Genomic DNA, 56,278 nt, shown 5'->3' on the forward strand with positions numbered 1-56,278 from the left:
TCCTTGACGCCCTCGTCGTGCAGCGCCCGCGCCATGTGATGGTGATCGACCACGTAGTAGCGATCGTCGGGACCATGGACTACCGGGATCATGTGCTTGCCCAGCAGTTCGGCGCGCTTCTTGTCCGACTTGTGCTCGCGCCAGCGCTTCCGCTTCTCCGTCACCTCCTGCATGCCGACCGTCATCTGGGTCGGCCGCAGCGACAGGATCGGGACCGGTTTGACGTAAGGCTCGCGCGTGTGGGCCATGATTTATGCTCCCTTTTGACCGGCATTCCGGAACGGGTTCCACTATGTCATGAGCCCGCAGGCGGGTGAAAGAGTCCGGTGTGCCGGAATGGCTTCACGAAGCGGTGGGGGCCGATGGCCGGATGGTCCGCTCTCGGCTGTCGATGCTCCCGGGCTGTCAATGCCCGGGCTGCCAATGCCCGGGCGCGCAGCCTCAACCTCCGTGACGGCGTTGCAGCGCAAACTGTGCATGCGCGAAGGTCGAACGAGCGTGTCGACATCGGCTTGGTCATCGCAATGCCGAGCATCCCGCGCTCCGCAGCAGCCGCCTCGACGGCAAGCCAGTTCCTGGAGGTGATCGACGCATGAATACCACCTCTGCGCGCACCAAGATTTTAGGTGTGAAGTGCAGCGAACATGCTAAACATAACCGGCGACGCGACCGGACTGACAAACAGTGAAGACGCAGCGGCCAATCTCCTCGGATGCCGAGCACGTGGTGCTCAAATTCCGGCCGCGTACCTCGGCGCAGCCGCCCGGCAAGCGCGAGGAGCCGCACCGAACGACGCGCCCGGCTTCCGTTGCCAACGATCTCTCTCGCTATGAGAAGCCGCGCGAGGAGCCCGACGATTTCCGCCAGCGCATGCTCGCCAACATCGCCGCCTTCGCCTTCACGGTGGCGCTCACCGCGATCGGCATCTGGCTTGCCATGAGCATCGCCGATTTGCGCAAGACCCAGGATTGCGTGCTGATGGGTCGCCGGGATTGCGCGAAGATTACGGTGATGCCGCGCAGCTAGGCTGGCCGGAACCCTGCCCAAAAACCGTCCTTGCGATGCCGGCCAAGCTCCATTGAACTAACGGCCCTGCTCCGATATACGGGCACACGACTCCGGCACCAGCAATCGGGCATTCCGGGGCAACGCGCCCGCCTCCTCTGAGCCGACCCGGAATTACCTTCAATATATCAAAGGCTTAATGATGTCCTCCACATTCGAGCAGATCGCCAACATTATCGCGGAGACCTGCGACATCCCGCGCGACACGATCAAGCCGGAGAGCCACGCGATCGACGATCTGGGGATCGACAGCCTCGACTTCCTCGACATCGCCTTTGCCATCGACAAGGCCTTCGGGATCAAGATGCCGCTCGAAAAGTGGACCCAGGAGGTCAACGACGGCAAGGCCACGACGGAGCAGTATTTCGTGTTGAAGAATCTCGCCGACCGCATCGACGAGCTGGTTGCAGCCAAGAACGCGGGCACGGGCACGGGCTCGTAATCGCCCATCATGCAGCTCGAGATCTTTCAGCTGATTGATCGAATCGTCGACCTCAACCTCGACGCAAGGACCATTGTCGTCGAGGCGGATGTTCCGCCCGACAGCCATTCGGTGTTCGCGGGGCACTTCCCGGGCTACCCGATCATGCCCGGCGTGCTGCTGACCGAAGCAATGGCCCAGAGCTCGGGCTGGCTGATCCTTGGTCTGACCAAGTTCGAGCGCATGCCCTTCCTCGCCATGGTCAAGGAAGCCAAGATGCGCGGCTTCGTCAGCCCCGGCTCGGTCCTGACCATCGAGGCCAAGATCGAGCACGAAGGTTCAGGCTTCGCCGTGACCTCGGCGAAGGTTCGCGTCGGCAAGGAGCTCAAGTGCAATGCCGAGCTGACCTTCCGTCACATCCCCTTCCCCAGCCCGGACTTGCGCGTGCACATGGATGCGATGGCCGCCAAGATCGGGTTTCCGCAGCAGGCAATGAGTAATGGCTGAGAAGGAAGTCTGGATCACCGGCGTAGGCCTGCTCTCCTCGCTTGGCGAGGGACTGGATGCGCATTGGGAGGCGCTCGGCGCCCGGCGCGTCAATGCCGACGAGAAGCGTCTCGCGCCATACGTCATCCATCCGATCGCTCCCGTCAGCTTCGACGCCCAGATCCCGAAGAAGGGCGATCAGCGTCAGATGGAAACGTGGCAGCGGATCGGCACCTATGCCGCCGGGCTGGCGCTCGATTCCGCCGGCGTCAAAGGCAATCAGGAAATCCTGTCGCGGATGGACATGATCATCGCAGCCGGTGGCGGCGAGCGTGACCTCACTGTCGACCTCGCGATCATGAACGCCGACGCACAGGGCAAGTTGCCGCCAGCCCTCCTCAACGAGAAGCTGATGAACGAGCTGCGCCCGACGCTGTTCCTGGCGCAGCTCTCCAACCTGCTCGCCGGCAACATCGCGATCGTTCACGGCGTGTGCGGGACCTCGCGCACCTTCATGGGCGAGGAAGCCTCGAGCATCGACGCGGCACGGATCGCGGTCGCGCGCATTGGGGCCGGCCAGAGTGACATCGCCTTGGTCGGCGCCGCTCATAACGGCGATCGCGGCGACCTCTTGATGCTCTATGCATTCGGCGATCTCGCCCTCAAGGACCAGCATAGCTCGGTCTGGGCCCGCAGGAACAACCCGGGCTTTGCCATCGGCTCCGCCGGCGCCTTCCTCGTGATGGAATCGCGCGAACATGCCGAGGCCCGCGGCGCAAAGCCGTACGCCAAGCTGACCAAGGTTGTCGCCGACCTTGCCCGACGCAAGGAGCCGGGCGCCGTGACGAAATCGCTGCAGGCGTTGTGGCCGCAGCTCGGCGTCAGCGGCGACAACGGTATCCTGATCACGGGCGCGACCGGCGCCGAGCCTGCGACCGCCGAAGAGCGCGCATTCCTCAGCCAGCATGCCGGCTTAGCCGTCCGCGCCACCGGAACGACCTTTGGCCACACCATGGAGGCGCAGTTCCCGCTTGGGCTCGCGCTGGCCGCGTTGTCAATCTCGCGCGGCGCGCTCTATCCGGCCAACGACCCGACCGGGCTGGAGGTTGAAAAGACCGAAGCACCAACCCAAATTGTGGTGTTGGGGGTCGGCCACTGGCAGGGCGAAGGCATGGCACTGGTCGAGGCCGTCAGTTAGAGCATGGTCCGGAAAATTGTTTCCGAACATCATGCTCGAACAAACAACTAGGGTGCGATGAAGCTCATCGCGCTCTAAGTCCGGCGCAAGCACCGACGGGGAAACCATGACAGCACCACGCGATAAATTCGGCCGACCGATCGTCGTCGTGACCGGCATGGGAATCGTGACGTCGCTCGGCGGCGGCAAGACCGACAATTGGAAGCGCCTCACCGCGGGTGAGTCCGGCATCAAGACGGTGACACGCTTCCCGCTCGACAGTATGAAGACGACGATGGCCGGCGCCGTCGATTTCGTCACCGTCGACCCGTTCTCCTCGACCAGCCTGTCGCAGCGTCTGGCGGAGATCGCGACCGAAGAAGCGCTCGAGCAAGCCGGCATCGGCAGCAAGGGCGACTTTCCCGGCCCGCTGTTTCTGGCAGTCGCCCCGATCGAGACCGAGTGGCCGCAGCGGCTCGAAGTCGCGCGCGAGGTTCCGACCAAGGACTTTGGAATCATCGAATACCTGGCGACCTGCAGTGGCGGGAAGTTCGCGCACTTTCACCGGCGCTTCACCTTCGGCTCCGTCGCGCTCAACCTCGCCGAGACCTTCGGTACTAAAGGGTCCCCGATTTCGCTGTCGACGGCTTGCGCCTCCGGTGCGACCGCGATCCAGCTCGGCGTCGAGGCGATCCGCCGCGGCGAAACCGATGCGACGCTGTGCGTCGCAACCGACGGCTCGGTGAACCCGGAAGCCATGGTGCGCTTCTCGCTGCTGTCGGCTCTCTCCACCCAGAACGACCCGCCGCAGGCCGCCTCGAAACCGTTCTCGAAGAACCGCGACGGCTTCGTGATGGCCGAAGGCGCCGGCGCGCTGGTGCTCGAGAGCTACGAGGCCGCGATGGCCCGCGGCGCGCGCATCCTCGGCGTCGTCGCCGGCTGCGGCGAGCTCACCGATTCCTTCCATCGCACCCGCTCGGCCCCGGACGGCAAGCCGGCGATCGGCTGCGTGCGCAAGACACTCGCCGATGCTGGAATGGAGCCCGAGCAAATCGATCACATCAACGCGCACGGGACCTCGACGCCGGAAAACGACAAGATGGAGTATCTTGCGACGTCTGCCGTGTTTGGCGAACACACCAAAAACATTCCGGTGTCGTCGAACAAGTCGATGGTCGGCCACACCATCTCGGCCGCCGGTGCAGTCGAGGCGATCTTCTCGCTGCTCACGCTCGAGCATCAGCGGATTCCGCCGACGATCAACTACGAGGTGCCTGATCCCGCGATCCCGTTCGACGTGGTCGGCAACAAGGCGCGCGATGCCAAGGTGACCGCCGTGATGTCGAACTCATTCGGGTTCGGCGGGCAGAACGCCTCACTGATCTTGACGCGCGAGCCGGCCTAGCGCCCTCGCCTCATCAGATGAAACGTCTGCTCCTTCGCACCAGGGCGCACCTGCGTGACGCCGCGAAGCCCGTGACCGACGCGGCGATCGGCGGGCTGACGATCGGCCTGCTGCGTACGACGCGCTATTTCGATCCCGAGAAGACCGCAAGGTTCTTCGGCCGCGCCGCCCATTTCATCGGCCGCCGGCTGCGCGAGGATCGCATCGGCCGCGAGAACCTCAAGGCCGCCTTCCCGGAAAAGTCACCGGAGGAGATCGAGGAGATCCTGACGGGCGTCTGGCACAACCTCGGACGCATCGGCGCTGAATTCGCGCACATCGACCGCATCTGGGACCACGATCCCCAGAATCCCGACAAGCCGGGTCGCGTCGAATTCTCGGCGCGCAGCAAGCAGCTGTTCGATCAGTTGCGTGACGACGGCAAGCCGGCACTGTTCTTCGCCGCACATCTCGGCAACTGGGAGCTCTCTCCAATTGCCGCCGCAGCGCATGGGCTCGACGCCACCATCCTGTTTCGCCGGCCGAACATCGAAGCCGCCGACCGCGCCATCGAACGCATCCGCGCGGTCAATCTGGGCACGCTGGTGCCGGCCGGCCGTGACGCGCCGCTCAAGCTGGCGCAGGCGCTGAAGAACGGCCAGCACGTCGCGATGCTGGTCGATCAGTATTTGACCAACGGCGTTCCCGTCACCTTCTTCGGCCGCAAGACCACGGCGAATCCGCTGCTGGCGCGCCTGCGCCGGCAGATCGATTGCCCCATCCACGGCACGCGGATCATCCGCCTGCCCGACGGCCGCTTCCGCGGCGAGGTCACGGAGGAAGTCAAGCCGGTGTTCGACGCATCCGGCCAGATCGATATCCAGGGCACCATGCAGGCGATCACCGACGTGGTCGAGGGCTGGGTCCGCGAATACCCGGATCAGTGGCTCTGGCTGCACCGGCGCTGGCGGTAGGCTGGCAGCCCTACCTCGTCATTGCGAGGAGCGAAGAGCCTGTCGTCGGGCGCGCGTTCGCGCGATCCGTTGGCTCGCAATGACGAATAGACCTATTTCCCGGTCTTCACCCTCGTCCACAACCGGTTGATGATCCGCTGCGTCGCCGGATCGCGCGCGGTGATCACGAACAGCTTCTTCTGCATCGCTTCGTCGGGATAGATATTCTTGTCGTTGAAGATCTTCGGGTCGATCAGCTTCTGGCTCGCCAGATTGCCATTGGCGTAGGACAGGAAGTTCGAGTTCTTCGCCGCGACCTCGGGACGGTAGAGGTAGTTGATCAGCTCGTAGGCCTCGGCGACATTCTTCGCATCCGCGGGGATCGCGAGATTGTCGAAGAACATCTGCGCGCCCTCCTTCGGGATCGTGTAACCGATCTCGACGCCGGTGTTCGCTTCCGCCGCCCGGCTGCGCGCCTGCATGATGTCGCCCGACCATCCGACCACGAAGCAGATCTCACCCGAGGCCAGCGCGCTGAGATATTCGGACGAGTGGAATTTGCGCACATAGGGCCGGATCTTGATGACGAGATCGGCGGCCTTCTCGAGGTCGGCCTGCTTGGTCGAGTTCGGATCGAGGCCGAGATAGCTCAGCGCCGCCGGCAGGATGTCGTCGGCGGAATCCAGCATGTGGATGCCGCAATCCTTGAACTTGGCGAGGTTCTCCGGCTTGAACACCATGTCCCAGCTGTCGATCTTCGCGTCGGGACCGAGAATCTTCTGCGCGATCTTGACGTTGTAGCCTATGCCGGTGGTGCCCCACATGTAGTTGGCGCCGTAGCTATTGCCGGGATCGTAAGTCGCAAGTTGGCTCGTCACCACGGGCCATGCATTGGCGAGGTTCGGCAGCTTCGACTTGTCGAGCTTGAGGAACACCTTCGCGGTGATCTGGCGCTGCAGGAAGTAGCCGGTCGGCACCACGACGTCGTAGCCCGACTTGCCGGCGAGCAGCCGCGTCTCCAGCGTCTCGTTGGCGTCGAACGTATCGTACACGACCTTGATGCCGGTTTCATTGGTGAAGTCCTCGAGGACTCCCGGCGCCATGTAGTTCGACCAGTTGTAGAAGTTGACCGTGCGCTCCTCGGCGTCGGCGGACGCCGAGAGCAGCAGGACCGTCGCGACCGCGCCGACGAAGCTGACGAGACGACGGTTCTGTTCTCGCATTCTGGCTTACCTCTTGCGGCGGTGGACAGCGTCCGACAACCGCTCCAACGCGGCGTCGAGCGTCGAGTCTTTCTTGGCGAAACAAAAGCGCACGACCGACGTCACCGCATCCTGCTCGTAGAACGCCGACACCGGGATCGCCGCGACCTTGTAGTCCTGCACGATCCGCCAGCAGAACTCGGCATCGGTCTCGTTGAGCCCGAGCGGCGACAGGTCCACGGTGAGGAAGTAGGTCCCCTGCGACTTCAGCACCGGAAAGCCGATGCTCTCCAATCCCTTGGTCAGGCGGTCACGGCTCCGCGCCATGTCCTTGCGCATGTCGAGGAAATAGTCGTCGGGCTTGCCGAGGCCAAATGCCACCGCCGCCTGCAGATTGGGCGCCGTCGTGAAGGTGAGGAACTGGTGCACCTTCGCAGCGACGCGCAGCAGCGGTGGCGCGGCGCAGACGAAGCCGATCTTCCATCCGGTCAGCGAGAAGATCTTGCCGGCGCTGCCGACCTTGATGGTGCGGTCGCGCATGCCCGGGATCGTGATCAGCGGGATGTGCTCGCGGCCGTCGAACACCACGTGTTCCCAGACCTCGTCGCAGATCGCAACCGCGTCGAATTCCTGGCAGAACCGCGCCAACAGTTCGAGGTCCTCGCGCGGATAGACCACCGCCGCCGGATTGAGCGGATTGTTGAACAGCACCGCCTTGGTCTTGTGGTTGAAGACGCTGCGCAGCATCTCCTCGCTCAGCCGCCACTCCGGCGGTTCGAGCCGCAGCAGCCGCGGAATGCCGCCGGCCTGGCGGATGATCGGCAGATAGGAATCATAGACCGGCTGGAAGCACACCACCTCGTCACCGGGCTCGACCACGGAGAGGATCGAGGCGGTCAGCGCCTCGGTGCCGCCGGAGGTGACCATCACCTCGGTCATCGGATCGAGCTTGAGTCCGTGCCAGTGGCCGTAATGCGATGCGATCGCCTGACGGAGTTCCGGGATGCCCATCATCGACGGATATTGATTGTAGCCGTTGATCGAGGCGTCCGCGGCGGCGCGGCGGATGTCCTCCGGACCGGGATCGTCGGGAAAGCCCTGGCCGAGATTGATGGCGTTGTTGTCGCGCGCGGCCTGCGACATCGCCTCGAAGATGGTGACAGGAAGGTCCGCGAAGACCTTGTTCATGGAGGTCATGTCAGGGATCAGCCGCCGGTCTTGGTCGGCAGTCCCGCCGCCTTCCAGCCGATGATGCCGCCCGCCAGGTGCTTGTCGTAGGGCAGGCCCGCGGCCTGGGCGGCCAGCGAAGCCGTCACCGAGCGCTTGCCGGAGCGGCAGGCGAACACCACCTGCTTGCCCTGCGGATCGGGAATCGCCGCCGGATCGAACGTCGACAGCGGCACTACGACGCCATCGGGATAGGCCTCGACGGCGACCTCGTTGGGCTCGCGGACGTCGACCAGCAGATAGCGGCCTTCCGCTATGCCCTTCGACACCTCGTCCGGAAACAAATCTTCCACCTTGTGGTCCGCCACGGAAATATCCTCCCGATATCAGCTTGGCGAGCGTCGCGCGGCCCGCCGTTCCGGGCCGCAAAGTCGCCTCTTGCGCAGAGAAAATCAAGCGTCCGAAACGGGTTAGATGACTCGCAGGATGTGACTGGCAGGACCGCTAGATCGTGACCTGCGTGCCGACCTCGACCACCCGCCCGGTCGGGATCTGGAAATAGTCGGTGGCGTCGTTCGAGGAGCGGCTCAGCGCGATGAACAGATGGTCCTGCCAGCTCGGCATGCCCGAATGCGCCGCCGGCTTCAGCGCACGGCGGGACAGGAAGAACGAGGTCGACATGATGTCGAACTGCCAGCCGAGCTTGCGGGCGATCGCCAGCGTCTTCGGCACGTTCGGCTGTTCCATGAAGCCGAACTTCAGCGTCACCTTGGAGAAGGTCTCGCTCAGCTGCTCCATCCGCACCCGCTCGGACGGATCGATCCGCGGCGTCGGCGCCGTCTCGATGGTCAGGATGACGTTCTTCTCGTGCAGCACCTTGTAGTGCTTGAGGCTGTGCATCAGCGCGGTCGGCGCGCTGACGGGGTCGCTGGTCAGGAACACCGCGGTGCCGGTGACACGCTGCGGCGGCCGCTTCTCCAACATCGCGACGAGCTCGGCGAGCGGGAATTCCAGCTTGCGCGACTTCTCGAACAACAGCCGGCTGCCGCGCCGCCAAGTGTACATCACCACGATCATGGCGCCGCCAAGCGCGAGTGGCACCCAGCCGCCCTCGAACACCTTGAGCAGGTTGGCGGCCAGGAAGGTGATGTCCAGGAACAGGAAGGGCGCGACCAGCGCGGCGGCCGCGATCGGCGACCAGCGCCAGACCTTCCAGATCACGACAAAGCCCATCATCGCCGTCACCACCATGGTGCCGGTCACCGAGATGCCGTAAGCCGACGCCAGTGCGCTCGACGAGCGGAACATCAGCACCAGCACGATGACCGCGATGAACAGGAAACGGTTGATGCGCGGCATGTAGATCTGCCCGGAATGCGCCTCCGAGGTGTGGCGGATCTCGAACCGCGGCAACAGGCCGAGCTGGATCGCCTGCCGCGTCAGCGAATACGCGCCGGTGATGACGGCCTGGCTCGCGATCACGGTCGCCATGGTCGCCAGCGCAACCATCGGGATCAAGGCCCAGTCCGGGAACATGAGGAAGAACGGGTTCTCGATGCCCTTGGGATTGCCGATCAGGAGCGCGCCCTGCCCCAGATAGTTCAGCGCCAGCGACGGCAGCACGATGAACAGCCACGCGGTCTGGATCGGGCGTTTGCCGAAATGGCCGAGGTCGGCATAGAGCGCCTCGGCGCCAGTCACCGCGAGGAAGACCGCACCGAGCGTGATGAAGCCGATCACGCCGTGATGCAGCATGAACGACACCGCGAGAATCGGATTGAGCGCGTATAGCACTTCGGGATGCCGCGCGATCTGCGGCAGCGCCGCGACCGCGATCAGGGCGAACCATACGCACATCACCGGGCCGAAGAAGGCCGCGACGCGCGCGGTGCCGCGCGACTGCACCGCGAACAGGACGACAAGGATCACCACCGTGAGCGGCACGACATAGGGATCGAATGTCGAGGTGACGAGCTTGATGCCCTCGATTGCCGACAGCACCGAGAGCGCCGGCGTGATGACGGCGTCGCCATAGAACAGCGCGCCGCTGATGATGCCGAGCAGCACGATCGCGGCGCCGCCCTTGGTCGCCGCGCGCTGCGCCAGCGCCATCAGCGCCAGCGTGCCGCCCTCGCCATTGTTGTCCGCGCGCAGCAGGATCACGACGTATTTCAGCGTGACGACGACGATCAAAGCCCAGAGGATCAGCGAGAGCACGCCGAGCACCGCATGCGCCGTCACCGCGCCCTCGCCGCCGGCGGCGGCAACGACGGCCTCGCGCAAGGCGTAAAGCGGGCTGGTGCCGATGTCGCCATAGACGACACCGATGCTGCCGAGCATCAGGGCCTTGAAGGTGGCGGTTGAATGCGCCTCACCATTGCCGTTTGCCGCCGGCGTTTCCGCCGCGGTGATCGCACTCTCGGATGACATGGGGAAGCTGTGCCTCTGTCTTCTGCCGCACCGCACAATGCCGGGTCGCAGCGCTATACTCCCGGCAGGAATGCATAGGTTAGCCCGGATTCAGGCCTCCGCCATGCACATCACGCATGGGTCACGGCCGATCAATGTCAGAATCCTGCGCCCGGTCAGATAGTTACCTGGGTACCCACTTCAACCACCCGGCCGGTCGGGATCTGGAAATAGTCGGTGGCATCATTGGCGGACCGGCTCATCGCGATGAACAGGTGGTCCTGCCATTGCGGCATGCCGGACTGGGCCGACGGCTTCAGCGAGCGGCGCGACACGAAGAACGAGGTCGACATGATGTCGAACTGCCAGCCGAGCTTGCGCGCGACCGCCAGCGCCTTGGGCACGTTCGGCGATTCCATGTAGCCGAAGCGCAGCCGCACCGCGGTGAACTTGTCGCTCACCTTCTCCATGTTGACGCGCTCGGATAGATCGACGCGCGGCGTCGGTGCGGTCTCGATGGTCAGGATCACGTTGTGCTCGTGCAGCACCTTGTTGTGCTTGAGATTGTGCAGCAACGCGGTCGGCACGAAGCTCGGATCGCTGGTCAGGAACACCGCGGTGCCCTTGACGATATGCGGCGGCCGCTTCTCCAGACTGTGGATCAGGTCGCGCAGCGGCACCTCGATGCGTCGGGTCTTGGCGACCAGGATGGCGGCGCCGCGGCGCCAGGTCCAGATCATCGTCGCCATCACGACGCCGAACAGCAGCGGCACCCACGCGCCCTCGAACAGCTTCAGGAGATTGGCGCTGAAGAAGGTCATGTCGACGATCACGAACGGCAGGATCAATGCCGCCGCCGACGCCATGCGCCAGTTCCACAGCTTCCAGATCACGATGAAGCCCATGATGCCGTCGGCGACCATCGTGGTGGAGACGGCGATGCCATAGGCCGACGCCAGCCCGCTCGAGGTGCGGAATAGCAGCACCAGCAGCAGCACGCCGATCAGCAGCAGCCGGTTGACGCGCGGCAGATAGATCTGACCGGCATGGGTCTCCGAGGTGTAGCGAACCTCGAAGCGCGGCAAGAGCCCGAGCTGCACCGCCTGGCTGATCAGCGAATAGGCGCCGGTGATGACCGCCTGGCTTGCAATCACCGTCGCGGCGGTGGCTAGCCCGACCAGGGGCAGCAGCAGCACGTCGGGCACCATGCGGTAGAACGAGTTCTCGATCGCGCTGGGATCGGACAGCACAAGCGCGCCCTGCCCGAAATAGTTCAGCAGCAGCGACGGCAGCACGAAGAACAGCCAGCCGGACTGGATCGGCTTGCGGCCGAAATGCCCGAGATCGGCATACAGCGCCTCGCCGCCGGTCACCGCGAGGAATACCGCGCCCAGCGTCACCAGGCCGATGGTGCCGTGGGTCAGCATGAACTGGAGCGCGTAATAGGGATTGATCGCCGCCAGCACCGACGGGTCGTCCATGATGTGAACGAGCCCCATCACCGCCAGCGAGGCGAACCACACCACCATCACCGGACCGAAGGCGGAAGCGACGCGCGCGGTGCCAGAACTCTGCACAGAGAACAGCACGACCAGGATCAGGATCGTCAGCGGCACCACATAGTGCTCGAGATGCGGGGTGGCCAGCTTGAGGCCTTCGACCGCCGACAGCACCGAGATCGCCGGCGTGATCATGGAATCGCCGATGAACATCGAGGCGCCGACCACGCCGAGCGCGAGCAGCGGCCAGCTGCGCCGACCGATCGCGCGCTGGCCGAGCGCCATCAGCGAGAGCGTGCCGCCCTCGCCATTGTTGTCGGCGCGCAGCAGCAACAGCACGTATTTCGCGGTGACGACGGTGAACAGCGCCCACAGGATCAGGCTGAGCACGCCCAGCACCATGATGCGGGTGACCGGTTGGCCGTGCGCGGCGCCGCCGACCGCCTCACGGAATGCGTAGAGCGGCGAAGTTCCGATATCGCCGAACACCACCCCGATGCTGCCGAGTGTCAGGGCCCAGAAGCTGGAGGTCGGTTGTCCTTCCTGAGCTTCGGTAGATGAGACGCTGACAGCCATGGCGAGGTTGGAACGCTCGATCGGTTGATTTGATCCGCGCGGCTATCGACGCTTCCGCATCGCGTGTCAACCGCGCAACAATGGTAGTTGACGGTAGTATGGTAACCCAGAGCTACGGCTTCAGATCCGGCGGCAGCGGCGGATTTTCCCGCATCAACGTGATGGTCACGCGACGGTTGGCCGGCAGCGTCGGATCGTCGGGAAACAGCGGCTGGCCGTCGGCCTTGCCTGAAACCGCGAAAATATGCGACGGCGGCAGCCCTTCCCGCTCCAGGATCTGCCGCACCGCGTTGGCGCGGTCCGCGGACAGGTCGAAGCCGTCATAATCGCTGCGCGCCGGCACGAAGCCTGCGGCCGTATGCCCCACGATCGCAACCCGCAGCGGCGTCGCCTTCAGCGGCGCGGCCAGCTTCTGGATCAGCCGGCGGGTGCGGTCATACGGCTCCCTGGAGCCGTCGGCGAACATCGAGCGGCCATCCTGGTCGACGATCTCGAGATTGAGCCCCTCCTTGGTCTCCTCGAACATGATGTTCTTGGAGATCTCGGTCAGCTCCGGCATGTCCTGCAGCGCCTGGCGAAGTGAGGCCGAGGCGAGAGCGAATTCGCGGTCTATCTTCAGCCGCGCGCCGTTGATCTGGCTGCGCTCCTTCTCGTCCGGCGTCGGATTGGCGGAGGACTCTTCCGGCGAGATGTGCTCGACGTTCTTCAGTTTCGGCCGGGTCGGCAGGCCGTCGGACTCGACGATGCCGGAATAGCGCACATTGGTCTGCACGCCGAACGCATCGCGCATCGAGCCGGCGACGATCTTCAGCTTGTTGTTGTCCATGGTGGAGAACGCGACGAGCATCACGAAGAAGCTCATCATCAGGCCCATCAAATCGGCGAAGGTCACGAACCAGCCGTGACCTCCGGTATGGGCGTCGCCGCGCTTTTTCTTGGCCATCGCTGCGTTTCCCGAAAGCGCGGTCCGGTCAGGCCGGAACCGGCTCGCCTTCCTCCTGGCGATGCTTCTCCGGCAGATAGGCCAGCAGCATCTCGCGCACCAGCGCCGGGCTCTTGGAGTCGCGGATCATCAGGATGCCGTCGATGATCAGCGTGCGGTTGGTCTCCTCGTCGAGCAGCTTGCCATGCAACTTGTCGGCAATCGGCAGGCAGAACAAATTGGCGACCAGCGCGCCGTACAGCGTCGCGAGCAGCGCGGTCGCCATGAACGGGCCGAGCTTGGAGGGGTCGGTCATGTTGGCGAACATCTGCACCATGCCGATCAGCGTGCCGATCATGCCGAACGCCGGAGCGCAGTCGCCGATCGCGCGATAGATCTTGCTGCCCTCGTCGAGGTGCATCAGGAAGTTGTCGCGGTCGCGCTCCATGTTGTCGCGGATGAATTCGAGGTCGTAACCGTCGGCGACGTAACGGATGCCCTTGGCGAGGAACGGCTCGTCGGTCTCGACCTTTTCCAGGCCGACCGGCCCCTGCTTGCGGGCGATCTCGGCGATGCGGGCGAGCTCGTCGACGAGGTCGCGGGCCGACAGCCGGCTCATCGTGAAGGCGAATTTGGCGCCGAGCGGCAGCCCATGCAGCATCACGCCCAGCGGGAAGCGGATCATCGTCGCCGCGATCGAGCCGCCGAAGATGATGATCATGGCGTGTTCGGAGATGAACATGTGCAGGTCGCCGCCCATGAACATCATCACCGCGATGACGATGATGCCAGCCAACAGCCCGGCGCCAGTCATGATATCCATAGGAGACTCCAACGCGTACGCAACCTGCCCGTCCTGGACGGCGCGCAGCCCAAGGCGGGCCGCGTGGAAAACCCTAACGTTAACGCCATTAAGGACGCGTTACCGAATTTGGTAGGGATAACAACGGGTAAACGCCGGTCTTTTCGCGATGTCGTTGAAGATGCTGGCTTTCCGCATGCGAGCCTGCCGTCGCATGCGCAAATCCCCTCCCCGTAGAACAACGGACATGGGATAGGTTTGCCGGAAGCGTATTCGCGCGAACTGGCTACCGGCTCGCGTGAAGAAGACGCGTCAACACAAGAATCCGGGGTCCCATTCCGATTCAATCGGAGCGGAAAAGGCTCTCGAGGAAACCAACCAATGAGCAGGACAGGATGAAGGCCGTCGTCGTCGAGCAATACGCGCCCATCGATCAGATCGGGCTGAGGGAGATCGCCACCCCCGAACCCGGCCCCGGACAGATCCGAGTCCAGGTCCACGCCGCGAGCATCGGCTTCGTCGATGGGCTGAAGGTCGAGGGCCGCTACCAAACCAAGGATGCCCTGCCCTTCACGCCGGGCGCGGAATTCGCCGGCGTGGTCGATGCGGTCGCAGGCGACGTCGCCGGCATCGCGCCGGGCATGCGGGTGATGGGCGCGGCGCGCTCGGGCGCGCTGGCCGAGCACATCGTGGTGCCACGCGACGCCGTCGAGATCATGCCCGACGGACTGTCGATGGAGGCCGCCGCGGCCTTTCGCACCAATTACCTCACCGCGCTCTATGCGCTCGGCGAGCGCGGCTCGCTCAAGGCCGGCGAGCAGTTGCTGGTGCTCGGCGCCGCCGGCGGCACCGGCATCGCCGCCATTCAAGTCGGCAAGCTGCTCGGCGCGCGCGTCGTCGCCGCGGCCTCGACGGAGGAGAAGCGCAACTTCGCCGCAAGCTTCGGTGCCGACGCTGTCGTCGACTACACGAAGCCCGACTGGCGCGACGCGCTGAAGGACGCGACCGGCGGCCACGGCGCCGACGTGATCTTCGATCCGGTCGGCGGCGAGGTCTCGCTGCAGGCGTTCCGCTCGATCGCCTGGAACGGCCGCCATGTCGTGGTCGGCTTCGCGGCCGGCAGCATTCCCGCATTGCCGTTCAATCTGCCGCTCCTGAAAGGCGGCCTCCTGATCGGCGTCGATGCCGCCCAGATCGCGCGGCGCGAGCCCGAGGCGCAGGCGCGCGTGATGACGCAATTGTCGGCATGGCTGAACGATGGCCGACTGACGCCTGTTGTCGGTAAGGTGTTCGCATTCGACGATTTTCGCGCGGCCTTCACCACCATGCAGACCCGTGCGGCGCTCGGCAAGATGGTGGTGCGGATCGGGTCGTGAGAGAGGCAGCGCTATCGCCTCATCCTCGCTGTCGTCCCTGCGAAAAGCAGGGACCCATACGCCGCGGCGGATGTTGTGAACAAAGCTGGTCATTCCAGCGAAGCACACCAATCAGCGCTTGTGGTTATGGGTCCCTGCTTTTCGCAGGGACGACACTGAATGTCGCAAGCCAAGCTTGCCTTGAGGGTCAGAAAAATACGCGACCCTCGCCAAGGTTCGCGAAAATTATCACAGGTTATTGTTACGCGGTTCTGTGCCGCCTTAGCGTTGCGGAGTACGGCATTCGGGGACGAAAAATGCAGGACATGCTGACGCATCTCGAAAAGCTTCGCCGCGACGCGGCGGAATGTGCGTTGATCCGAGACCTGGCGACTGACATGCGCAAGCGCGAGTTGTTCAGCAAGCTCGCCGAACATCTCACGGCCCTTGCCGCCGAGGTGGAGGAAACCATCAACGCAGCCCGCAAGGAGGACCAAGTCATTTAGCGAGGCCTACGTCGAGCGTTCGAAAGTATCGACACTTGTCGTGACGGCTCGCCACCAGTTCACGGGCTTCAGGGCCGCCGCTTCGCCCTCGCGGACCGCGACCAGCGCCTCGTCCGACATGACAATTTGCCGGATGGAACAAACGTCGCAACGGCGCATTGTCATTTCACCCATCGGTTGACAGGTAATATGCCGCCAGTATCGGTAGACGTGCCGATGCTGTAGCATTGCTGGTTCGCCGAGGAGCCTATTCGCCGCAATGTGTTGTATTTCAGGATTCTTTGTCGTGGCACTTTTTGCACATCGAGCATCGAGCATCACGTCGCGATCGCGCGGGCGGATTACCACCAAAGAGGCGCGATGAAGACCGACAAGGCCATCTGGTACGTCTCGTTCGCCATGCGAAATCCTGACGCCGGACATCACCGCTTCGCGCGCCAGACCCGTACCTTCACGACCGAGCAGGACGCCAAGGCGTTTGCGCGCACGCTGCTCGTTCAGACGCAGGACGTCAGCGCCGGAACGATCAATCCGCACGCACCGCGACGCGTGATCGCACCGGCCGCGATCACGGCCTGGGCCGGCGACAGCTGAGGCTTCGCCGCCGTTGCTTCCTACAGGAAGCGCGAGGGCGCAAACGGGGCGAGCGGAATCTCCGGCGCCTTGCCGCTCAGGAGTTGCGCGACCAGCCGGCCGGTCCGGGCCGATCCGACCAGGCCGACATGGCCGTGGCCGAAGGCGTAGACCACATCGCGCGTGGCACGGGCATAACCGATGCAGGGGCGCCCGTCCGGCATGCTCGGCCGATGGCCGAACCAGGTCTTGATCCGCGATGGCGGAATATCCGTCGGCAGCTTCGGGAACATATTGAAGAGGTGCTTGCGCAGGATTTCGGCGCGCTTCCAGTTCGGCGCGGCGTCAAGCCCCGCGATCTCCACCGTGCCGGCGGCGCGCAGGCCCTTATCGGTCCAGTTGACGACCATCTTGGCATCGGAGGCCATCATCGAATTGCGCGGGCCGGATTCCGCATTTTCGATCATGACGTGATAGCCGCGCTCGGTCTCCAGCGGCAGCGGATCGCCGATCGAGGCGGTCAATTGCCTGGAGCGCGCGCCCGCGGCGACGACGGCGGCGTCGCAGGCAATCTCGCCGCTCTCGGTGATCACAGCGACAAGCCTGTCACCGGCGAGCCTGAGGCCCGTTGCCTTGGCGGCGACGCGTTCGGCGCCGTTCGCGACGGCGTGCGCGGCAAGCGCCGCGACATAGGCGCCGGGATCGCGGCAGCGGCCCGCCTCCTCCACCACGACGCCGAATTTGTAGCGCGGATGCAGATCGGGCTCGCGCTGGCGCATCTCGTCTTCATCGAGCTCCAGCCATTCGATGCCGACGCGCTTGCGGATGCGCCAGCCGAGATCGCGGTCGAACGGCGCGCGTGAGGGAAACACATGCATCACCCCGCGCCGCTCGATCAATTCGCCCACGCCGGCTTCCTCGGCGAGTTGCCGGTGCAGCAGCGGTGCATCCTTCAGGAGATCGCGCATCGCCCGCGCGGTGGCCTCGACCTGCGCCTCGGTCCGGCTCGACAGCAGATACTTGACCAGCCACGGCAAGGCCTTCGGCAGATACGACCAGCGGATCGCCAGCGGCCCGAGCGGATCCATCAGATAGCCCGGCACCTTCTTCCAGGTGCCCGGCTCGGCCGGCGGGATCACCGAATGCGACGACAGCCAACCGGCATTGCCGTAGCTCGCCGCCTGGGTGCCGCCGGGCTCGCCCGGATCGATCAAGGTTACGCTGTGGCCCGCACGCAGCGCCTCGATGGCGCTGATGACGCCGACCGCGCCGGCCCCGATGATCGCGACGTGACGGGACTTTTGTTTGGGCATGATCTCCTCGGAAAACCGCTTCGCATTTTTCCGGATCATGCCCTAGCGCGTGGCCTGCGGCGCAAAATCCTTGCCGACCGACAGCGCACGCTGATCGACCAGGCAGTGCAGGATCGCGGGCTTGCCGGAGGCCAGCGCGCGCTCGAACGCGGGCGCGAAGTCTTCGGTGCGCTCGACCCGCTCGCCATGGCCGCCGAACGCCTTGGCGTAAAGCGCGAAGTCCGGGTTCTTGAGCTGGGTGCCGACGACGCGGCCCGGATAGTCGCGCTCCTGATGCATGCGGATGGTGCCGTATTGCGCGTTGTCGATGACGACGACGATCAGCGGCGCGTCATACTGCACGGCGGTGGCGAACTCCTGCCCGTTCATCAGGAAGCAGCCGTCGCCGGCGAACGCCACGACGACCCGGTCCGGATGATGCCGCTTGGCCATCACAGCCGCCGGCACGCCGTAGCCCATCGAGCCCGAGGTCGGCGCGAGCTGCGCGGCGAAAGCGTGGAAGCGATGGTGGCGGTGAATCCAGCCGGCATAATTGCCGGCGCCGTTGCAGACGATGGCATCCTTCGGCAGGCGATCGCGCAGCCAGGTCACGACCTCGCCATACTGGAAGCTGCCCGGCAGCTCGCGCGGCTTGTCGGTCCAGGCGAGGTAATCCGCGTGCGCCTTGGCCGCCTCGCCCTTCCAGGCCGGCACTGCCGCCGGCATCATGGTCTCGACCGCGGCGGCAAAGGCCGCAGGCGTCGCCTGGATCGCCAGCGCCGGCTGGTAGACACGGCCGAGCTCCTCGGCGCCGGGATGGACATGGATCAGTTTCTGGCTCGGCACCGGAATGTCGAGCAGCGTGTAGGACGAGGACGGCATTTCCGACATGCGGCCGCCGATCAGGAGGATGACGTCGGCGCCGGTGATGCGATCCCTGAGCTTCGGACTCGGGCCGATGCCAAGATCGCCGGCATAATGCGAGTGGTCGGCGTCGAACAGCGAGGCGCGGCGGAACGAGGTGGCAACCGGCAGGTCGAAGCGCTCGGCGAAGCGCGCAATGCCCTTGGCGGCCTCCGCGGTCCAGGCCGAGCCACCGAGCACCACGATCGGCGCCTTGGCGCCGGCGAGCATGCTGCCGAGGCGCTCGAGATCGGCCGGCGCAGGCCAGGTCGCCGCAGGCTCGACCTTCGGCGCGTCGGCGACCGCGGCGGTTTCAGTCAGCATGTTCTCCGGCAGCGAGATCACCACCGGACCGGGCCGGCCCTGCAGCGCGACGCGGAAGGCGCGCGCGACCAGTTCCGGAATGCGATCCGGACGATCGATCTCGACCGCCCATTTCGCCATCGTGCCGAACACCGCCTTGTAGTCGAGTTCCTGGAATGCCTCGCGCTCGCGCATGCCGGTGTCGACCTGGCCGACGAACAGGATCATCGGGGTGGAGTCCTGCATCGCGATGTGCACGCCATGGGCGGCATTGGTCGAGCCCGGACCGCGGGTGACAAAGCAGATGCCCGGACGTCCCGTGAGCTTGCCATAGGCCTCCGCCATCATCGCGGCCCCGCCCTCGGCGCGGCAGATCACGACGTCGATCGCGCTGTCGTGCAAGGCGTCGAGCGCCGCCAGATAGCTCTCGCCCGGCACGCAGGTGACGCGCTCCACCCCTTGCGCGACCAGCTGGTCGATCAGGATCTGGCCTCCGGTGCGGGCATTGCTTTTGGTCATGAGGGCTCCCTGCAAGTACTGGCGCGCGTTTGAGCTTCGCGCGGATCGTGGTCCCACGGGGTATGATAGACGGAAATAGGGTGCAAGGCCGAAGCTGCGTCTCCCGCGCGCAGCGGCGCCAAGCCATGCGGTAGGCAATGGGCAACGCCGTTTCGTCATCGATTTCCGCAGAGCGGACGATCGACGGCAGGATTGAAGCCGCCGGCCGGCAAGCAACGCAGGTCACGATCGTCCGGCTCGAGGGCGATCTCGTTGCGCTCGCGCGGGACCACGACGCCGGTCCGTGACCCCGATCGGGTCTCGCGCGGCATGATCAACCTGCGCGGGCTTCTTTCATGAACACCCGCATCGACGATGCGGCCGCCCTGTCATCACGAGGCGCCGATCGACGCAACAGAGCGCAGGCGAAAGAATGCTCGCACGCCGCATCGCCAAGACCGACAGCGCGTGGCCGCCGAGACGATTGCAGTCAAGAGCTCTCCGCTGCGCGCGATGGCCTGGCACAATCTGCATGAGCCACACGTTATGTGCACGATAACAATCATTAGGAGCGCACGCGTGTGCTTCCGTAAGATTACGGTGCAGCGATCGGCCGCTTCACATCTTCGTCGCCGGATCGCGCGGATTTCACGGCAAATCGCGGTGTTGTGCGACGTTTTCGGCTGCGCTCATCGCGAGCATCGCGCGTTCGACCTTGTGCGATCGCACGCGGCGCATTGCGTGCCCTTCTTGGTGGAATTCGAATCGCTTACCGTTCCACACAGTCAGAAATTGTAAATCGTGTAACGCACCTGCGTGGGGCCGGCGGTGGAAGGCATTCCGCTGCCGATCAGGTGCACCGTTTCAATTCACCAAGATCATTATCAAGGCTGGAGGCAATGCATGTTGGGGATGAAGAGCGTCGCAAGCGTGATCGGCTCGGACAGTTCGTACCGGCTGTTCGACGACATGCCGATCAGTGTCATGCTCTGCGAGCTGGACAATTTCAAAATCACCTACATCAACGAGTCGACGCGGCAGAACCTGAAGAAGATCGAGCATGTGCTGCCGGTAAAGGTCGACGCGCTGATCGGGCAATCGATCGATATATTTCACAGGAACCCGCAGCATCAGCGCCGGCTGCTGTCCGACCCGAAGAACCTGCCGCACAAGGCGCGTATCACCATCGGCGGCGAGACGCTCGATCTCACCGTGACGGCTATGACCAATTCGCGCGGCCGCTACACCGGCCCGATGCTGACCTGGGAGCTCGCGACCGAGAAGGCGCGGCTTGAAACGCAGACCGAACGGCTGTTGCAGATGCTCGACAACATGCCGATCAACATCATGATGTGCGACACCGATTTCAACATCACCTACATCAACCAGACCAGCCTCAAGACGCTCGACACCGTGAAGCACCTGCTTCCGGTGGCGCCGGACAAGATCCTCGGCAACTCGTTCGACATCTTCCACAAGAACCCGGCGCACCAGCGCCGCATCGTCGGCGATCCCAAAAACCTGCCGCATGCGGCCAAGATCAAGCTCGGTCCGGAAACGCTCGACCTGCGGGTCTCCGGGCTGACCGACAAGCGCGGCAACTACACCGGCGCGATGCTGAGCTGGTCGGTCGTGACAGGCAATGTGAAGCTGGCGGACGATTTCGAGAAGGACGTGAAGGGCCTTGCCGGGATGCTGGCGTCGGCGTCGACGCAAATGCAGGGCACTGCGCGATCGCTGACGACGACCGCCGAATTCGTCAATCAGCGCTCGGCGAGCGCGGCGTCCGCGTCCGAGGAGCTGTCGTCCTCGGTCAACGAGATCAGCCGCCAGGTGGCCGAGGCGAGCCGCATTGCCCGCATGGCGGTCGACGAAGCCGAGAAGTCCGACAAGCTGGTCGCGGGTCTCGTGACCATGGCGCAGAAGATCGGCGACGTCGTCGCCCTGATCAGCCAAATCGCCGGCCAGACCAACCTGCTTGCGCTCAACGCAACCATCGAATCCGCGCGGGCCGGTGAGGCCGGACGCGGCTTCGCCGTCGTCGCCTCCGAGGTGAAGGCGCTGGCCAACCAGACCGCCAAGGCCACGGAAGACATTTCGGCGCAGATCAACGAGATGCAGGCCGCGACCGGCAACACCGCCACGGCGCTGAAGGCGATCTCGCAGGTCATCGTCCAGATCAGCGAGATCTCGACCGTGATCGCCAGCGCGGTCGAGGAACAGGCCGCGGCCACCAAGGAGGTCACCGCAAACATCAACGGCACGACCAAGGCGATCGACGATGCCAGCAAGGCCGCCGAGAACGTGCTGGCGGCCTCCGGAGAGCTCGCCAGCAACGCCTCAGAGCTGGAAGTTCAGGTCGACAAGTTCCTCAAGAACGTACGGGCGATGTAGCGGCGCACGGCCGAAGGAGATGAGCGCGCACTCACCCCTCCGCGTCATTGGGGCGATGCGCGAGCATCGAACCCGGAATCTCAAGCCGCAACTTCGAGATTCCGGGTTCACGCTTCGCGTGCCCCGGAACGACGGCCAAAGATGCGCCCGCCTACAGCGAACGCGCGATCAGGAGCTTCATGATTTCGTTGGTGCCGCCATAGATCTTCTGGATGCGGGAATCGATGAACATGCGCGAGATCGGATATTCCTGCATGTAGCCGTAGCCGCCATGCAGCTGCAGGCATTCGTCGGCGGTCTCGACCTGCTTCTGCGAGCACCACCATTTCGCCATCGACGCCGTCACGGTGTCGAGGTCGCCGGCGACCAGGCGCTCGACGCACCAGTCGACGAACACGCGGGCGATCATCGCCTCGGTCTTGCGCTCGGCAAGCTTGAAGGCGGTGTTCTGGAATTCGAGCAGCGGCTTGCCGAACGCGGTGCGCTCCTTGGTGTATTCGGCGGTGATCCTGACCGCGCGCTCCATCGAGGCGACCGCGCCGATCGCGAGCGACAGCCGCTCCTGCGGCAATTGCTGCATCAGCTGTACGAAGCCGTTGCCCTCCTCGGCGCCGAGCAGGTTCTCCGGCGGCACCGTGACGTTATCGAAGAACAGCTCCGACGTGTCTGATGCGTGCAGCCCGATCTTGTCGAGGTTGCGCCCGCGCCGGTACCCCTCGGCGCCCGCGGTCTCAACCACGATCAGCGAGATGCCCTTGGCGCCCGGAGCCCCGGTCCGCGCCACCACGATGACGAGATCGGCGGCCTGGCCGTTGGTGATGAAAGTCTTCTGGCCGTTGATGACGTAGGAATTGCTCTGCTTCTTCGCCGTGGTCTTGACGGCCTGCAGATCCGAGCCGGTGCCGGGCTCGGTCATCGCGATGGCGCCGACCATCTCACCCGACGCCATCTTCGGCAGCCAACGTTTCTTCTGCTCCTCCGAGCCATAGTTGACGATGTAATGCGCGACGATCGCGCTGTGCACGGAGACGCCGGTGGTCAGCTCCGGCACCGTGCTCTCGAGGTCATCGAGCACGGCGGCGTCATAGGCGAAGCTGGCCCCTAAGCCGCCATAGGCCTCGGGCACGCTCGGCAGCAACGCGCCCATCTCGCCGAGCGCGCGCCAGGCCGAGCGATCGACCAGCTTCTGCTCGCGCCATTTTTCGGCGTGCGGCGCCAGATCCTTGGCGAGGAATTTGCGGAACTGGTCTCGGAAGGTGTCCAGCTCCTCGGTCATCCAGGACGATCGGTAGTGCATTCTGCCCTCGTATTAAATCAGAAGACCGCCGCCGGCGACGATCACCTGACCACTGATGTAATTCGATTCCGGAGCGCAGAACAGATAGACCGCATCGGCCGCCTCCTCCGGCGTGCCGCCGCGGCCGAGCGGGATCATGCGGCCCATCGCCTCCAGCATCTGCGGCTGGACGCCGACCTTGATGTCGCGGCCGGCGACGTCGATGGTTTTCTGCTGGGTCTCGATCGGCTGGGTCAGGCGGGTGTTGATCAGGCCGAACGCCACGCAATTGACGTTGACCTTGTAGCGGCCCCACTCCTTGCACATCGTGCGCGTCAGCCCGATCAGCGATGCTTTGGCGGACGAATAGCTCGCCTGCCCGGCATTGCCGTAGAGGCCCGCGATCGAGGAGATGTTGACGACCTTGCGGAACACCTCGCGGCCCGCCTCGGCCTCCCTCTTCGCCATCACTCGGATCGGCTCCGACACCGCGCGCATGATGCGGAACGGGGCGACCAGATGGACGTCCAGCATCGCCTGGAACTGCTCGTCGGTCATCTTCTGGATCGTCGAGTCCCAGGTGTACCCGGCATTATTGACGATGATGTCGAGACCGCCGAACCGCTCGATCGCGGCGCCGACGAAGCGATCGGCAAAGCCGGCTTCGGTCACGCTGCCATTGACCGCGATCGCCTCGCCGCCCATGGCCTTGATCTCCGCGACGACCGCATCGCCCGGCTCGGCATCGAGGTCGTTGACCACGACGCGCGCGCCCTCGTTCGCGAGCTTCAGCGCAATCGCGCGCCCGATGCCGCGGCCGGAGCCCGAGACGAGCGCGACTTTGCCTTGCAGCTTTGACATTCAAACCTCCCTCAAACAACGTGATCTTTGCGGTATGCGCGCCTCACCTCGCCCCGCTTGCGGGGAGAAGTCGGAACGCATTGTCAGATGCGTTCCGGGTGAGGGGGTACAGGTCTCACCACCTCCAGAGTGCGCGGAAGCAGCCCCTCACCCAAACCCTCTCCCCGCAAGAGCGGGGCGAGGGAGCGCACAATCCCTCGTGGCGAGACCTTTCGCACTACAGCGCGATAACCGCCTCGCCGGCGAGCTTGATCTCGCCGTTCTGATCCCTGGTGGTCAGCGCGAGTATTGCGCGCCTCTCACCGCCCTGCTCGACCAGCTCGGTCACCGTGCCCTCGCAGGTCAGCTTCGCGCCGAGCTGGGTGATCGCCGCAAAGCGGGTCGAGAACGAGCGGATGCGCGACGGCGCCACCGCGTCGGTCAGCGCCTGGCCGAGATAGCCCATCACCAGCATGCCGTGCGCGAACACGTCGGGGAAGCCGGCCGCCTTCGCGAAATCGATGTCGACATGGATCGGATTGTGATCGCCGGAGGCGCCGCAATACAGCGCGAGGCGATGGCGGGTGATCGGTGGAAACTCCTTGTGGACGATGCGGTCGCCGACAGAGGGAGAGCTGCTCATGACGGCCTCGCATTGCGTACCACGACGGTGCGCGAGACATCGGCGACATGGACACCGTTCTGGTTGGTGACCGGGGTGTCGACCACGATCAGCGTCATCGCCCCGCCCTTCTTGTCGGTCACGCCAGTGACGCGCGGGCGGAAGGTCAAGGTGTCGCCGACCACGACGGGCGCATGATAGTCGAAGCGCTGCTCGCCGTGCAGCACGCGCGCCAGATCGATGTCGAGCGCCGTGAGGAACTCGAACGGGTCCGGCGCATCCATCATCTCGAGGCAGAACAGATAGGTCGGCGGCACCGGCGCCGCCGTGAAGCCGGCCGCTTGCGCGGCCGCCTCGTCGCGATAGACGGCATTCGTCTCGCCGAGCGTATCGAGGAAGAAGCGCAGCCGCCCCGGCTCGACGCGCGCGGTCACGGGCGTAAATGTACGCCCGACAGCGGATTGATCGACCATGACGACCTCAAGCGCGTTCGTAGAGCGTCACGACGCAGGCGCCGCCGAGGCCGAGATTGTGCTGCAAGCCGATCCGCGCGCCCTCCACCTGCGTCGCCGCAGCGGTGCCGCGCAGCTGCCGCGTCAGCTCATAGCACTGCGCAAGCCCGGTGGCGCCGAGCGGATGGCCCTTCGACAGCAACCCGCCGGACGGGTTGGTGACGATCCTGCCGCCATAGGAGTTGTCGCCGTCGTCGATGAATTTCGCGGCCTCGCCCTCGCCGCACAGGCCAAGCCCCTCATAGGTGATCAGCTCGTTGTGCGCGAAGCAGTCGTGCAGCTCGACGACGTCGAGATCATCAGGCCCGATGCCGGCGGCCTCATAGACCTTGCGCGCGGCATCCCGCGCCATGTCGTAGCCGACCACCTGCATCATGTCTGACGCACCGAAGGTCGAGGGCGTGTCGGTCGTCATCGCCTGCGCCGCGATGCGGACCTGCTTGTTGAGGCCGTGCTGGTCGGCGAATTTCTCCGAGACCAGGATCGCGGCGGCGCCGCCGCAGGTCGGCGGGCACGCCATCAGCCGCGTCATCACGCCGGGCCAGATCACCTGGTCGTTCATCACGTCGTCGGCGGTGACCTCTTTGCGGAACAGCGCCAGTGGATTGTTCTTGGCATGACGGCTCGCCTTGGCGCGCACTTTTGCAAAGGCGGAGAGCGGCGTGCCGTATTTCTTCATGTGGCTGAGGCCGGCGCCGCCGAAATAGCGCAGCGCCAGCGGCACGCCGGGCGCGTCGACCAGCTTGTCGGCCGCGGCGTCGAAATCGTCGAACGCACTGGGACGGTCGGTGAACACGGCCCCGAGCGCGCCGGGCTTCATCTGCTCGAAGCCGAGCGCCATCACGCAATCGGCCGCGCCTGACTCGATCGCCTGCCGCGCCAGGAACAGCGCGGTCGAGCCGGTCGAGCAGTTGTTGTTGACGTTGACGATCGGGATGCCGGTCATCCCGACCGGATAGAGCGCGCGCTGCCCGCAGGTGGAGTCGCCATAGACGTAGCCGACATAGGCCTGCTGCACGCGGCCGTAGTCGAGCCCGGCGTCGGCGAGCGCCAGCTTCGCCGCTTCGGCGCCCATCACGTGATACGGCGCATTGGCGCCGGGCTTGACGAACGGGATCATGCCGACCCCGGCAATATAGGTGCGTGACGTCATCGCGTGTCCTCCCGGAAATTACCCACTGGACTATTTATTACCCATGGGTAATATACGGGCGATCTTCCGGAGTCAATGCGACAACAGCCGACGCGATGGACGCCCACTCCCCCTCTTCCAGCAACGAGTCGCCATGGCTGCCATTCGAAAGCCGGCGCCGCGCCCGCGACGAGAAGCGCGAGGCAGTGCTGCGCACGGCCGTAGCCCTGTTCCTTGAACAGGGCTATCACCGTGCCACGCTGAACGACGTCGCCAAGCGGCTCAACATCACCAAGCCGGCGCTCTACAACTACTTCCGCGGCAAGGACGAGATCCTGTTCGAGTGCTGGTCGATCGGCAATGAGCTGGTCGACGAATGCATTGCCGAGACGTCGGCGGGCGGCGGCTCAGGGCTCGACAAGCTGCGCAAGCTCACCGTCCGCTATGCCGAGCTGATGACCGCGGACTACGGCAAGAGCCTGGTCCGGTTCGACATCCGCGACCTCAGCAAGGACAATCGCAAGATCGTGCAGACGGCGAAGCGGCGGATCGACCGCGCCTTCCGCGACTATATCGCACAGGGCGTCGCGGACGGTTCGGTGAAGCCGTGCGACCCGAAGCTCGCGGCTTTCGCGATCGCCGGCTCGCTGAACTGGATCGGCCACTGGTTCCAGCCGGGCGGCGAGCTGAGCGGACGCGCCGTCGCCGACGAGTTCGCGATCCGCCTCACCGAAGGCATCGCCAAAACAACAACGCAAATGACATCAACGCGCAAGACAACGGCGCACGAGAAGGCGGACAAACCGCCTCGCAGGGGAAACGCATCAAGGGAGGAGACGAGTGAACATCACACACGGACTGCGGCGCGCGCTGCAGGTCAATCCAAACGGGCTCGCAGTCGTCTGCGGTGAGCGGCGGCGCAACTGGCGCGAGGTCGGCGAACGCGTCGCCCGCCTCGCCGCCGCGATCCGCGGCCTCGGCGCCCGGGACGGCGACCGCGTCGCGATCCTGTCGCTGAACTCCGACCGCTATCTCGAGCTCTACCTCGCCGTCGGCTGGGCCGGCGCCGTGATCGTGCCGCTCAACATCCGCTGGTCTCCGATCGAGAACGAGGACGCGCTGCGCGACTGCCGCGCAACGATCCTGTTCGTCGACAGGGCGTTTGCGCCGGTCGGCACGGCGCTGGCAGGCGCCGTCCCCGGCCTGCGGCTGGTCTATGCCGACGAGGGCGACACGCCTGCCGGCATGGAGAATTACGAGACGCTCATCGCGCGCAGCGCGCCTGTTCCGGATGCGATGCGCAGCCGCGACGACCTTGCCGGCATCTTCTACACCGGCGGCACCACCGGCCGCTCCAAGGGCGTGATGCTGAGCCACGGCAATCTGATGGCCAACGCGCTCAACGCGCTCGGCGAAGGCTTGTGGCCGAGCAGCACGATCTACCTGCACGCGGCGCCGATGTTCCACCTCGCCAATGGCGCGGCGATGTATTCGGTGCTGCTGTCCGGCGGCTCCAACGTCGTGATCCAGGGCTTTACGCCTGACGGCGTCGCAGCCGCCGTGCAGAAGGAGCGCATCACCGACGTGCTGCTCGTGCCGACCATGATCCAGATGTTCGTCGACCACCCGACGCTCGGCAATTACGACCTGTCGTCCTTGAAGCGAATCTCCTACGGCGCCTCCGTGATCAGCGACGCCGTGCTGATGCGCGCCATGAAGGCGCTGCCGCATGTCGAGTTCACGCAAGCCTACGGCATGACCGAGCTGTCGCCGATCGCGACCCTGCTGCACTGGAAGGAGCATATCGGCGACGGCCGCGTCAAGGGCCGGCACCGCGGCGCCGGCCGGGCGACGCTTGGCGCCGAGGTCAAGATCGTCGATGCGGAGGACAAGGTCGTACCGACGGGCACCGTCGGCGAGATCGCGGTGCGTGGCGACATGGTGATGATGGGCTATTGGGAGCGTCCGGAGGAGACCGCGCGCGCCGTGATCGACGGCTGGATGCACACCGGCGACGGCGGCTACATGGACGAGGACGGCTTCATCTACGTCGTCGACCGTGTCAAGGACATGATCATCTCCGGCGGCGAGAACGTCTATTCGGCCGAGGTCGAGAACGCGCTCGCCCAGCACGCGGCGGTGGCGCAATGCGCCGTGATCGGGATCCCGAGCGAACGCTGGGGCGAGCAGGTTCACGCCGTCGTGGTGATGAAGAGCGGCGCCAGCGCCACGCCGGAAGAGCTGATGGAGCACTGCAAGGTGCTGATCGCCGGCTACAAATGCCCGCGCAGCGTCGACATCACCTCGACGCCGCTGCCGCTCTCCGGCGCTGGCAAGATCTTAAAGCGCGAGCTTAGAAAGCCGTATTGGGAGAACCGCGAACGGCGGGTGAGCTGAGGGACAGCTCTCAACGTCACCCCCATCATTCCGGGGCGATGCGAAGCATCGAACCCGGAATCTCGAGATTCCGGGTCTGGCGCTAACGCGCCATCCCGGAATGACGATGTCTCATGACGCCATTCGACCGCGAGCGTTGACATCGGAGCACATGGCCGATTGGATCGGTTCGAGATTCAATCCAGCGAGTTCCGATGTCCGCACCCGATACCAATACCGACGGCAAGCCCCGCCGCCTGATGCACCGCCGCTCCGTCGAATGTCTCGGCTATCTCCGTGACGACGGATTGTGGGAAGTCGAGGCGCAGCTGGTCGACACCAAACCCTATGCCCGACAGGACAAGCATCGCGGGCTGCAGCAGCCCGACGATCCCGTGCACGACATCCGCCTGCGGCTCGCGGTCGACGACAGTTTTACGATCCGCGAGACCGGCACCACGATGGCCTCAACGCCCTACCCGTCCTGCCTCGACGTCGAGGGCATCTTGCAGCGCCTGGTCGGCGAACGCATCGGCAAGGGCTGGCGCGAACTGGTCCGTCGCAAGATTGGCAAGCTCGAAACCTGCACCCATCTCGCCGAGCTGCTGGGTCCGGCGGTGACGACGCTGTTCCAGACCGCAACCTCCGGCAAGGACCCGCAGGGCCGCGGCGCGCTCGATCACCAGCGCGATGTCACCGAGCCGCCATTCTTCGTCGGCGGCTGCTATTCATGGCGGCTGGATGGGCCTGTCGTGGCCGAGACCTTTCCGCAGTTCGCGCAGAAGTCGACCGAGGCGAAGCACAGTTCGTGAGCGGTGCCCCGCCGCTGGCCAAGGCGAGTGCATGGTGCGCCGCTGCTGGAGCTCAAATGCAGCTCCTCGTCGCAGCTCTATCCCATTCACGCAGATGATCGAACGCGGCACTAGCTCTCCGGCACGCCGGCCATGCGCATTCCCTCATAAAAGCGCTTACGCTTGGCGAGCCATACCGGATTGTCGGACAGGAAGACGACATTGACGTCGTATCGACGAATGCTGAAGTTGGGATCGAGTGCCAGTCCGGCTTTGGCACTGGATCGTGCTTCCTCGAGGTCTCCCATCATGGCCAACGCGCCAGCCAAGTGAAAGTGAGCGAGCGCAAAATTGGGATTAGCCTCAATGCTCCGGCGAAGCCAGTCCAGCGCCTCGAGGTCTGCGTTGGTGCAGGACATCAACTTGGCCATCCCGACAACCATGATCCAGAGAAAGGCACGCGTATCGCGAGGGGACAGTCGTAACGCCTCTTGAATATGCCCCTCGACTTCCTCACCACGCCCCAGCGCATGCTTCCCGAGGCCAATGAACCCATGCGCATCGGCCAAATTCCGATCGAGCGCCAGCGCCTGGCGACATTCAGCGATACCCTTTGCAGCGCGGCGCGTCCGAATTTGAACCGCGCCGAGCAACATGTGGGCTCTGGGGTGATTGGGCGCACGCAACAACACGCCATTCAGCGCCTTCTCCGCGGCCCTGAAATATGCCGGTCCGTCATCGGCCATGGAGGAAGAACCGATCGCAAAATCGACCTGAGCCGCGGCAACCGCTGCTTCAATATTGTCGGGATCAAGCGCGAGGGCGCGCATGAAGAAATCCCTTGCTCGCGCCATAACCGCAGGCGCTATTCCTTTGTTCAGGACAGCCCTGCCCTGAAAATAGAGATCCATCGCGTCCGGCTGGGGCAACCGTTCTGCCCGTCGTGCTTCGGCCTTGATAAGCTCGGCGTTCAATGTATTGGCGAGCCGGGATACGATCTCATCCTGCATGTCCAGCAAGTCGGCAGCGGGCTTGTCGAAGCGCTCGGCCCACACATGGGCTCCGGTTTCCGTGTCAGTCAACTGAACGTTCAGGCGAAAGCGATTGCCGCCGTGTTGCACCGACCCTTCCAGCGCGTAACGGACATTCAATTCGCGACCGATCTCCCTCACGTCCACCGCCTTTCCCTTGAAGGTGAACGCAGTGCCCCGGCCGATGACGAACGCGCCGGCGATGCGCGACAGGTCAGTAGTCAGACTGTGAGTCACGCCATCGACAAAATATTCCTGCTCCAGATCGCCGCCAATATTTGTGAATGGTAGAACAACAATGGACAGGTGTGGGATCGAAGATGAACCCGCTGGCCTTCCAGCGTTGTCTGGCATCGACGAGGTCGTGACACTGGCAGAAGCCGGGCGGTCGGCCTGCTCGCCATCCACGACCAGCATGTAGCCGCGGCGAGGCAAGGTTCTCAGGGCCAATCGGCCCGCCCCTCCCAAGGCCTGCCTGATGTCGCCGATGGCCTGGACAAGCGAGTCTTCCGTGACCTCGCAGTCCGACCAGACCTCATCCAATATCTCGTCCTTATGCACCAGGCGCCCGACGCGTTGCGCGAGGAGCCGCAGCACCGCCCAGGCTTGAGGACGCAACGGCACGATGTCGCCGCGCCCGTCGAGCAGCAATTCGCGGGCCAGGTCCAAGGTCCGGTCGCCGATCACAATCGAAGGCTGCGATGACTTAAGCAAGAACGCCTCGTTGGGCCATTTCGGAAAATATCGGCAGAATATCGGCGAGGTTTCGGGACCTGGCGGCAATTGTACAGCATCATCTTGCGGCGCGGGATAGCAAAACCGTCCCGAGCAGCGATCCACCAAAAGCGGTCAGCGCCAGGCAGGCCTCCATGATCAGTTCTGTCATCCATACTGCGCTAAGTATTTCAGGTTTCAACCCTTCCCCGGTTGCGGGGGGCGGAGCAGCGATGCGGCCCCGGCGTCAGCGACACCGAGATCAGGATCGGCCAATCAATGCCGCGCAGCGCGCCGCCTTCGAGCCTGAGCAGGTTTGCCCGGGCGTGCTGAACCGGCACCAACGAGCAACATGAGAGGGAATGATCGATGTCCTCTATCCACGCATCCGCAAGATTGCTGCACCTTATTCAGTCGCAGCGCGTGACCGCGGTCATCTATGTCGCCGCGAAGCTGGGGATCGCTGAACTCCTGCGCGATGGATCGCGGCCCCTTGGCGAACTCGTCGAGGCAACCGGCGCGAACAAGCAGGCGCTCCGCCGCCTGCTGACCGCGCTTTCGACCATAGGCATTTGCACGGTCGCTGAAGAGCAATACGCATTGACCGAACTGGGGACTTGCCTTGACGGGGCCGCAACCCAGTCCCTCAAGAACTGGACGATCTTTGAAGGCCAGTTTCTGACCGAATCGTGGACCGGGCTACAGGACTCGATCATGACCGGCAAGACCGCCGCGCAACTGCTTGGCCATGAAAACAGCTTTGATCTCATGGCGCGCGATCCGGAGATGGTCAACATATTCAACGCAGCGATGATGGAGGGGACGCGTCTGGCGATTCCGGATATCCTGGTGGCCTACGACTTCGGTGCGTTCGCTCATCTCATGGATGTCGGCGGCGGCTCCGGCGAACTCGTTGGCGCCATAGCCGGGCAACATCCGCATATCCGAGGGACTATTTTCGACCTTCCGCGCTGCGCCGAATCCGCGACTGGCCACCTGAGGCGCAGCGGGCTCAGTGATCGCGTCGAATTCATGGCTGGCGATTTCTTCCAGACGATTCCATCGATCGCGGATGCCATCGTCATGAAGAACATCATTCACGATTGGAGCGATGAGCGCAGCATGGTCATCCTCGCAAACTGTCGAAGGGCGCTCCCCGGAGGGGGCGTGCTCCTGCTTATCGAACGGATCGTGCCGGAATTCCCGAGCGTAAGCGATGCGCACAGGGAACAGACGCTGACCGATCTGCTCATGCTTCGCGGGCCTGGCGGTCTCGAAAGAACGGAAAAGCAGTACGCCTGGCTGTTTCGCGAATCCGGCTTTACTCACACCGCGACCTATCCGGCCGGGCGTCTCAGCGTCATCGAGGCAAAGGTCACCTGAGCTTTCGAGGTCAGACCATTACTCCCGCGCAATGGAGCAGCGACTGGTTCGAAGGACATCATAGGCAAAAGCATACTTTGGAAGGAACAAGAATGCATCTGCCTGCTGCAAGCAAGTCGTCGTCGCCGATATTGGAGAACCCGGCGTACAAGGCCGTGTTCGCCAAGGTCGACTGGCGCCTTATACCTTTGCTACTGATCGCCAGCATGGTCGCCTTTCTCGACCGCATCAACATCGGCTTCGCACAGCTTCAGATGAAGCAGACACTACCGTTTGATGATGCAGTCTACGGGCTCGGCGCTGGCATCTTCTTCGTCGGATATTTCCTGTTTGAGGTGCCCAGCAATCTTCTTCTGGAAAGGATCGGCGCGCGCAAGACCCTGTTGCGGATCATGGTGCTCTGGGGATTGGCGGCGACCGCCATGATGTTCGTATCGACGCCGCTCCAGTTCTATGCGGCGAGGTTCTTTCTTGGTGTCTTTGAGGCCGGCTTCGCCCCGGGCGTGCTGCTGTACTTGACGTACTGGTACCCGTCGGTAAGGCGCGGGCAGGTCATCGCGATCCTCGCGTCGGCGCCCCCCATTGTGATGTTCATCGCTGGTCCGCTGTGTGGTTCGATCCTGAAGTATTTCGACGGCGTCAGCGGTCTTTACGGCTGGCAATGGCTGTTTCTGATCCAGGGGTTGCCCGCGCCAATCCTCGGCGTTCTCGTGTATTACCTGCTCAAGGACAAGCCGTTCCAGGCCACGTGGCTCTCGAAGGGGGAGAAGGCGCTGCTGGACGATGCTTTACAGCATGACGAAGAGAACATCGTGAAGGCGACCTCGGGGACGTTCCGGCAGCTGCTGCGAGACCCGAAGGTCTACCTGTTGTCGCTGGCCTGTTTCTGTCTGCTGGGCGCCAACTACACGATGGTATTCTGGATGCCGACCCTGATCCATAGCTGGGGAGTAAAGGATCCGCTACTGGTCGGCGTCTATCACGCAGTAGCCAACGCTGCGGGTATCGTCTGCATGATCCTGATCGGTCGTCATTCGGACAAACGGCATGAGCGCCGCTGGCACTATGCGACCTGCGTCACGATTGCCGCCGGCGGCTTGTTCTTTCTCATGTTGCTCCACGGCACTTTTGTTGGTTCGATCCTGGCTCTCTCCTTCGCCGTCATCGGGTTTGTATCAGCGCCGCCGCTCTTCTATGCATTGACCAGTGAGTATCTCTCAGCGGGCGCGGCGGCCGGCGGCCTTGCCCTCGTCACCAGCCTCGGAAATCTCGGTCCGGCGGTAAGCCCGTCGATCACCGGGTTCATCGTGCGGAACACCGGCGACAACATCTATGGCATGTACTTCGTCATGGCGCTGTACTTGCTCTCCGGCGCACTCCTGCTGCTGAGCATGCGGCCCGCAACGAATGAGTAGCTTCCGTCCAGGAGTTGACCCATTCCTGCCAAGATCAAGTCGCCGCAGCGGAATGCTCGACCACAGCCTGCGGCGGGTTGCGGAAGCCGATTGCGATGCGGTTGTAGGTGTTCATCAGGCCGATCGCGATGGTCAGGTCGACCAGTTGCTTCTCGTTGAACACCTCGCGGGCCGCCTGGTAATCGGCATCCGGAATCGCGGTCTCCGCCACGCGGGTGACGGTTTCGGCCCAGGCCAGCGCGGCGCGCTCCTCGGCGTCGAACAGCGCCTCGGCCTCGCGCCAGACCTGCAGCACCGCAAGCTTCTCGACCTTGACGCCCATCTTCCGCAAGCTGCGGGTATGCGAATCCAGGCAATAGGCGCAGCCGTTGATCTGCGATATCCGCAGATAGACCAGTTCGACGAGCTGCGCGGAAAGCCCGCTTTGCGTGATGTAGCCATAGACGCCACCGAGCGCCTTGATGCCCGCTGGCGCGACCTTGTTGTAGTCGATCCGCATGCTCATTGCTTGTGTCCTTCCTTGTCGAACACAGTGAGCGCCTTGTCGTTGCTGTCGACGACGAACACCGCAAGCAGCTTCGCCGGTTCGGTCGCGCTCGCGTTGCGCCCGAGCACGTGATGCGCGCCGGGCGGCTCGAAGAAGCTGTCGCCGGCCCGATAGATATGCGCGGCCTCGCCTTCCAGCTGGCTCTCGATCGCGCCCTGGAGCACGTAGACATAGAGAAACGCCGATTTGGCGTGATGATGCGGCGCCGACGGCTCGCCCGGCGGGAAGTTCACCTCCACCGCGATCAGCGACTTGCCGGGAATGTTCGTGATCATATGCTCGAACTTCGGCGTCACCGATTGCGCCATCGCCGGAGTCGCAAGGGCCGCGCAGGCCAGCAGCGTTGTCATCAAGGTCTTCATCTCGTGCCTCCATTGCTACCGGATAGATGCGGGCACGCATGGCCAAAAAGAAGCACCAAGAATGAACCGAATTGGTGTACCACGGGCCATGTCCAACCCGCTTCCCATCGCGCTCGACCGGTCGGCCAGGACGCCGCTCTCCGAGCAGATCCGCAAGGCGATCGCGGCGGCGATCGACAACGGCGTGCTGGTGCCGGGCGCCCGGCTGCCATCGTGGCTCGACCTTGCCGCGCAGCTCGGCGTTGCGCGCGGCACCGTGCGGGCGGCCTATGACAAGCTGTCGGACGCCCAGCACATCGTGTCGTCGAAGGCGGGCGGCACCACCGTCGCGAGGCGGCCCAGGAAGGCCGCCAAGCCCGATGCGCCGGTCGCTCCCGGATCGGTCGTGGAGATGTTTCGCGATCTGAGCGGTCAGGGACACTTTCGGATGGGCGTCCCCGCGCAGGATAGCCTCCCCGCCAAGCTGCTGGCGCGAATCCGCGCGCGCGCCGTCCGTGCGGAATTGAGCGCGGTGATGCGCTATGTCGATCCTCGCGGCGAGCTCGAATTGAGACGCGAGATCGCGGCGCATCTCGCGATCGCGCGCGGGCTCGAATGCTCGCCCGCGCAGATCGTCATCACCTCGGGATTCAGCGGAGGACTCGGCCTCGCGCTGCGCGTGCTCGGCCTCGAAGGCCGCCGCGCTTGGATGGAAGACCCGGGATTTCCATTGACGCGAAAGGGCCTCGATCTCGGCCGGCTGGAGGTCGTCCCGATCCCCGTCGATGCCAACGGCATCGATGTCGAGCACGGTCTCAAGCACGCCCCCGACGCGGCGCTCGCGGTCGTGACCCCGGGCCAGCAGGCGCCGCTCGGCCCGCCGCTGTCGCCGCAACGTCGCGCGCAGCTGCTCGACTGGGCCGCCCAAACCGGAGCCTTCATCATCGAGGACGACTATCTCGGCGAATTGCAGCTCGATGGCCGTGCCGCGCCGGCGCTCGCCTCGCTCGATCGCGCCGGCCGGGTGATCCATCTCGGCTCCTTCAGCAAGACGATCTCGCCGACGCTGCGCCTCGGCTTCCTGGTTGCGCCAGAGCCATTGGCGGCGCAGTTCGCCGATGTCGCGACGTGCCTGGTCCCCGCTCCCGGCCCAGCGGTGCAGCTGTCCACCGCGGAGTTCATCCGCGACGGTCACTACATCCGCCATCTCAGGCGAACCAAGCGGGCCTATTGCGACAACCGCGATGCGCTAACGACGGCGCTACGGAGCTGGAGCAACGACGTGCAGGTTGCCGGCCTCGCCGTCATGCTGACGCTGCCGGACAAGACCGCCGATGTCGAGATCGTCAGGGCACTGCTCGCGCACGGGCTGGCGCCCGCCCCGCTCTCGCCCTGGTATTTCTCACCGAAGCGCGCGCAGCCGGGTCTCTTGCTCGGCATTGCGACGGTGCCGGATCGCGGCGTTCCGGCCGCATGCAAGCGCCTGTTCGAGGCGATCCGCGCCCAAGGTCGCGTCCAAAGTGCGCCGGTCTCGCGCCGGATCAGGAAGCCCGCAGCCCGGTGAGCGTCAGGCTCAACGCCTTGAGCCGCTTGCGCGCCTCGGCGTCATAGGCCTGGGCATGGGCGCGCGCCTCGCGCTTGCCGTCGAAGAACAGCCCGCTCCGGCCTGCCACATCGTCGTCCTGGACCAGACGCAGGATGGCATCACCGCCCTGCTCGACGGTCGAGATCGGCGTCGCGCCGCTGGCGCGCACCATGGTGGTGTTCATGTAGGTCGCGGGGTGCAGCGAGTTGACGGTCACGCCGGAGCCTTCCAGCTCCGCGGCCAGGTCGATGGTGAACATGATCTGCGACAGCTTGCTCTGCGCATAGGCGCGCGCACCGCTGTAGTTCTTCGTGATCATCACGTCGCCGAAATCGATCGGGTGCTGGCCGAGCGACGCGACATTGACGATGCGCGCCGGCGCGCTCGCCTTGAGCCGCGGCAGCAACAGATGCGCGAGCAGGAAGCCGGCGAGATAGTTGACCGCGAAGCGCAGCTCGTGGCCGTCCTTGCTGGTCTGCCGCGCCGGCCCCTCGTTTTGCGAACCGATGCCCGCGTTGCTGACGAACACATCAAGGCGTTCCTGGTCGTCGAGCACCAGCTGGGCGAACTCGCGGACCTCGGCGAGCGAGGACAGGTCGGCCTGGTAGAACATCGGCTCGCGGCCGCTGAGGCGCTTGATCTCGTCGGCGAGCGTCTGCGCCCGCTTGGTATCGCGGCCGTGGATCAGGACCCGGGCGCCGGCCGACGCCAGCTTCATCGCGACGTAGCGGCCGACGCCGTCGGTGGAACCGGTGATCAGCACCGTCTTGCCTGCCATATTCATCGAAATTGCCTTTCGATCGTTCGCCCAGCGCTGTCAGCAAAGATAAAGGCGCCGCGCGGACTTTGCCATGGCATGCCACCGCGCCGGCGGCGCCAAATTGGCGTCCAAGATCACCCCCAGGGTCTCGGGCCTTCTCCGGAACCGCATACGTACATCTTGTCGCGCGGCCGGTGGTCGCGCGGCGCCGCGTCGCGCGTCAAGGAGATCGCGTTCTGATATCCTCGACGTGAACGACAAGTCAGGATCGGTAAAGGACCGGAATGTCCTCGATCATTCCAGACACGATGCTGCGAAAGACTCCCTCTCTGGAGCCGTTCGGCATGCTGCTGTTGTTCGGCGCGCTGACCGCGCTGCCGATCGTCCTGACGCTCCGTCTGGTTGAGCCCGCACTCGTGCTGCCCGTGCTCAGCCTGTTGTTGTTCGTCCAGGCAGCCATTGCCGCGATTGCGGCGCGCGTGATCCACGTGCGCACAAGCGTGGCGAACCTCACGCTGTGGGATTTTGCCGGCGCGTTCACCTTCATGGGGTGCGCGGCGGCGATCCTCGGCGAACCGGATCAGGCGGCGCTGTTCTTCGAGGAAGAAGCAGCAATGCGCCCGGTGTCACGACCGTAATCCCAGGCCGGGCCCCTCTGGCAGCCACAAGCTGCGATGTCGGACTGGAACTCAGTTGGAGTGGCCCTGCTTCGACCCGCGACGCGGATAAGCGTCGCGGTGGATTTGCCGTCCGCATGACGGCAAGAGCCGGTTTCGTCGAAAGGGTCCGCTCCCCGACCTCAAGGGGAACATGACCCATGTCCGAACTATTTTCGCCCGAGTTGTTTTCACTCGACGCCCTCAGCGCATTGCTGCAGGTCGTCGTCATCGACCTCGTGCTGGCCGGTGACAACGCCGTCGTGATCGGCCTTGCCGCGGCCGGCCTGCCGGAGAAGCAGCGCGGCAAGGCGATCCTGATCGGCATCGGTGCCGCGACACTGCTGCGCATCATGTTCGCGCTGGTCACCACGCAGCTGATGCAGATCGTCGGCCTGCTGCTGGCCGGCGGCATCCTGCTATTGTGGGTGTGCTGGAAGATGTGGCGCGAGCTGCGCGCCGACGCGCACGAGACCACGGCCGAACACGCCGATGGCGCAAAGGGCCAGCGCAAGACGCTGTGGCAGGCCACCACGCAGATCATCGTTGCCGACGTCTCGATGTCGCTCGACAACGTGCTGGCGGTCGCGGGTGCGGCGCGGGAGCAGCCGATCGTGCTGGTGTTCGGCCTCGCGCTCTCGATCGCGATGATGGGCGCGGCGGCCTCCGTCATCGCGCGGCTGCTGCAGAACCACCGCTGGATCGCCTATGTCGGACTCGCCGTGATCCTCTATGTCGCCATTGACATGACGGTTCGCGGGGCGAACGAGATCGCGAAGGTGGCTCCGGCCTGACCTTAGCCAACCTGTTTTGCGTCATTGCGAGCCATCCGGTCGGCGCAAAGCACCGCCGGATGACAGGCTCCGCGAAGCAATCCATCTCGACACTTGCGGAGACATGGATTGCTTCGTCGCTTCAGCGCAAAATTGCTCTGCAATTTTGTCGCGAACTCCTCGCAATGACGGAGGGCACCTGCCCGCCGTCAGCACCATGCGCCTGCCTCAGTGGATTTCCGCCGAACGCTTCAGCGCGTCCTTGAGCTTCTCGAGCGAGAAATCCTTGCTGCGCGCGATGTCCAGGATCGGGGTCTCGCGGCGGCCGCAGAGTTCGGCGGCCTCGGGCAGCTTCGCCGCGACCTCATAGGGGATCACGATGGCGCCGTGGCTGTCGGCGTGGATCAGATCGTCGGATCGCACCGTCATGCCGGCGACGCGGACCTCGCCGCCAAAGCTCTCGGCATGCACCCAGGCGTGCGACGGGCCGATCGAGCCGGCCAGCGCCTGGAAGCCCGGCGCCCATTGCGGGATGTCGCGGATCGAGCCGTCGGTGATGACGCCGAGGCAGCCGAGCGCCTTGTGCACGTTGCTCTGCACCTCGCCCCAGAACGCACCATAGCCGACGTCCGGGCCGTCGATGTCCTGGATGACAGAGATGCGCGGGCCGAAGCCGGTGCCGACATATTCGTAATATTCGATGCGGCGCTTCGACTGCTCCTCGGCCGAGAGGCCGGATTTCAGCACCGAGCGGATCGTCGTGGTGCGGGCGTAGCCGACCATCGGCGGCAGCGTCGGAAACGGGCAGACCAGCGGCTTCACGGTGTAGCCGATCAGACGGCGCTCCGGCGCGACGATCTCCATCGCGTTGCAGATCGTCGGCGTGTCGTAGCGCGCCAACGCTTCAAGGACGGAAGCAGGAAGCGGGGCGGAAGCGGATGTCGTCACGGCGTTTCTCTCCTGATTTTTGGCGTCAGATCATGATGCGTTTCCAGGGAAACGCATCATGATCTCATTTCTTTGTTTGAGCATGATCTTTTCGGAAAACCGGTCTCCACTTTTCCGGATCATGCTCGAGCGGGCCGTTCTCAGCCTATAGCCGAGATCGCAGGCGAACCCAACCGAGGCACGCTCATGGCTGATATTTGCTGGAATGAAACCACTCTATCACCGTCACCCCCGCGCAACGGCGAAACCGTTGTCGCTGGAAGTGGCCGCTTCTTCAGCGGCCCTCGAAGGGTCGACGGCCCCAATCTCGGAGCCGGGCCGTACATCCTTCGAGGCTCGCCCGGCGGCGCAATTGCGCCGCAAGGCTCGCACCTCAGGATGACGGTCGACTACCGAGGGCGCACTCAGTGCAGATGCGTCGGACGATCGTCGTGGTCACTCTCCGCGACCGGCGCCGTATAGGGAGCAGCGGCCTGCGCCGCCACCGGCGCGCCCGCAGCTTGCGTCTGCGCGGCAAGCTGGCGCTCCTGGTCGCGGTAGGACTTCCAGCCCCAGGGCAGGCTGATCAGATAGAGCACCGAGCCCGCCGACAGGATGTGCCAGGGATAGCCGATCAGCAGCGCGACGATGAACACCACCGACACGAACACCGGCAGCACCATTTCCGGCGGCACGCGCATCTTCACGGTCTTGCCGGAGAACACCGGCAGCCGCGACACCATCAGGAAGGCGATCAACAGCGTGTAGAACGCCGTCAGCGTCGCCGGCGGCATGGGCACGCCGAGGAAGGCGAGATAGATCGGCAGCAGCACGGTGATCGCACCGGCAGGCGCCGGCACGCCAGTGAAATAGTTGGCGGCGAAGGCCGGCTTGTTCGGATCGTCGATCGAGGCATTGAAGCGCGCAAGCCGCAGGCCGCCGGAGATCGCGAACACCATCGCGGCGATCCAGCCGCCATTGTTCAATTCATGCAGCTGCCAGAAATACAGGATCAGGCCCGGCGCGACGCCGAAATTGACGAAGTCGGCGAGGCTGTCGAGTTCGGCGCCGAATTTCGACTGGCCCTTGATCATGCGCGCGACGCGGCCGTCGATGCCGTCGAGGATCGCGGCGAACACGATGGCGGCGACCGCCAGCTCCATCCGCCCTTCCGTCGACAGCCGGATCGCGGTGAGGCCGGCGCAGATCGCCAGCAGCGTGATCATGTTCGGCACCAGCATCCGCACCGGGATCGGGCGGAACCGCCGGCGGCGATACTCGTTGGAATTCGGATCGAATGGCGTCATGGCCTGATGAATATAGCAAGCGCCGCCCGGCTCCGCCATTGCGGCGGGAACCGGCTGATGGGGCTGGCGAAACAGAGTTAATCGGCGCGGTAGGTCCGGCCCGGATCGGCGTTGCGGAAATCCGCCAGAATCGTCTCGCCGGCGACCGCGGTCTGCCCCTCGGAGACCAGCGCCTTCGTGCCCTCGGGCAGATAGACGTCGAGCCGCGAGCCGAAGCGGATCAGGCCGAAGCGCTCGCCGGCGCCGATCGACTGGCCCTCCTTGACGAAGCAGACGATGCGCCGCGCCACGAGGCCTGCGATCTGGACCACGCCAATGCGCCCGTTGGAGGTCGAGATCACGAGCGAATTGCGCTCATTGTCCTCGCTCGCCTTGTCGAGCTCGGCATTGATGAAGGCGCCGGGCCGGTAGGCAATGCGGTCGATGCGGCCGACCACCGGGCTGCGGTTCACATGGCAGTTGAACACGCTCATGAATACCGAGACACGCGGCAGCGGCTTGTCGCCGAGCCCGAGCTCGGCCGGCGGCAGCGCCTGCACCACCATCGAGACGCGGCCGTCGGCCGGCGATACCACGATGCCGTCGCGCAGCGGCGTCACGCGAACCGGATCGCGGAAGAACAGCGCGCACCAGACGGTCAGCAGCGTCCCGATCCAGCCCAGCGGGGTCCAGATCCAGAACAGGATCAGGCTCGCCAGAGCGAAGCCGCCGATAAAGGGATAGCCCTCGGGGTGGATCGGCGGGATCTGCGCGCGGATGGAGTTGGCGATCGACATCAGAGCTCGCTTGCGTTTCCCCGCCCCATTTGGCGGGAGAGGCCCTAAATCGACTATTCCGCGGCGGTCGGCAAGGGTTTCTCACCCGCATCAGGGCTGGAATCCTCCGACGTTTCGGTGACCGCCGGCGGCAGCCGATTCGGCGCGGTGCCGTCGTCATCGACCTGGGCGAGCCGTTCGCGGGCCTCCTCGGCCTCGCGTTGCCGGTTCCACATGCTGGCATAGAGGCCGTCGGCGGCCAAAAGCCGCGCGTGGGTGCCGCGCTCGGCGATCCGGCCCTGGTCCAGCACGATGATCTCGTCGGCGCCGACGATGGTCGACAGCCGGTGCGCGATCACCAGCGAGGTGCGGTTGCGCGAGACCCGCTCCAGCGCGCCCTGGATCTCGTGCTCGGTGTGGCTGTCGAGCGCGGAGGTCGCCTCGTCCAGCACCAGGATCGGCGGCGCCTTCAGCACCGTGCGCGCGATCGCAACGCGCTGCTTCTCGCCGCCGGAGAGTTTCAGGCCGCGCTCGCCGACCTGCGTCTCATAGCCCTGCGGCGACATCCGGATGAAGCCGTCGATCTGCGCGAGGCGCGCCGCCTCCTCCACCTCGTCGTCGCCGGCATCCCAGCGGCCATAGCGGATGTTGTAGCGGATGGTGTCGTTGAACAGCACGGTGTCCTGCGGCACCATGCCGATCGCCGAGCGCAGCGAGGCCTGCGTCACGGTCTTGATGTCCTGGCCGTCGATCAGGATGCGGCCGCTCGAGACGTCGTAGAGGCGGAACAGCAGCCGCGAGATCGTCGACTTGCCGGCGCCGGAGGGACCGACGATCGCAACCGTCTTGCCGGCCGGCACCTCGAAGCTCAGGCCCTTGAGGATCGGCCGGTCCGCCTCGTAGGAGAAGCGGACATCCTCGAACCGCACGCTGCCGGATGACACCGCGAGCGGCTTGGCCCCCGGAATGTCCCTCACCTCGGGATCGCGCGCCAGCACGTCGAACATCTTCTCGATGTCGATGATCGCCTGCTTGATCTCGCGATAGACCATGCCCATGAAATTCAGCGGCTGGTAGAGCTGGATCATCATCGAATTGATCAGCACGAAATCGCCGACAGTGTGGGTGCCGTTGCGGATGCCGAACGCGCACATCAGCATGGTCGCGGTCAGCCCGGCGGTGAAGATGATCGCCTGCCCGGTGTTGAGCACCGCGAGCGAGGTATAGGTCTTCACGCTGGCCTGCTCGTAGCGCTCCATCGAGCGGTCGTAGCGCCGCGCCTCGCGCTCCTCGGCGCCGAAATATTTCACCGTCTCGTAGTTGAGCAGCGAGTCGATCGCCTTGGTGTTCGCCTCGGTGTCGGAATCGTTCATCCTGCGGCGGATCTCGATCCGCCACTCGGTCGCGATATAGGTGAAGTACATGAACACGACGACGGTGAGCAGCACCGCGAGCACGTAGCGCCAGTCAAACTGCCAGAGCAGCACCGCCGCCAACAGCGCGACCTCGACGATGGTCGGGATCAGCTGCAGGATCACCATCCGAACGATGGTCTCGATGCCGGAGCGGCCGCGCTCCAGCACGCGGGTCAGGCCGCCGGTCTTGCGCTCGAGATGGAAGCGCAGCGACAGTTCGTGCATATGCACGAAGGTGATATAGGCGAGCCGCCGCACCGCATGCATCGCGACGCGGGCGAAGATGCCGTCGCGCCACTGCGTCAGCACCGCCATGACGATGCGCACCGCGCCGTAGCTGATCGTCATCAGCACCGGCGAGGCGATCAGCCATACCACCCAGTTCGAGGCCGCAACCGGCGCCGAGCCGGTGCCGTTCAGCGCATCGATCGCCCATTTGAAGGTGAACGGCACCGACAGCGTGGCAAGCTTGGCGAACAGCAGCAGCACCACCGACCAGATCACGCGCGTCTTCAAATCGGCGCGATCACCGGGCCAGATATAGGGCCACAGATGAACGAGGGTGCCGAGCAGCGTCCCCTTCTCGGCGGCCGGCGACGTGGCCGTGGGCTGCGCGGCGCCGGTCACACTCTGTTGCGGCGGCACCATCAGCCGCCCGCCCGCGCGGTTACGGCGCGGCGGTCCGCCGCCACATCTTTTCCACGGTTTGCCATTGTGCCCGTCATATAGATCGTTTGAACGCGGCGTACAGGCTTATGACGAAAATTGTTCGCGATTCGCGGGAATTTACGGGATTTTTTGGCTCTCCATCCCCATATGGGAGTCTTGACCCTGTTTACGCTGCAGTGCCACAAGGAACGTATGAACCAAATCAAGACTGTCTGTGTTTATTGCGGCTCCGGCCCCGGTAACAATCCCCGTTTCGTTGAAGCTGCCGTCGCACTCGGCAAGAGCTTTGCCGAAAGCAACGTGCGCTTGGTCTATGGCGGCGGCTCGATCGGCCTGATGGGCGCGGTCGCGAAATCCACGCTCGATCACGGCGGCTCCGTCACCGGCATCATTCCCGAATTCCTGCGCGCGCGCGAGAACGCGCTGACCTCGGTTCAGGAGATGATCGTCACGCCCGACATGCATGAGCGCAAGCGCCTGATGTTCGAGCGCTCGGATGCGTTCGTCGCGCTGCCCGGCGGCATCGGCACGCTGGAAGAGTTGGTCGAGCAATTGACCTGGCAGCAGCTCGGCCGTCACCACAAGCCGATCCTGCTCGCCAACATCGACAATTTCTGGGAGCCCCTGCTCTCGCTTTTGAACCACATGCGCATGACCGAGTTCATCCGCCCCACGCTGCCGATCAACGTGCTGATGGCCGATCGCATCGACGAGATCCTGCCGCGGCTGCGTTCGGCCGTGGCGCGCACGCCCGAGGCCGCGAAGGATCTCGCGCCCGAAGTGGCGCGGCGGCTGTAACTGTTCGCCGCACTTTCGGCTCCATGACCGTCATGCTGAGGAGGCCGCAGAGCGGCCGTCTCGAAGCACGACGGCCCCGCTGGTGGCCGTGCATCCTTCGAGACGCGCTACGCGCTCCTCAGGATGACGGGTCGAGACAAGTGCTAGCCTGAAATCCTTACTACTCGCTCGGAAACGTCACGGCCTCGATGCGGTTGCCGTCGGGATCGAGGACGAAGGCCGCATAGTAGCGCACGCGGTCGTGCGGGCGCAGGCCCGGAGGACCATCGGAGAGGCCGCCGGACGCCAACGCAGCGGCGTGGAAGGCGTCGACCTCCGCGGTAGTCTTCGCGCGCAGGCAGATATGGGTGCCGCTCTCATGCGGCACCTGCGCCATCGTGGCGCGCAGATTGATCCAGAATTCTGGATAGGCCTTGCCGAAGCCGACCGTCGCCGGCCGCGTGACGAGGCGGCTCAGGCCAAGCGCGGCCAACGTCGGCTCGTAGAACCGCGCGGCCCGTTCCAGATCGCGAACGCCGACGGAGACGTGGTCGATCATGGATACTCCCTCCCCGTTGTCATTCCGGGATGGTCCGAAGGACCAGACCCGGAATCTCGAGATTCCGGGTTCGCTGTTTCGCATCGCCCCGGAATGACGGCTCAATCACTCACGCCTGCGCGCCCGACTTCACCAGCTTGTAGAACACCGAATCCATCAGCGCCTGGAACGAGGCGTCGATGATGTTGGGCGAGACGCCGACCGTGGTCCAGCTCTCGCCGGTCTCGTCCTCGCTCTCGATCAAGACGCGCGTGACCGCCTCGGTGCCACCATTGAGGATACGCACGCGGTAGTCGATCAGCTTCAGGCCATCGATATATTTCTGGTACTTGCCGAGGTCCTTGCGCAGCGCGACGTCGAGCGCGTTGACCGGGCCGTTGCCTTCGGCGGCCGAGATCAGCCGCTCGCCGTCGACATCGACCTTCACCACCGCGAGCGCCACGGTGACGCGCTGGCCGTTGGCGTTGTAGCGCTGTTCGACATTGACGTCGAACTGCTCGACCTTGAAATATTCCGGCACCTTGCCGAGCGTGCGGCGCGCCAGCAGGTCGAAGGAGGCGTTCGCCGATTCATAGGCAAAGCCCGCGGCCTCGCGCTCCTTCAATTCCTCGACCAGCCGCATCAGCCGCGGATCGCTCTTGTCATAGGCGATGCCGGCACGGTCGAGCTCGGCCATCACGTTGGAGCGGCCGGCCTGATCGGACACCAGCACCTTGCGGTGATTGCCGACGGAATCCGGCAGCACGTGCTCATAGGTCTGCGGATCCTTCATGACAGCCGAGGCATGGATGCCGGTCTTGGTGACGAATGCGCTTTCGCCGACATAGGCCGCATGGCGGTTGGGCGCGCGGTTCAGCATGTCGTCGAGCGTGCGCGACACCTTCATCAGCGTCGCCAGCTTCTCCGTGGTGACGCCGATCTCGAACTTGTCGGCAAACTCCTGCTTCAGCTTCAAGGTCGGGATCAGTGAGCAGAGGTTGGCGTTGCCGCAGCGCTCGCCGAGGCCGTTGAGCGTGCCCTGGATCTGCCGCGCGCCGGCCCGCACCGCGGCGAGCGAATTCGCCACCGCCTGCTCGGTGTCGTTATGGGCGTGGATGCCGAGATGGGCGCCGGGCACCTGCTTGATGACTTCGCCGACGATGGTCTCGATCTCATGCGGCATGGTGCCGCCATTGGTGTCGCACAGCACCACCCAGCGGGCGCCGGCCTGATAGGCCGCCTTGGCGCAGGCGAGCGCGTAGTCGCGGTTCTCCTTGTAGCCGTCGAAGAAATGCTCGCAGTCGACCATCACCTCGCGGCCGAGCGCCTTCGCGGCAGCGACGCTGTCGCGGATCGAGGCGAGGTTCTCCTCATTCGTGGTCTCGAGCGCGACGCGGACCTGGTAGGCGGAGGATTTCGCGACGAAGCAGATCGCGTCCGCCTTGGCCTCGAGGATGCCGGCAAGCCCGGGATCGTTCGACGCCGAGCGGCCCGGCCGCCGCGTCATGCCGAAGGCGGTGAAGCGTGCGTGGTCGAACGCAGGCTTCTTGCTGAAGAACTCGGTGTCGGTCGGATTGGCGCCGGGATAGCCGCCCTCGACATAGTCGATGCCGAGCGCGTCGAGCATGCCTGATATCACCTGCTTGTCCTGCAGGGTGAAGTCGACGCCATTGGTCTGCGCGCCGTCGCGCAGCGTGGTGTCGAACAGATAGAGGCGCTCGCGGCTCACGCGTGGCCTCCCGGGGTCGCGACACCATCGAGCTGCTTCTGCATCGTGGTGTTGGCGAGCCACTCGTCGTTGATAGTGACCGAGTTGCGCTGCTGGGCGACGTAGCCGCGCTTGCGGAAGAATTCCAGCGCGGTGTCGCTGGCATCGACCTTCAGGGTCTTGGTGCCGCGGGCGCTCGCGATTTTCTCCAGCGCATCGCACAGCGCGCTGGCGACACCCTGCCCGACCGCGCTCGGATGCACATAGAGCATGTCGATGAGATCGGCGCCCTTCAGCGAGGCGAAACCGACCGGGGCGCCCTGCAAGGTCGCGATCAGCGTGAGCTGGCCGGCGAGCTTCTTGCCGAAGGCCGCCTCGTCGTCGGCGGCCATCGCCCAGGCTTCCTGCTGCGCCTCGCTGTAGTCGTCGCCGGTCAGGTCCATGATCGAGGCCGCGAAGATCGTCGCCAGCAGCGGCCCGTCGTCGGGCAGATACGGGCGCAAGGCGGGCGCGGAGCGGCTCATCGCGCGACCTCCCAGGTGGTGATCGGCTTTCCTTCGGCATCCTTTCCGTCCTTGATCGCCACGCCCATCGCGGCGAGCTGATCGCGGATCCGATCCGACTCCTTGAAGTCCTTGCGGGCCCGCGCCGCGGTGCGCTCGGTGATCAGTGCTTCCACCGCGGCGGCATCGACACCGCTCGCCTGCTGCTTGTGTGCCTCCCACGCGGCCGCGCTCTCCGACAGGAAGCCGAGCAGCCGGAGCGAGCCGGCAAACTCCCTGCGGCTCTGTTCGCTGCTCGACGCTGCACCGCGCAGGCCGTGCAGCACGGCCATCGCCTGCGCCGTATTGAGGTCGTCGTAGAGCGCCTCGACCATCGCCGGCGACGGCGCGCCGGGATCGGCGTCGGCCGCGACCGCGTACCAGTCGTCGAGTGTCTTCGCGGCCTCCTCGGTGGCCTTGGCGGTCCAGTCGAGCGGCGAACGATAATGCGTCTTCAGCATGGCAAGCCGCAGCACCTCGCCGGGCCAATCGGCCAACAGATCGCGGATCGTGAAGAAGTTGCCGAGCGACTTCGACATCTTCTCGCTTTCGATCTGCAGGAAACCGTTGTGCATCCAGACATTGGCCATGCGGTCGGAGTGGAACGCGCAGCAGGTCTGGGCGAGCTCGTTCTCATGGTGCGGGAACACCAGGTCGATGCCGCCGCCATGAATGTCGAACTTCTCGCCGAGATGCTTCCAGGCCATTGCCGAGCACTCGATGTGCCAGCCGGGGCGGCCCTCGACCTTGATGCCTGCGGGCGACGGCCATGACGGCTCGCCCGGCTTCGACGGCTTCCACAGCACGAAATCGGTGTTGTCGCGCTTGTAGGGCGCGACATCGACGCGGGCGCCGGCGATCATCTCGTCGAGCGAACGCTTCGACAGCGCGCCGTAACGCGGCAACATCGAATTGGCCGCGTTCATCGCCTGCGGCGAGAACAGCACGTGATCCTCGGCGACATAGGCAAAGCCGCCGGCAACCAGCTTCTCGATGATGGCGCGCATCTCCGGGATGTGCTCGGTCGCGCGCGGCTGCACGGTCGGCGGCAAGCAGCCGAGCGCCGTGACGTCGTCCTGATACTGCTGATAGGTCTGCTCGGTGACCTTGCGGATCGCCTCGTTCAGCGGCACGCCGGGATAATCCCGCGCGGCGCGGACGTTGATCTTGTCGTCGACGTCGGTGACGTTGCGGACATAGGTCACGTGATCGGCGCCATAGCGATGGCGCAGCACGCGAAACAGCACGTCGAAAACGATGGCGGCGCGGCCGTTGCCGATATGGGCGAAGTCGTAGACCGTCGGTCCGCAGGCATACATGCGGACGTTGTCGGCATCGAGCGGCACAAACGGCCGCTTCTCCCGGGTCAGCGTATCGTAGAGGCGCAAATCCATGGAAACCGTTCCCTTGCGGCCGGGCGGTCCAATGCTCTCATGTGTTGAGAAAAGACGGCCTCAGCCAGCGAATCGCTAGCTCATAATCTCGCGGCAAATGCTGCAGATGGCGAGGTGGCCGTTCATGGTTCCACCATGTCTCACGGCCCCATTATTGCGTCAAGGGGCTGTTTTCGGGCGGTTAGCCACCCGCTCCGCACCGAAATCACGTCAACGCCCTCATGGTTAATCATTATTAAGGATTTGGGCGTATCCGGTCGCTTGCGGATTCCCCGCCATTTTCACTGGTGCACCATGCGGCCTGTTTCAGCATTGATTGCCTGCACGCTCTTTGTTGCTCCGTCCTTCCTTGTTTCCTCGGCCGCGCTGGCCGACAGCCGCGTCTTCATCGTCGCCAACCAGGCCGACGGCTACGGCATCGACCAGTGCCTCGCCCGCGGCGATCGCTGCGGTGCCTCCGCCGCCCGCGCCTATTGCCGGTCACGCGATTTTGCGCAGGCCACCAATTACCGCCGCGTCGATCCCGACGAGATCACCGGTGCGGTTCCGCACGCTGCGAATGAAAAATGCAACGGCAACAGCTGTGGTGAATTCGTCGCCATCACCTGCCAGCGCTGAGCCAAGCCGCTGGCCAGACGGGGTTATTGCCACACCGGCGCCCCGGAAACGACGTGACGCTGCCCCGAGAAACGGCTATTGCAGCGGCCTTGCCCGCGCGCTTTGGCGTTGATCGCCGCGCGGCGTCGTTTTAATGGCCGGATATGCCCAATAGCTCCCGTTCTCGCTTCTCCCGCTGGTTTCTGAGTTGCGCCGTGCTGGCCGGCATGTCCCTGCCCGCCACGCATGCCCTGGCGCAAGTGCCGCCCGGCCCGCCCGGTCCGGCTCCGCAAGGCGCGCCACAGCCCAATCCGCAGGCCAATCCGATGTGCGGCCGGCTCGAAGGCCAGCTGGCGGCGATCGACCGCGGCGGCGGCTCCGGCGACCCGGCCAAGGACGAGCAGATCCGCCGCTATCAGGACGCGGCAACCCGCCAGCAGGGCGAGCTCGATCGCGTGACGGCGCAGGCCCGGCGCATGGGCTGCGACAGCTCCGGATTCTTCTCGCTCTTCAACAACAATTCAGCGCAGTGCGGTCCGGTCAACACCCAGATCCAGCAGATGCGCGCCAATCTCGACCAGATCACCGCCAATCTCGAGCGGCTGCGCTCCGGCGGGCTCGGCGGCGCCGACCGCGAGAACCAGCGCCGCTCGGTCCTGACCGCGCTGGCGCAGAATAATTGCGGCCCGCAATATGCCGCGGCCGCGCGTGGCCCCGGCAACTTCCTCGAGAACCTGTTCGGCGGCGGTGGCGGCGGCAGTCCCAACAATCCGCTGCCCCCGCCCGATGCGCAGTATGGCGCCCAGTCCGGGACCTTCCGCACCGTCTGCGTCCGCACCTGCGACGGCGCCTATTTCCCGATCTCGTTCGCGACCGTGCAGGCGCGCTTCGCCGCCGACGAGCAGATCTGCAAGGCGCAGTGCCCTGCCGCGGATGCCAGCCTGTTCACCTACCGAAATCCCGGCGAGGACATCAACCAGGCGGTCTCGATCAGCGGCGTGTCCTACTCGTCGCTGCCGAACGCCTTCAAGTACCGCACCGAGTTCAATCCGTCCTGCTCCTGCAAGCCGGCCGGCCAGAGCTGGGCCGAAGCGCTGAAGGCGGTCGACGACAAGGCGTCCGCCGAGCAGCAGGGCGACATCATCGTCACCGAGGAGAGCGCGCGGAAGATGCAGCAGCGCGCCCAGACCAAGGCCGCCGCCGGCAAGAAGGGCGCGCCCGCAGCCGCAGCTCAACAGCAGCCCGCCGCCGCTGACGCCGCGGCACCGGCCGCGCCGGCGAGCGACGGCCAGATCCGCACGGTCGGCCCGACCTTCATTCCCAAGCGGTAAGAAGAGTTCAGCCCTCGAACGCTTCCGCCGACGCGCGCGAGGTGCGCGCCACCAGCGTCTCGTCGGGCGCCGGCAGCGCCTTGCCGAAATCGCGGAAGCGGTTGGTGATGGGATAGCGGCGGTCGCGGCCGAAGTTCTTCCGCGTCACCTTCACCCCCGGCGCAGCCTGCCGCCGCTTGTATTCGGCGATGTTGAGCAGGCGATCGACCCGGGCCACCACGTCGCGGTCGAAGCCGGCTTCGATGATGGTCGCCAGCGGCTCCTCGCGCTCCACCAGCCGCTCGAGGATCGCGTCCAGCACGTCGTAGGGCGGCAGCGAATCCTGGTCGGTCTGGTTCTCGCGCAACTCGGCGGTCGGCGGCCGGATGATGATGTTGACCGGGATCACCTCGCCCGACGGCCCGAGCGCGCCGTCCGGCTTCCAGCCATTGCGCAGGCTCGACAGGCGAAACACCTCGGTCTTGTAGATGTCCTTGATCGGATTGAAGCCGCCGTTCATGTCGCCGTACAGCGTGGCGTAGCCGACCGACATCTCCGACTTGTTGCCGGTGGTCACCACCATGGCGCCGGTCTTGTTGGAGATCGCCATCAACAGCGTGCCGCGGGCGCGCGCCTGCAAATTCTCCTCGGTGATGTCGCGGTCCAGCCCCTTGAACACCGGCGCCAGAATCGTCTCGAAGCCGTTCACGGCATCGGCGATCGGCAGGATCTCGTAGCGGATGCCGAGCGCCGCGGCGAGCTTGGCGGCATCGTCGAGCGACACCTGCGCGGTGTAGCGGAACGGCAGCATCACGCCGCGCACCTTGTCGGCGCCGAGCGCATCGACCGCGATCGCCGCGCACAGCGCCGAGTCGATGCCGCCGGAGACGCCGAGCAGCACGCCGGGAAAACCGTTCTTGCGGACATAGTCGCGCAGACCGAGCACGCAGGCCGCGTAATCGGCCTTGTCGCCCTCGAGCTGCGCCGTGATCGGCCCGTTGCAGCGCCAGCCGTCGGCGGTCTTGCGCCAGGTCAGCGTCGTGATGTTCTCCTCGAACGCCGGAAGCTGCGCCGCGACGGAAAGATCGGCATTCAGCGCGAACGAGGCGCCGTCGAAGATCAGCTCGTCCTGGCCGCCGACCTCGTTGAGATAGACCAGCGGCAGCCCGCTCTCAGTGACGCGCGCGACGACGATCGACAGCCTGAGGTCGGCCTTGTCGCGGGCATAGGGCGAGCCGTTCGGCACCACGAGAATCTCGGCGCCGGTCTCGGCGAGACATTCGACGACGTTCTCGTATTCTTCGGACTCCTCGAGCCAGATGTCCTCGCAGATCGGCACGCCGATACGCACGCCGCGCACCGTCACCGGGCCCGGCGCCGGGCCGCGCGCGAACAGCCGCTTCTCGTCGAACACGCCGTAATTCGGCAGATTGGCCTTGAAGCGCAGCGCGGCGATGCGGCCGCCGTCGAGCAGCGCGCAGGCATTGTAGAGCTTGCCGTCCTCGACCCACGGCGTGCCGATCAGCATCGCTGGGCCACCATCCCTGGTCTCGCGCGCCAGTTCCTCGATCGCGGCGCGGCAGGCCGACTGGAACGCCGGCTTGAGCACCAGATCCTCCGGCGGGTAGCCGGCGATGAACAGTTCCGACAGCACCACGAGGTCGGCGCCGTCGGCCTTGGCTTTCTCGCGCGCGGCGCGCGCCCTCGCGGCGTTGCCGGTGACGTCACCGACCGTCGGATTGAGTTGCGCCAGGGTAATCTTGATCTGTTGTTCGCTCATACGCTTAAGTTGTCCTGCACAACAGCAAACTTCAATCATCTTCCAGTCATGGTGCGATTGCAGAAATCGCGCCATGACCGGCGGGAGCTTCTTTTGAGCATGATCTGATCGGAAAACCGGTTCCCACGTTTCCGGATCATGCTCGGGAATCAGAACGCGCCCATGCGTTCGGCGAGGGCGAACAGCCAGAACAGCCCGGCCATGACGAGCGCGACGCCGACCGCGGCCGAGCCCATGTCCTTGACCCGCCCGATCTGCGGATCGTGATCCATGGTCAGGCGATCGGCTAGCTTCTCGATCGCGGTGTTGAGCAGCTCGATGACGAGCACCAGCACCACGGTCGCAACCAATTCGACCCGGCGCATCACGGTGGCGCCGACCAGCCAGGCCAGCGGCAGCGACAGCGCCAGCGCCACCACCTCCTCGCGAATCGCCTGCTCCGAGCGAATGGCGAATGCCAGCCCGTTGCGCGAGTTGATGGTGGCTCGCCAGAACCTCAGCAAGTCACGGCCCCCAAGTCCAAGTCACTGCCTGCCCAAGCCACAGCCCCAATCACAACCCCGCAGCGGCCGGCATCGGCTTGACCTTGCCGGCGCGCTCCTGCTTCAGGAGTTCGGCGATCAGGAAGGCCATGTCGATCGACTGTTCGGCATTAAGACGGGGATCGCAGACCGTGTGGTAGCGGTCGTTGAGGTCCTCATCGGTGATGGCGCGCGCGCCGCCGATGCATTCGGTGACGTCCTGTCCGGTCATCTCCAGGTGCACGCCGCCGGCATGGGTGCCTTCGGCAGCGTGGATCTGGAAGAACGACCTCACCTCCGACAGCACGCGATCGAACGGCCGCGTCTTGTAGCCCGAGGTCGAGGTGATGGTGTTGCCGTGCATCGGATCGCACGACCACACCACCTTGCGCCCTTCCCGCTGCACGGCGCGGATCAGGCCTGGCAGATGGTCGCCGACCTTGTCGGCGCCGAACCGGTTGATCAGGGTCAGGCGCCCCGGCTCATCGTCGGGATTGAGGATGTCGATCAGCTTCAACAGTTCGTCCGGCTTCAGCGACGGGCCGCATTTCAGGCCGATCGGGTTCTTGATGCCGCGGAAATATTCGACATGGCCGTGATCGAGCTGACGGGTTCGGTCGCCGATCCAGATCATGTGGCCGGAGGTCGCGTACCAGTCGCCGGTGGTGGAATCGACCCGCGTCATCGCCTGCTCGTAGCCGAGCAGCAGCGCCTCGTGGCTGGTGTAGAAATCGGTGGCGCGCAGCTCGGGATGGCTCTCGAGGTCGAGGCCGCAGGCGCGCATGAAGTTCAGCGCATCCGAGATACGGTCGGCCAGCTCCTTGTAGCGGCGTGATTGCGGCGAATCCTTCAGGAAGCCGAGCATCCACTGATGCACGCTGCCGAGATTGGCGAAACCACCGGTGGCGAACGCGCGCAGCAGGTTCAGCGTCGCGGCGGATTGCCGATAAGCCATCAGCTGGCGCTGCGGATCGGGAATGCGCGCTTCCGGGGTGAAGGCGATGTCGTTGACGATGTCGCCGCGATAGCTCGGCAGCTCGACGTCGCCCTGCTTCTCGGTCGGCGACGAGCGCGGCTTGGCGAACTGGCCGGCGATCCGGCCGACCTTCACCACCGGCAGCGCGCCGGCATAGGTCAGCACGACCGCCATCTGCAACAGGACGCGGAAGAAGTCGCGGATGTTGTTGGCGCCGTGCTCGGCAAAGCTCTCGGCGCAGTCGCCGCCCTGCAGCAGGAAGGCCTCGCCGGCGGCGACCCGCCCCAGCGCCTTCTTCAGGCTGCGCGCCTCGCCCGCGAACACCAGCGGCGGAAAAGTCGCCAGCTGGGCCTCGACATCGGCCAATGCCTTGGCATCGGGATAATCGGGCACCTGCAGCACCTTCTTGGCGCGCCAGCTATCGGGTGTCCACCGCTCGGACATGAGGTCAACTCCTGAGCAAAAACCGCAACTTAATCACGGCATGACGAAAGCCCGGCTTATACACAGGGCCCCGCTTTCCCGCTAGAAGGATTCCTGCAATCTGGTCAAACCCTTGCAGGGAAATCCGAATTCGCATTTGGTAGAGCATAGCATGAATGCCGGGGAAATCGCCGTGGCCTCCGCCGCGCTGGACGACGTTTTTAGCGACGACATCGTCGTGCCGGCCGCGGACGGCTATCCGCTCGCCGCGACGCTGTTCCTGCCGCGCGGCACGCGGCGTCAGGCCGTGCTGATCAATTCGGCGACTGCCGTGCCCCGCAAGGTCTATCGCGGCTTCGCCGGCTACCTCGCCCGCCGCGGCGCCGCGGTACTGACCTACGACTACCGCGGCACCGGCGGTAGCCGGCCGATGGCGGCGACCGGCCTCAACAAGCCGAAATCACTGGCCGGCTTCAAGGCCACGATGGCGGACTGGGCTGCGCTCGACGCCACCGCGGCGGTGAGCTGGATGCGCGAGCGCTATCGCAGCCTCCCCTTCGCCTATGTCGGCCACTCCTTCGGCGGCCAGGCGCTCGGGCTGCTTGCCAACAATGCCGAGATCCCGCGCGCGCTCCTGATCGCATCGCAGGCTGCCTATTGGAAGCTGATGGCCTCGCCCGAGCGCTACCGCGTCGTCGCCTTCATGACCGGCGTCGGCCTGCCGCTGGCGCGCACGCTCGGTTACCTCCCCGCCTGGGCCGGCCTCGGCATGGACCTGCCGAGGGGCGCGTTCGAGCAATGGCGGAACTGGGTGATGCGGGAGCGCTATCTGCTCGATGATGCCACGCTGACAGCGCGCGAGAATTTTCCGAAGTTCAAGGGCAAGCTCCGCGCGCTTGTCATGACCGACGACACCTGGGCAACGCGGCCGGCGGTCGAATTGCTGTGCTCCGCCTTCACGTCGATCACGCCGGAGATCATCTCGATCCGTCCCGCCGACGCCGGCGCAAAAGCGATCGGCCATCTCGGCTTCTTCCGCAGCGACCACCGCGACGCGCTGTGGCGCGGTGCCGCGGAGTGGATTGAGGCGGAGGGATAGACGCGGCACTCTCCGGCGTCGTCCCTGCGCTTTCGCAGGGACGACGCCGCATTATATTGCGCCGCTGGTGAATCATAATTTCGCATTCTCGCGACATGAATCGCGCGAGCTTTGCTCTTCAACCCGGATTCGCGGTCAAGATGATGGGTATCGCTTCGCTCCGCCCACCCTGCCAGCCTCACACCACCTTCCGCGGCGCAGCCGTCGCAGCGTCACCCGTGTTCGGCGTCCCGGTCGGTTCGATCAGCAGCAGATGCACCTCTTCCCTTGCGACAGGCCGATGCTCGACGCCTTTCGGCACGATGTACATCTGGCCGGGCGTTAGCGTCACGGTGCGGTCGCGCAGCTCGATGTCGAGGATGCCTTTCAGGACGAGGAAGAAGTCGTCGGTGTCGTCGTGCTCAGACGAACTCGCCCTGCACCTTCACCACCATGACGTCGCAGGCGTTGAATTGCGCGACGGTGCGCGGCGACCAGTGATCGCTGAATGTCGACAGTTTCTGCGAAAGATCGATCGCGCCGCTCATGATGCCTCCGGGTCCGGGCCAGCCTGCCGGACTCGTTAGCTCAGCCGCGCGACGCACTCAATGCACGCCCCTCAGCCTCTCCGGATATGTACTCGGCCCATTGTGCCCGTTGATGTCGCAAGGCGCTTCGCCGTTGGTGGCCCGCCGCGCCAGCAGTTCCTTTTCGGCCTGATACCAGAGCTGATCCATCTTGCCCGGCGGCTCGCCGGCGTCCTTCCACAATTCGTAGGCGCGGGTCCGGATCTCCTGCTCGGTTGGGCCTCTCATGCGCGGCTCCCTCAATTTGAGACATCAAACTGTTTGAGAGTGGAACGGACAGCATAGCGCAAGGTTCCAGGGTGCGCGAGACGGCCGCGCGCCGATGGCGCATCG

54 protein-coding genes and 1 pseudogene (1 of these 55 running past the window's edge) are annotated in these 56,278 nt (G+C 64.9%); 23 read left to right on the forward strand and 32 right to left on the reverse strand.

From position 1 onward, the window contains the following. A protein-coding gene (locus J2R76_RS10905; protein WP_057019711.1) for a ParB-like protein crosses the window boundary here: on the reverse strand, positions 1–248 show its beginning. Its footprint begins 379 nt before the window's first position; the window shows 248 of its 627 coding nt (coding positions 1–248); it begins with the start codon at positions 246–248; its stop codon lies beyond the left edge, outside the window. A 436-nt stretch (positions 249–684) separates the two neighbouring features. Here J2R76_RS10905 and J2R76_RS10910 point away from each other — a divergent pair, with 436 nt between their 5' ends. The 6 genes from J2R76_RS10910 (at position 685) to J2R76_RS10935 (ending at position 5,507) form a co-directional block, all read left to right on the forward strand. Beyond that, positions 685–1,026 (forward strand): hypothetical protein, encoded by a 342-nt coding sequence (locus J2R76_RS10910; protein ID WP_057019710.1) that lies wholly within the window; start codon positions 685–687, stop codon positions 1,024–1,026. Positions 1,027–1,207: 181 nt separating this feature from the next. Then, the gene (locus tag J2R76_RS10915; RefSeq protein ID WP_024582229.1) at positions 1,208–1,507 is read left to right on the forward strand and encodes an acyl carrier protein; all 300 of its coding nucleotides are present in this window, start codon (positions 1,208–1,210) and stop codon (positions 1,505–1,507) included. Between the two features lie 9 nt (positions 1,508–1,516). Further along, on the forward strand, positions 1,517–1,993 hold the full coding sequence (locus J2R76_RS10920; protein WP_057019709.1) for a 3-hydroxyacyl-ACP dehydratase FabZ family protein: 477 nt from the start codon (positions 1,517–1,519) through the stop codon (positions 1,991–1,993). After that, the gene (locus tag J2R76_RS10925) at positions 1,986–3,170 is read left to right on the forward strand and encodes a beta-ketoacyl-ACP synthase (RefSeq protein WP_057019708.1); all 1,185 of its coding nucleotides are present in this window, start codon (positions 1,986–1,988) and stop codon (positions 3,168–3,170) included. Before J2R76_RS10920 ends, J2R76_RS10925 begins: the two co-directional genes overlap by 8 nt. A gap of 106 nt (positions 3,171–3,276) precedes the next feature. Continuing rightward, positions 3,277–4,554, forward strand: a complete 1,278-nt coding sequence (locus tag J2R76_RS10930) for a beta-ketoacyl-ACP synthase (RefSeq protein ID WP_028344597.1) — start codon at positions 3,277–3,279, stop codon at positions 4,552–4,554. A 17-nt stretch (positions 4,555–4,571) separates the two neighbouring features. Continuing rightward, a complete protein-coding gene (locus J2R76_RS10935; protein ID WP_057019707.1) occupies positions 4,572–5,507 on the forward strand; it encodes a lipid A biosynthesis lauroyl acyltransferase in 936 nt (311 codons plus the stop codon). 92 nt (positions 5,508–5,599) lie between these two features. Here J2R76_RS10935 and J2R76_RS10940 read toward each other — a convergent pair whose 3' ends face one another. From J2R76_RS10940 to J2R76_RS10970, 7 genes are all read right to left on the reverse strand, one after another. After that, a complete protein-coding gene (locus J2R76_RS10940) occupies positions 5,600–6,709 on the reverse strand; it encodes a polyamine ABC transporter substrate-binding protein (protein ID WP_057019706.1) in 1,110 nt (369 codons plus the stop codon). A gap of 6 nt (positions 6,710–6,715) precedes the next feature. Beyond that, positions 6,716–7,885, reverse strand: coding sequence for an aminotransferase (locus J2R76_RS10945; RefSeq protein ID WP_057019705.1), 1,170 nt, complete (start codon positions 7,883–7,885; stop codon positions 6,716–6,718). An 8-nt stretch (positions 7,886–7,893) separates the two neighbouring features. Beyond that, entirely contained in the window at positions 7,894–8,223 is a 330-nt protein-coding gene (locus J2R76_RS10950; protein ID WP_016848419.1) for a rhodanese-like domain-containing protein, read from the reverse strand. A gap of 136 nt (positions 8,224–8,359) precedes the next feature. Then, entirely contained in the window at positions 8,360–10,285 is a 1,926-nt protein-coding gene (locus J2R76_RS10955) for a potassium transporter Kup (RefSeq protein ID WP_076826495.1), read from the reverse strand. A 155-nt stretch (positions 10,286–10,440) separates the two neighbouring features. After that, on the reverse strand, positions 10,441–12,339 hold the full coding sequence (locus J2R76_RS10960; RefSeq protein WP_057019703.1) for a potassium transporter Kup: 1,899 nt from the start codon (positions 12,337–12,339) through the stop codon (positions 10,441–10,443). Between the two features lie 112 nt (positions 12,340–12,451). Continuing rightward, complete coding sequence (locus J2R76_RS10965) at positions 12,452–13,282, reverse strand: flagellar motor protein MotB (protein ID WP_028334286.1); 831 nt, start codon at positions 13,280–13,282, stop codon at positions 12,452–12,454. Positions 13,283–13,310: 28 nt separating this feature from the next. Beyond that, complete coding sequence (locus J2R76_RS10970; RefSeq protein WP_016848416.1) at positions 13,311–14,084, reverse strand: motility protein A; 774 nt, start codon at positions 14,082–14,084, stop codon at positions 13,311–13,313. Positions 14,085–14,458: 374 nt separating this feature from the next. Here J2R76_RS10970 and J2R76_RS10975 point away from each other — a divergent pair, with 374 nt between their 5' ends. From J2R76_RS10975 to J2R76_RS10985, 3 genes are all read left to right on the forward strand, one after another. After that, positions 14,459–15,439 carry an NADPH:quinone oxidoreductase family protein gene (locus tag J2R76_RS10975; protein WP_076826494.1) on the forward strand — a complete coding sequence of 327 codons (981 nt, stop codon included), beginning with the start codon at positions 14,459–14,461 and terminating at the stop codon, positions 15,437–15,439. A 296-nt stretch (positions 15,440–15,735) separates the two neighbouring features. Continuing rightward, the gene (locus J2R76_RS10980) at positions 15,736–15,924 is read left to right on the forward strand and encodes a hypothetical protein (RefSeq protein ID WP_016848414.1); all 189 of its coding nucleotides are present in this window, start codon (positions 15,736–15,738) and stop codon (positions 15,922–15,924) included. A gap of 360 nt (positions 15,925–16,284) precedes the next feature. After that, positions 16,285–16,518, forward strand: coding sequence for a hypothetical protein (locus J2R76_RS10985; protein ID WP_057019701.1), 234 nt, complete (start codon positions 16,285–16,287; stop codon positions 16,516–16,518). 20 nt (positions 16,519–16,538) lie between these two features. Here J2R76_RS10985 and J2R76_RS10990 read toward each other — a convergent pair whose 3' ends face one another. Further along, entirely contained in the window at positions 16,539–17,810 is a 1,272-nt protein-coding gene (locus J2R76_RS10990; protein WP_076826735.1) for an FAD-binding oxidoreductase, read from the reverse strand. 42 nt (positions 17,811–17,852) lie between these two features. Then, positions 17,853–19,514, reverse strand: a complete 1,662-nt coding sequence (locus tag J2R76_RS10995) for a thiamine pyrophosphate-binding protein (RefSeq protein WP_076826490.1) — start codon at positions 19,512–19,514, stop codon at positions 17,853–17,855. 137 nt (positions 19,515–19,651) lie between these two features. Here J2R76_RS10995 and J2R76_RS11000 point away from each other — a divergent pair, with 137 nt between their 5' ends. Together J2R76_RS11000 and J2R76_RS11005 are read left to right on the forward strand one after the other, a co-directional pair. Next, positions 19,652–19,801: a hypothetical protein gene (locus J2R76_RS11000; protein WP_158074172.1), complete on the forward strand. Its 150-nt coding sequence runs from the start codon at positions 19,652–19,654 to the stop codon at positions 19,799–19,801. Between the two features lie 595 nt (positions 19,802–20,396). Next, the gene (locus tag J2R76_RS11005; protein ID WP_063790157.1) at positions 20,397–21,887 is read left to right on the forward strand and encodes a methyl-accepting chemotaxis protein; all 1,491 of its coding nucleotides are present in this window, start codon (positions 20,397–20,399) and stop codon (positions 21,885–21,887) included. Positions 21,888–22,038: 151 nt separating this feature from the next. On the opposite strand, the gene J2R76_RS11010 is transcribed toward J2R76_RS11005, so the two are convergent. The 5 genes from J2R76_RS11010 to J2R76_RS11030 form a co-directional block, all read right to left on the reverse strand. Next, positions 22,039–23,184 (reverse strand): acyl-CoA dehydrogenase family protein, encoded by a 1,146-nt coding sequence (locus J2R76_RS11010; protein WP_253623949.1) that lies wholly within the window; start codon positions 23,182–23,184, stop codon positions 22,039–22,041. 12 nt (positions 23,185–23,196) lie between these two features. Next, a complete protein-coding gene (locus J2R76_RS11015) occupies positions 23,197–24,024 on the reverse strand; it encodes an SDR family NAD(P)-dependent oxidoreductase (RefSeq protein WP_076826488.1) in 828 nt (275 codons plus the stop codon). A gap of 217 nt (positions 24,025–24,241) precedes the next feature. After that, the gene (locus J2R76_RS11020; protein ID WP_076826486.1) at positions 24,242–24,646 is read right to left on the reverse strand and encodes a MaoC family dehydratase; all 405 of its coding nucleotides are present in this window, start codon (positions 24,644–24,646) and stop codon (positions 24,242–24,244) included. Further along, positions 24,643–25,098: a MaoC family dehydratase N-terminal domain-containing protein gene (locus J2R76_RS11025; RefSeq protein WP_076826485.1), complete on the reverse strand. Its 456-nt coding sequence runs from the start codon at positions 25,096–25,098 to the stop codon at positions 24,643–24,645. Before J2R76_RS11025 ends, J2R76_RS11020 begins: the two co-directional genes overlap by 4 nt. Positions 25,099–25,105: 7 nt before the next feature. Beyond that, positions 25,106–26,290, reverse strand: a complete 1,185-nt coding sequence (locus tag J2R76_RS11030; RefSeq protein ID WP_076826483.1) for a lipid-transfer protein — start codon at positions 26,288–26,290, stop codon at positions 25,106–25,108. 95 nt (positions 26,291–26,385) lie between these two features. On the opposite strand from J2R76_RS11030, the gene J2R76_RS11035 reads away from it, so the two are divergent. The 3 genes from J2R76_RS11035 (at position 26,386) to J2R76_RS11045 (ending at position 29,457) form a co-directional block, all read left to right on the forward strand. Continuing rightward, positions 26,386–27,180 carry a TetR/AcrR family transcriptional regulator gene (locus J2R76_RS11035; RefSeq protein ID WP_076826481.1) on the forward strand — a complete coding sequence of 265 codons (795 nt, stop codon included), beginning with the start codon at positions 26,386–26,388 and terminating at the stop codon, positions 27,178–27,180. Then, on the forward strand, positions 27,110–28,666 hold the full coding sequence (locus J2R76_RS11040) for a long-chain fatty acid--CoA ligase (RefSeq protein ID WP_076826479.1): 1,557 nt from the start codon (positions 27,110–27,112) through the stop codon (positions 28,664–28,666). The genes J2R76_RS11035 and J2R76_RS11040 overlap by 71 nt, the downstream gene beginning before the upstream one ends. A 194-nt stretch (positions 28,667–28,860) precedes the next feature. Next, positions 28,861–29,457, forward strand: coding sequence for a DUF2889 domain-containing protein (locus tag J2R76_RS11045; RefSeq protein WP_076826478.1), 597 nt, complete (start codon positions 28,861–28,863; stop codon positions 29,455–29,457). 110 nt (positions 29,458–29,567) lie between these two features. Here J2R76_RS11045 and J2R76_RS11050 read toward each other — a convergent pair whose 3' ends face one another. Beyond that, positions 29,568–31,181 (reverse strand): winged helix-turn-helix domain-containing tetratricopeptide repeat protein, encoded by a 1,614-nt coding sequence (locus J2R76_RS11050; protein WP_244558753.1) that lies wholly within the window; start codon positions 31,179–31,181, stop codon positions 29,568–29,570. Positions 31,182–31,550: 369 nt separating this feature from the next. Here J2R76_RS11050 and J2R76_RS11055 point away from each other — a divergent pair, with 369 nt between their 5' ends. Both J2R76_RS11055 and J2R76_RS11060 read left to right on the forward strand, forming a co-directional pair. Continuing rightward, the gene (locus J2R76_RS11055; RefSeq protein ID WP_076826476.1) at positions 31,551–32,564 is read left to right on the forward strand and encodes a methyltransferase; all 1,014 of its coding nucleotides are present in this window, start codon (positions 31,551–31,553) and stop codon (positions 32,562–32,564) included. A gap of 92 nt (positions 32,565–32,656) precedes the next feature. After that, positions 32,657–33,979, forward strand: coding sequence for an MFS transporter (locus J2R76_RS11060; protein ID WP_076826474.1), 1,323 nt, complete (start codon positions 32,657–32,659; stop codon positions 33,977–33,979). 34 nt (positions 33,980–34,013) lie between these two features. Here J2R76_RS11060 and J2R76_RS11065 read toward each other — a convergent pair whose 3' ends face one another. Both J2R76_RS11065 and J2R76_RS11070 read right to left on the reverse strand, forming a co-directional pair. Further along, positions 34,014–34,484, reverse strand: a complete 471-nt coding sequence (locus J2R76_RS11065; RefSeq protein WP_076826472.1) for a carboxymuconolactone decarboxylase family protein — start codon at positions 34,482–34,484, stop codon at positions 34,014–34,016. Further along, positions 34,481–34,888, reverse strand: coding sequence for a cupin domain-containing protein (locus tag J2R76_RS11070; protein ID WP_057017276.1), 408 nt, complete (start codon positions 34,886–34,888; stop codon positions 34,481–34,483). The genes J2R76_RS11065 and J2R76_RS11070 overlap by 4 nt, the downstream gene beginning before the upstream one ends. 88 nt (positions 34,889–34,976) lie before the next feature. Here J2R76_RS11070 and J2R76_RS11075 point away from each other — a divergent pair, with 88 nt between their 5' ends. Continuing rightward, positions 34,977–36,431, forward strand: coding sequence for a PLP-dependent aminotransferase family protein (locus J2R76_RS11075; RefSeq protein WP_076826470.1), 1,455 nt, complete (start codon positions 34,977–34,979; stop codon positions 36,429–36,431). Here the strand turns inward: J2R76_RS11075 and J2R76_RS11080 are convergent. After that, on the reverse strand, positions 36,409–37,236 hold the full coding sequence (locus J2R76_RS11080; RefSeq protein ID WP_076826468.1) for an SDR family NAD(P)-dependent oxidoreductase: 828 nt from the start codon (positions 37,234–37,236) through the stop codon (positions 36,409–36,411). The genes J2R76_RS11075 and J2R76_RS11080 overlap by 23 nt on opposite strands. A gap of 320 nt (positions 37,237–37,556) precedes the next feature. Here J2R76_RS11080 and J2R76_RS11085 point away from each other — a divergent pair, with 320 nt between their 5' ends. Continuing rightward, positions 37,557–37,850 (forward strand): hypothetical protein, encoded by a 294-nt coding sequence (locus J2R76_RS11085; protein WP_076826731.1) that lies wholly within the window; start codon positions 37,557–37,559, stop codon positions 37,848–37,850. Positions 37,851–38,029: 179 nt separating this feature from the next. After that, positions 38,030–38,662: a TerC family protein gene (locus J2R76_RS11090; RefSeq protein ID WP_076826466.1), complete on the forward strand. Its 633-nt coding sequence runs from the start codon at positions 38,030–38,032 to the stop codon at positions 38,660–38,662. Positions 38,663–38,869: 207 nt separating this feature from the next. Here J2R76_RS11090 and J2R76_RS11095 read toward each other — a convergent pair whose 3' ends face one another. From J2R76_RS11095 to J2R76_RS11110, 4 genes are all read right to left on the reverse strand, one after another. Then, a complete protein-coding gene (locus J2R76_RS11095; protein ID WP_028344569.1) occupies positions 38,870–39,589 on the reverse strand; it encodes an RraA family protein in 720 nt (239 codons plus the stop codon). A 404-nt stretch (positions 39,590–39,993) separates the two neighbouring features. After that, entirely contained in the window at positions 39,994–40,875 is an 882-nt protein-coding gene (pssA, locus tag J2R76_RS11100; RefSeq protein WP_076826729.1) for a CDP-diacylglycerol--serine O-phosphatidyltransferase, read from the reverse strand. Positions 40,876–40,952: 77 nt separating this feature from the next. Continuing rightward, positions 40,953–41,651: a phosphatidylserine decarboxylase gene (locus J2R76_RS11105; protein ID WP_016846296.1), complete on the reverse strand. Its 699-nt coding sequence runs from the start codon at positions 41,649–41,651 to the stop codon at positions 40,953–40,955. 53 nt (positions 41,652–41,704) lie between these two features. Continuing rightward, the gene (locus tag J2R76_RS11110) at positions 41,705–43,693 is read right to left on the reverse strand and encodes an ABC transporter ATP-binding protein/permease (RefSeq protein ID WP_244558752.1); all 1,989 of its coding nucleotides are present in this window, start codon (positions 43,691–43,693) and stop codon (positions 41,705–41,707) included. Positions 43,694–43,906: 213 nt separating this feature from the next. Between J2R76_RS11110 and J2R76_RS11115 the strand changes: the two genes are divergently transcribed. Next, complete coding sequence (locus J2R76_RS11115) at positions 43,907–44,512, forward strand: TIGR00730 family Rossman fold protein (RefSeq protein WP_076826465.1); 606 nt, start codon at positions 43,907–43,909, stop codon at positions 44,510–44,512. Positions 44,513–44,672: 160 nt separating this feature from the next. Here J2R76_RS11115 and J2R76_RS11120 read toward each other — a convergent pair whose 3' ends face one another. From J2R76_RS11120 to cysS, 4 genes are all read right to left on the reverse strand, one after another. Then, entirely contained in the window at positions 44,673–45,050 is a 378-nt protein-coding gene (locus J2R76_RS11120) for a VOC family protein (protein ID WP_057017270.1), read from the reverse strand. A gap of 109 nt (positions 45,051–45,159) precedes the next feature. After that, entirely contained in the window at positions 45,160–46,758 is a 1,599-nt protein-coding gene (gene cimA / locus J2R76_RS11125; protein WP_076826463.1) for a citramalate synthase, read from the reverse strand. Then, the gene (locus J2R76_RS11130) at positions 46,755–47,261 is read right to left on the reverse strand and encodes a GNAT family N-acetyltransferase (protein ID WP_076826462.1); all 507 of its coding nucleotides are present in this window, start codon (positions 47,259–47,261) and stop codon (positions 46,755–46,757) included. Before J2R76_RS11130 ends, cimA begins: the two co-directional genes overlap by 4 nt. Then, entirely contained in the window at positions 47,258–48,673 is a 1,416-nt protein-coding gene (gene cysS, locus J2R76_RS11135) for a cysteine--tRNA ligase (RefSeq protein ID WP_076826460.1), read from the reverse strand. Before cysS ends, J2R76_RS11130 begins: the two co-directional genes overlap by 4 nt. 294 nt (positions 48,674–48,967) lie before the next feature. On the opposite strand from cysS, the gene J2R76_RS11140 reads away from it, so the two are divergent. Next, entirely contained in the window at positions 48,968–49,291 is a 324-nt protein-coding gene (locus J2R76_RS11140; protein WP_057017266.1) for a hypothetical protein, read from the forward strand. A 143-nt stretch (positions 49,292–49,434) separates the two neighbouring features. Beyond that, positions 49,435–50,601 carry a DUF2865 domain-containing protein gene (locus tag J2R76_RS11145; protein WP_375166488.1) on the forward strand — a complete coding sequence of 389 codons (1,167 nt, stop codon included), beginning with the start codon at positions 49,435–49,437 and terminating at the stop codon, positions 50,599–50,601. Between the two features lie 7 nt (positions 50,602–50,608). Here J2R76_RS11145 and J2R76_RS11150 read toward each other — a convergent pair whose 3' ends face one another. The 3 genes from J2R76_RS11150 to J2R76_RS11160 all read right to left on the reverse strand — a co-directional run bounded on the left by J2R76_RS11150 (position 50,609) and on the right by J2R76_RS11160 (position 54,301). Further along, positions 50,609–52,360 carry an NAD+ synthase gene (locus tag J2R76_RS11150; protein ID WP_057017264.1) on the reverse strand — a complete coding sequence of 584 codons (1,752 nt, stop codon included), beginning with the start codon at positions 52,358–52,360 and terminating at the stop codon, positions 50,609–50,611. A 149-nt stretch (positions 52,361–52,509) separates the two neighbouring features. Further along, entirely contained in the window at positions 52,510–52,863 is a 354-nt protein-coding gene (locus J2R76_RS11155; protein WP_028334253.1) for a diacylglycerol kinase, read from the reverse strand. Between the two features lie 49 nt (positions 52,864–52,912). Further along, a complete protein-coding gene (locus J2R76_RS11160) occupies positions 52,913–54,301 on the reverse strand; it encodes a class II 3-deoxy-7-phosphoheptulonate synthase (RefSeq protein WP_028334252.1) in 1,389 nt (462 codons plus the stop codon). Positions 54,302–54,452: 151 nt separating this feature from the next. Between J2R76_RS11160 and J2R76_RS11165 the strand changes: the two genes are divergently transcribed. After that, complete coding sequence (locus tag J2R76_RS11165; protein ID WP_253623951.1) at positions 54,453–55,379, forward strand: alpha/beta fold hydrolase; 927 nt, start codon at positions 54,453–54,455, stop codon at positions 55,377–55,379. Positions 55,380–55,557: 178 nt separating this feature from the next. Here the strand turns inward: J2R76_RS11165 and J2R76_RS11170 are convergent. Both J2R76_RS11170 and J2R76_RS11175 read right to left on the reverse strand, forming a co-directional pair. Then, a pseudogene (locus J2R76_RS11170) lies at positions 55,558–55,906 on the reverse strand (cupin domain-containing protein). 57 nt (positions 55,907–55,963) lie between these two features. Then, positions 55,964–56,173 carry a DUF2934 domain-containing protein gene (locus J2R76_RS11175; RefSeq protein ID WP_057017262.1) on the reverse strand — a complete coding sequence of 70 codons (210 nt, stop codon included), beginning with the start codon at positions 56,171–56,173 and terminating at the stop codon, positions 55,964–55,966. Positions 56,174–56,278: the final 105 nt, after the last annotated feature.

The sequence above is a fragment of the Bradyrhizobium sp. USDA 4532 genome (assembly GCF_024171315.1).
Lineage (GTDB): Bacteria > Pseudomonadota > Alphaproteobacteria > Rhizobiales > Xanthobacteraceae > Bradyrhizobium > Bradyrhizobium australafricanum.

Excerpts from the sequence above, each read along its gene's own strand:
- J2R76_RS10915 (WP_024582229.1), top strand. The coding sequence starts at position 1,208 with ATGTCCTCCACATTCGAGCAGATCGCCAACATTATCGCGGAGACCTGC.
- J2R76_RS10920 (WP_057019709.1), top strand. The coding sequence starts at position 1,517 with ATGCAGCTCGAGATCTTTCAGCTGATTGATCGAATCGTCGACCTCAAC.
- J2R76_RS10925 (WP_057019708.1), top strand. The coding sequence starts at position 1,986 with ATGGCTGAGAAGGAAGTCTGGATCACCGGCGTAGGCCTGCTCTCCTCG.
- J2R76_RS10930 (WP_028344597.1), top strand. The coding sequence starts at position 3,277 with ATGACAGCACCACGCGATAAATTCGGCCGACCGATCGTCGTCGTGACC.
- J2R76_RS10935 (WP_057019707.1), top strand. The coding sequence starts at position 4,572 with ATGAAACGTCTGCTCCTTCGCACCAGGGCGCACCTGCGTGACGCCGCG.
- J2R76_RS10940 (WP_057019706.1), bottom strand. The coding sequence starts at position 6,709 with ATGCGAGAACAGAACCGTCGTCTCGTCAGCTTCGTCGGCGCGGTCGCG.
- J2R76_RS10945 (WP_057019705.1), bottom strand. The coding sequence starts at position 7,885 with ATGACCTCCATGAACAAGGTCTTCGCGGACCTTCCTGTCACCATCTTC.
- J2R76_RS10955 (WP_076826495.1), bottom strand. The coding sequence starts at position 10,285 with ATGTCATCCGAGAGTGCGATCACCGCGGCGGAAACGCCGGCGGCAAAC.
- J2R76_RS10960 (WP_057019703.1), bottom strand. The coding sequence starts at position 12,339 with ATGGCTGTCAGCGTCTCATCTACCGAAGCTCAGGAAGGACAACCGACC.
- J2R76_RS10965 (WP_028334286.1), bottom strand. The coding sequence starts at position 13,282 with ATGGCCAAGAAAAAGCGCGGCGACGCCCATACCGGAGGTCACGGCTGG.
- J2R76_RS10970 (WP_016848416.1), bottom strand. The coding sequence starts at position 14,084 with ATGGATATCATGACTGGCGCCGGGCTGTTGGCTGGCATCATCGTCATC.
- J2R76_RS10975 (WP_076826494.1), top strand. The coding sequence starts at position 14,459 with ATGAAGGCCGTCGTCGTCGAGCAATACGCGCCCATCGATCAGATCGGG.
- J2R76_RS10980 (WP_016848414.1), top strand. The coding sequence starts at position 15,736 with ATGCAGGACATGCTGACGCATCTCGAAAAGCTTCGCCGCGACGCGGCG.
- J2R76_RS10985 (WP_057019701.1), top strand. The coding sequence starts at position 16,285 with ATGAAGACCGACAAGGCCATCTGGTACGTCTCGTTCGCCATGCGAAAT.
- J2R76_RS10990 (WP_076826735.1), bottom strand. The coding sequence starts at position 17,810 with ATGCCCAAACAAAAGTCCCGTCACGTCGCGATCATCGGGGCCGGCGCG.
- J2R76_RS10995 (WP_076826490.1), bottom strand. The coding sequence starts at position 19,514 with ATGACCAAAAGCAATGCCCGCACCGGAGGCCAGATCCTGATCGACCAG.
- J2R76_RS11000 (WP_158074172.1), top strand. The coding sequence starts at position 19,652 with ATGGGCAACGCCGTTTCGTCATCGATTTCCGCAGAGCGGACGATCGAC.
- J2R76_RS11005 (WP_063790157.1), top strand. The coding sequence starts at position 20,397 with ATGTTGGGGATGAAGAGCGTCGCAAGCGTGATCGGCTCGGACAGTTCG.
- J2R76_RS11010 (WP_253623949.1), bottom strand. The coding sequence starts at position 23,184 with ATGCACTACCGATCGTCCTGGATGACCGAGGAGCTGGACACCTTCCGA.
- J2R76_RS11015 (WP_076826488.1), bottom strand. The coding sequence starts at position 24,024 with ATGTCAAAGCTGCAAGGCAAAGTCGCGCTCGTCTCGGGCTCCGGCCGC.
- J2R76_RS11020 (WP_076826486.1), bottom strand. The coding sequence starts at position 24,646 with ATGAGCAGCTCTCCCTCTGTCGGCGACCGCATCGTCCACAAGGAGTTT.
- J2R76_RS11025 (WP_076826485.1), bottom strand. The coding sequence starts at position 25,098 with ATGGTCGATCAATCCGCTGTCGGGCGTACATTTACGCCCGTGACCGCG.
- J2R76_RS11030 (WP_076826483.1), bottom strand. The coding sequence starts at position 26,290 with ATGACGTCACGCACCTATATTGCCGGGGTCGGCATGATCCCGTTCGTC.
- J2R76_RS11035 (WP_076826481.1), top strand. The coding sequence starts at position 26,386 with ATGGACGCCCACTCCCCCTCTTCCAGCAACGAGTCGCCATGGCTGCCA.
- J2R76_RS11045 (WP_076826478.1), top strand. The coding sequence starts at position 28,861 with ATGTCCGCACCCGATACCAATACCGACGGCAAGCCCCGCCGCCTGATG.
- J2R76_RS11055 (WP_076826476.1), top strand. The coding sequence starts at position 31,551 with ATGTCCTCTATCCACGCATCCGCAAGATTGCTGCACCTTATTCAGTCG.
- J2R76_RS11060 (WP_076826474.1), top strand. The coding sequence starts at position 32,657 with ATGCATCTGCCTGCTGCAAGCAAGTCGTCGTCGCCGATATTGGAGAAC.
- J2R76_RS11065 (WP_076826472.1), bottom strand. The coding sequence starts at position 34,484 with ATGAGCATGCGGATCGACTACAACAAGGTCGCGCCAGCGGGCATCAAG.
- J2R76_RS11070 (WP_057017276.1), bottom strand. The coding sequence starts at position 34,888 with ATGAAGACCTTGATGACAACGCTGCTGGCCTGCGCGGCCCTTGCGACT.
- J2R76_RS11075 (WP_076826470.1), top strand. The coding sequence starts at position 34,977 with ATGTCCAACCCGCTTCCCATCGCGCTCGACCGGTCGGCCAGGACGCCG.
- J2R76_RS11080 (WP_076826468.1), bottom strand. The coding sequence starts at position 37,236 with ATGAATATGGCAGGCAAGACGGTGCTGATCACCGGTTCCACCGACGGC.
- J2R76_RS11085 (WP_076826731.1), top strand. The coding sequence starts at position 37,557 with ATGCTGCTGTTGTTCGGCGCGCTGACCGCGCTGCCGATCGTCCTGACG.
- J2R76_RS11090 (WP_076826466.1), top strand. The coding sequence starts at position 38,030 with ATGTCCGAACTATTTTCGCCCGAGTTGTTTTCACTCGACGCCCTCAGC.
- pssA (WP_076826729.1), bottom strand. The coding sequence starts at position 40,875 with ATGACGCCATTCGATCCGAATTCCAACGAGTATCGCCGCCGGCGGTTC.
- J2R76_RS11105 (WP_016846296.1), bottom strand. The coding sequence starts at position 41,651 with ATGTCGATCGCCAACTCCATCCGCGCGCAGATCCCGCCGATCCACCCC.
- J2R76_RS11110 (WP_244558752.1), bottom strand. The coding sequence starts at position 43,693 with ATGGTGCCGCCGCAACAGAGTGTGACCGGCGCCGCGCAGCCCACGGCC.
- J2R76_RS11115 (WP_076826465.1), top strand. The coding sequence starts at position 43,907 with ATGAACCAAATCAAGACTGTCTGTGTTTATTGCGGCTCCGGCCCCGGT.
- J2R76_RS11120 (WP_057017270.1), bottom strand. The coding sequence starts at position 45,050 with ATGATCGACCACGTCTCCGTCGGCGTTCGCGATCTGGAACGGGCCGCG.
- J2R76_RS11130 (WP_076826462.1), bottom strand. The coding sequence starts at position 47,261 with ATGAGCCGCTCCGCGCCCGCCTTGCGCCCGTATCTGCCCGACGACGGG.
- cysS (WP_076826460.1), bottom strand. The coding sequence starts at position 48,673 with ATGGATTTGCGCCTCTACGATACGCTGACCCGGGAGAAGCGGCCGTTT.
- J2R76_RS11140 (WP_057017266.1), top strand. The coding sequence starts at position 48,968 with ATGCGGCCTGTTTCAGCATTGATTGCCTGCACGCTCTTTGTTGCTCCG.
- J2R76_RS11145 (WP_375166488.1), top strand. The coding sequence starts at position 49,435 with ATGCCCAATAGCTCCCGTTCTCGCTTCTCCCGCTGGTTTCTGAGTTGC.
- J2R76_RS11150 (WP_057017264.1), bottom strand. The coding sequence starts at position 52,360 with ATGAGCGAACAACAGATCAAGATTACCCTGGCGCAACTCAATCCGACG.
- J2R76_RS11160 (WP_028334252.1), bottom strand. The coding sequence starts at position 54,301 with ATGTCCGAGCGGTGGACACCCGATAGCTGGCGCGCCAAGAAGGTGCTG.
- J2R76_RS11165 (WP_253623951.1), top strand. The coding sequence starts at position 54,453 with ATGAATGCCGGGGAAATCGCCGTGGCCTCCGCCGCGCTGGACGACGTT.
- J2R76_RS11175 (WP_057017262.1), bottom strand. The coding sequence starts at position 56,173 with ATGAGAGGCCCAACCGAGCAGGAGATCCGGACCCGCGCCTACGAATTG.